Origin of the sequence: Leptospira stimsonii, from assembly GCF_003545885.1 — a bacterium.
Taxonomy (GTDB): Bacteria; Spirochaetota; Leptospiria; order Leptospirales; family Leptospiraceae; genus Leptospira; species Leptospira stimsonii.
Window position 1 is genome coordinate 1 of the sequence record NZ_QHCT01000005.1, and the last position, 57,671, is coordinate 57,671.

The window sequence follows — 57,671 nt, forward strand, 5'->3', positions numbered from 1 at the left end:
CTTGTCTTTCGAATCCTCGTACCGGTGAAATCGTAGTCAAACCGCATCGTTTCCCCGTTTTGCGTATTCATTCGTTTTAACTTCTGAAACGGATCGTATTCCAGGTTCTCTCCGTTTCTTCCGATCATATTGCCGGCTGTATCGTAAGAATAGTCTACGGTCTGATTGAGATTCGGATTTACAACTCGTGTCACGGCCGTCTTGTGCAACGGGTCGTTGTAGCTGTAGGTCTGGGTTCCTTTTCTGAGAAGTTGTCCGGAATCGTTGTATTGATAGTCCTCGGTTCCGTATTTTCCAATGGCTTGTGTCAGCCTGTTGAGTGAATCGTAAGTAAAAGTCTGCGTTCGACTGGGAACGACCTTGTCTTCTATCTTTGTAAAATTACCTCTGAGATCGTATTCGTAAGAAACGTTTTCGTAAACTTCGTTGTCTTTTTTTGTAACGATTCCAAGAGGTCTCTTCTTCGCAGGATCAAATAGAATGGAAGTATTGACTCCGTTCCCGAGAATTCTTTCAATTCTCACTCCGTTTGAGTCCACAAGAGGACCGTTGTATTGAACCAGAGGAAGATCGGAACCTTCTCCGTTACCGGGAGTGAGAGTGATCCCGGAAAGATAACCTCCTTTGGAATAGAGATTCTTAGCAAGAGTTCCGTCCGGATACTTTACGCTTGCAATCTGATTCTGAAACGTATAAGTCTTTTCGATAAAAAAAGTTAAATCGTCTTCGATCAAACGTTTGCGAAGAAGAGTTTGATTCCCTCGCTCGTCGTATCCAAATTCGGTGGTTCCTAACGCATCCGTTACCTTGGTCAGCCTTCCTTTTCCATTGGGAACATTCGGATCATCATATTCGTAAACCTGAGTTTCGGATTCGCCGTTTGTGGAAGTTCCCCTAACAAATGTTACACGACCTAATGAATCGTATTGAAACTCGACCACGGACCCGTTTCCGTATCTCTGTTCCGTTAAATTGCCGACCGCGTCGTAGACATACTGCACCGTACCCGTATTGGGATTTTTAACTTGAGTTTGTCTTCCGATAAAATCGGTATCGATCGTAGTAATTCCATTGTCAGGATCCGTTATCTTCGAAATCTTTCCGTTCGTCTTGTATTGATACTTTGTAGACTTGCCTTCGATGACTTTTTCTAAAAGTTCCCCTTTCCCATTTCCTAAGGAAATTACGGTAGAAACGAGGTTTCCGTTCTGCGAAACCTTTTGTGTCGTATCGAAACCGGCGGCCTCTAATTCGACAACCGTCCCGTCGCTTCCCGTGACTTTTTTCTTTTTACCTTCTGGGTCGTATTCGAAGTCGTTCCAAGAAAAGGGAGCCTGTCCCTGCACGTAAGGCGATATCGCTTTGATCAATTTACCTTCGGAGTCATAAACGGATTCTTCCACAAGAACTGCGGCGTCGACGAGGCTACTTTCTTTTCTCGTAGTTTGTCCTCGGGAATTAAAATACTGGATCGTCCAGGATTCTTCTCCTGCTTCTCTTCGAATTTTAGTCTTAACCGTTTGATCCGTTGGATGTCCCGTGTTGCTGTATTCGATTTCTTCCAATGGATCGTTCATACCCGCAGGAATCGATTCGAGCGGCCTTCCGAATTTGTCGAAATGAGTTTCGGAACGATTTCCGTTGATATCGACGGATGCGATTTCCAAACCTCTGGTAAAATCATATTCTTTTGTAGTCGTATGACCGAGCCCATTCGTAATTTTCACCGGGAACTTGTGAACAACGTTGTCAATTTCGATTTGTATAATATTCCCTCTTGGGTCTTGGATTCGAATCGGATTTCCGTAAGAATCGTATTCGAGAATAGACTGCACCGCCCACTGAGATCCGCCTGTATACGTTCTCTCTTGATTTAAGAATATTCCGGAATACGAATATTCTTTTTGGGACATCAGTTCCCCGTCTTTGTAGGATTCCAGTCGAACCGGTTTTCCGATTACCCAGGCGGTAGTGTCGTTGTCATACACGGTTTTTTCTTCTATGACACAGCTTCCGATATCGGTGATTTTGTTCAAAACGTTCCCATACGAATCGTAACTGAAAGAAACGTTCGTAGTTTTGAGAGGAGTTCCGTTTTGATAATCGACTTGGGAACTTCCCGATTGACGAACCCGAATCGTACCGTCTCCCAGAACCGTCCTTGAGACGTTGTTCGTCGTTTCAGAAAGAAGGATACCGTTTTTGTAAGTAGCCGAGTAATTTGCAATCCCCGCGAGTTCGAGCGCGCTATCTCCAAACTGAGAAACAGTGGAAACATTCCGAATCAAATCCGTCTGAACAATTTCAGAATAACCTAAAGATCCGATGTTTCGAAGTCCGTTCCAAAAAAGTTTCGGATATCTGTATTGATACGTCGTCGATTCGTCGACTTGGGTTCCCGCCTTTTCCAAAACCTTGGAAACCACAAAATCAGGATTTACCTGAGGAAGCACATTCGGCTTGGAAGAATTATACGAGGTCGGAGTCACTTTTTGTTTCGCTACGTCATATGTGATTTCCATTCTTCTTCCATACGCACCATCCACAGAAGAAAGAAGTCCGTTTGGAACAGCGGGTTGGAATCGAATGAGATTCGGTTTTGAAAACGTGTGAAAAGGAACGTTACGATAAAGAACGGTCCCGATAAAAGGGATGTTGCTCGGAATCGGAACCGCCATCCCTAGCGCACTCGCCTGCAAGCCGATGAGCTCACTTCTTCCGTCCCCGTTCAGATCCGCCGTTTGTAAAAAGGCTTCCGTTGAATATTCCACGTCGCTGTTTGCGGAAAAGGTCGGAACCCCGCTCGCACTCGGTTGACTAAAAGAGATTCGAACGACCCCGTTGTGATAGCGAATGAAGTCCGCTCTTCCATCTCCGTTGATATCTGCGAATTCCTTTCGATTCAGCCAATTGGAATAAGCGATCGCGGACATTCCGGCTAACGCGTTCATGTCTGCCGGCGGAGGAGTCATCGCGGCGGGATTGACGTCGACAGAATAGAAGGTATCGTTCGGCCCAAACCAGACGTGCATCTGCTGTTGCCAGAAAAAAGTTCCCGCTCTAACCTTGTCATCTTCTCCGTCGAAGTTGATATCCAGGACCGTATCGTTAGACCAGTTTACGTTGAAGGGCGGAAGATAAGAATCCGTCGACGGTTTGTAGATTTCGATTTGATAGTAATCGCCGAAATAGTAGACTCGATCCGGAGATCCGTCGTTATTGATGTCGTAGAGCGCATAACCGCTCGAAGACGGAAGGCTCATGTTTTGCAGGTCCTGGCTCGCGACCGTTTCGTTTAGAAAGTTGCTGTTTCCTCCTCCGGATTCCGAGTGAAACCTTCTACCATCCGAAAGACGAACGTTCAGGTAACCGTTGTCCGTACCTGCCGCAGAAAAGTAAGAAAAATCTAATAGACCATCGCCGTTGACATCGGAAAAAAACTGATCTCCCATCTTTCCGAAATTCCCTTCGCTTAGCTCGTTCGTTTCGATTTCGTTCAACGTGCTTCCATTGGAATCGAAAAAAGTAACCAGAAGTCTTTGGTTGGAAGTCCCGTCGATTCGAACAAAATCAGGAACACCGTTCTGATCCAAGTCCACAAACTGTTGAAAATTGGATCCGAAATCGGCGATCGTAAGCTTTTGCGCAAAGCTAAAACCGGATCCGTTGGAAAGAAAAACATCCAAACGGAGTTGATCGTCTGCTTGTATAAAATCCGCCTTCCCGTCTCCGTTGACATCAACCACATAATGTCTGTTCCGAGTATCACTTGCAAGATTTGGAATATTCACCAGGACGGAAGAAACTGAGACCGAGTTAAAGTTGGGTCCGAAAAAAATACGAACTGGTTGAGTGTTTCTTTCCAGAACCACAAAATCCATTCTACCGTCCCCATTGACGTCACCAGGAAGAATTTTACCGTTCGCATTCAGATCCATTCTGTCGCCTAATGTATCGTTGTTAACGGAAAGATTGGAAGTCGAGGCTTCCCAGACGCCCATGTCTAATTTAGAAAAATACTGACCGTTACGATCACCCAATACACGAACGAACTCAGGGACTCCGTCTCCCGAAACGTCGACCGCAGTCGTAAAAGAATTTTCAACTCCGTTTTGGCAAATGTCCCCGAGACTTTCCACGCTGGAACGACAAACTTCACCTGCCAAACCGAAGGAGGCGGCCATACAAGCCGCGCTGGAAGAACAAAGACAGACTAACGCACCAAAGTCACAATCCCTTTGTTTGGAAGAATCAAAGGCTCGATACGTGAGTTGGAAGTTGGTGCTCGGCGCGGAATAACTCGTAGTAGCCGGAGCTGAATTCGTGTATGTAAACGAAAGAGGTTTGAAATTGGATCTTTCGATCGTTTTCAAGAGCAATTCTCCGCCGACAATATCATAGGAAAATTCATACGTTGCCGTTTCCTTCTCGGTCCCGTTTTGATCTTTTGCAAACACCCGAATGGCGGAAAGCTGAGTTCTTCGTTCACCACCTTTCGAAAGTTTAAAAATTTTAAAGAAGGAGCTCCCTCGAGTTTCATACTCGAAAACAATTCTTGCATTCCCGTGAATATAATTAACTTCTTTCGGAGCAAAATCGGGGAGGGTGCTTGAATCAAAATAACTTACGTTATATCCGTTTCCATTGAGGTCCTTAACCTGATCTACCGCCCAGGCTAATTCGTTTCCGGAAGAATCGACGATCTTAGAAGAAGAGCTTGGAATCGAACCAAAAGAGGATTCTAATCCAGTTTTTTCGCGGACGGTCCAACCATTTGTATTCTTTGTAACTTTCTGAAAGGTCTCCGTTTTTGTTTTAAAAACGCCGGCTCCAAAATTTCTCAATTCTCCCGTTAGATCGCTTGTAAACTGATCACTACTTCCATTGTGAATTCCAAAAGAAGAATTTTTGCTGACTTTGGGAAAGCCGGATAGGCTCCAACCTTTGCCTAAGAATCCAGAATCGGGATTTCCCGACTGATAACTGAGCGAAATTGACGGGACCAAATCCCCTGCACCGGGAGGCGCCTCGATTGAAATCGAGAAAGATGCCTTTCCTGTACGATCTACGTTAATCTCCGGAAGAGGGAATGGAATTGAGCTTTCTTCATTGGAAGCTAAGGAAGAAAAAAATGATGTAATGGAACTAAGGCTAAACCAATTGATCAGAAAGAGAGAAGAAAATATTAAGAGAGCGATCAAAGACGTTTTTTTGTTCTTCATTTTGAAGTTACCTACACGTTATATCCCATTGTGACAAATTAAAGACAAAGTAGTGTCTAAAAAAACAAGTAAATTTTCTATTTACAATATATCTATAAATTTTCGATGAGTGTATAAAGGATATTACGGAAAAGTGTTAATTAAAGAATATATCTCGATATGCGTCATTTTGAATAAATTTGTTAAACGAATTGATGGATTATTTTTCATTTTGATTCTACTTTCATCGTCTCTTTTTCCCTCCGAATTACTCCTCAAATCAGGTGATGCGTTCTTAGTAGATGAGATCAATGAAAGCGCGGATACCGTTAGTCTTCGTTGGAAAGGAAGATTGTATCGAATCCCTAAGTCTGAGATCCAAAGAATTGATTACGCAAGAAAAGGCCCTGAATCCTCGTATCAATACTCAGAGTTTCAACTAACGGATGGAAGCTCTGTTCGCGGGATCATAGTAGAACGGAAGAAAGACAAGATTACTTTTAAAACCGAACTAGGTTTTGTAGAAATCGACAAAGCAAAGATTCAAAATTCAAATTCGAAATCTTTAGAGAGCGACAACGAAAGTCCGGATTTGCCTGATAAATATCTTTCTGGAAGATCGGGAGAGAATCAGCTCTTTGTGGGTGGTAGTCTCTTTGCACAAGCAAATCACGGAGCTTGGTTTCATACAAATCCCGCAACGGGTGGAGCAGGACTCTTTTTAGAAAAAGGGTTCTTAAATCGACCTCTTTGGTTTTTTGGATTTCTTTCGGAATATTCAAACGCGCCTTCTACGACCCAAGGTTCTGTGAGTCTTTGGAATCAATCCTTCTATATTGGAAAACAATTCGGATCTTCGGCACCCTACTTTTTGTTCGGAGGAGGAGTTACCTCAATTCAATGGAAGAGTGATTCCAGATCCGTAAATGGAACCGATCCGGAATTGTTAAGCGAAGTCGGCTGGGCTTGGGATTTAAACAATGGATCGCGATTAAGGTTGGGAGTCCGCTCACAATGCACGATAGAATCCGGTGATTCTCTTTGTAGAACCGGTTTAAGAATCTCTTGGGGTCTTTTGTTATGAACCATTTTAACACTGAAAATACGACTTGGGTTCGAACTTCCGTTTCAGGAATTTTTTCATCGAAGAAGATGAGTAAAAGAATCCTTTTGTTCTTCTCGGGCTACGCAAAAAGCACATTTAAGAACATTCAAAATTTAATATATTCTAATTTACTTCTATTTTCGATATTTTTCTCGAATTGCCAAAACTCTCCTCTTTCCAATATCCATGACGCGGAAACGGCAAAAGTAACTCTTGCTCTTGTTACTCAGTTAGGGCCAAGATCCGCAACGATCAGTTGGGAATGTTCTTCTTCTCAACCAGGTTCTGTTGTTTATGGAAGAGGTGGAATTGAATCGGCCAGTATCAGCTTAGAAAATGCAAAGATTCATTCCATGACTCTTCAAAATTTAGAATCGAACACCGATTATATCGCTTCGGTCTTCTGTTCTTCGGATATTAGCAACCTCCAAGGTGTTCCGATCGCATTTAAAACATGGGTAAGTGATTTTCCAAATAGGACTCGTGGGCTTTGGGTCGTGGGCGGAATCGGAGCCGATGCAAATCCAGTTTCGCAGATTGATTTCTATGATCCGGTTACAACCACTTGGTTTCCGGCGGCGACATCGATTCCAACTCCTCGCGCATTTGCAAACGTCGTCTCTCACAAAGAAAAAATCTATGTAATTGGCGGATTAGAAAAGCAGGCCGGTGTCTATGTGGCTTCCAAGAAAACCGAAGTCTATGATCCATACTTAGATCAGTGGAAGACGTTAGCCGATATGCCAACCGCAAATCAAGGCGGAGTAATCGCTTCCGTTGGGGAAGAAATCTTTATCATCGCCGGAACTACTACAACGGACATGACAACGGGAACGGTCCTGAATACTGTCTCCAGATTCTTTCCCGGAATTGGACCAACTGGCGTGTGGCAAAGTTTTGTGTCACTCACTGCAATCTTCGCAAGAATCGATATGGCTGGTTGCGGACTCAATGGATCGATCCTTTTCACGGGTGGAAGATTCAACGCAGATGGTTCTGCTCAAGTTACTTCGGACGGATATGTCCCTTCCGTAAATTCAACCACGAGCGCGGGTGAACCTTCGATCAACCTCGCAAGACATGGATCCGGCTCGGCTTGTGTAAAACCTTTGAACTCAGATTCGTTTCCAACAGATCCAGAATGGTTTGCGGTAATTGGTGGTTCCACTGGAACAAGCACCTTACAGCCAGTAGGCTCCATCACTCCTTCCAACAGAACGGATTTTTCTCAAATTGGCTCAGGAGCGTTTACGATCGGTCCAATTCTTCCGGCTTCCGTCTATTACCCAGGAACTCAAGCCTCCTATGAAACAAGAAAGTTATTCGTCCTTGGTGGTGCTACTGCACTGAATATTCCAACGGATACCGTTTACTCAATTGGTCTCCAAAATCCGATTGCAAGCACTTGGACTACGGAAACTCAGAAAATGCCAAGAGCACGCTACGCTCACAAAGTCATCCGAATCGACAGGTAAATCTCATGAAATCGATCTTTCAAATCATTCTCTATGCTCTTCTTTTTATAATTCTTTCGTTTGGTTTATCTTCCGAAGAAAACGTGATGGCCGGAAGTCATGAAGATGGAGAACGTCTACTCGAAGAAAGCCAATACGCAAAAGCAGAGAATCTTGCAATCTCTCTTCTCACAAACAATCCGTCGGATCCGAAAGCGGAATTCATTCTTACAAGAGCTTGGATCGGGCTTGCGAGAGAAGAGAAGAAACGCGGGAACTACGACCGAGCCAAACAGTTTTTCCAAAAAGCATATCTAAAGTGGCCTCTGAATCAAGAGCTGAAAGCAGAGATAGAGAATTTGCGGAAGATACCAAGTCAGAGAAATTTCGGACAGTCAGGTTTTGGAAAAGGATCAAGTTCGAATACAGTGATTCTTTTGGACTCGGAAATTTATCGTTCGGTTCAGGATATAAAGGAAGAATTGAATTCGATTTTATTACAATCAAAAGTGTTCAATCAAGAAAACGAGAGAATATCGTCTAAAGAAAAATTCTATCAAATTGCTTTGATATGCCTAACTCTTTTTTCCTTGGCAAATCTAATTTTCACTTTTTTACTCTGGATAAGAAGATAGAAGATGTTTTCTTGGTTCCGTATAACCTTCAACTGAATTCAATCATTCGCAAAAGTAGATACCTACAAGATCATAAAATAAAGCGGTTCCGATAAAATGATAAATCTCACCTCATACTGCACAGCATAATTTATAAAATAATTTATGATTTTTGAATATGAGTGAAACGAAATCCTTAAACTGTTTGACAGATTCAAAAACTGAAACCGATGCTTTCACAAACTGCCGAATTAGTAATCCAAAGCATCGGTAGTTAGATTCCCTCATAGGAGATTTTGTAAATGCAAAGAAAGAGAAAAGCGCTGTTTAAAATTCTAACCGTCATAATCCTATTCACTTCATTTGGACTAACTGCAGAAAATAAAAGAGGCCCTTTCTTCTTTGAGGTCACGTACGGAGAAGGTCTTAAATATCTGAATGCGACCCCAAACAAGATTGACGGCAATTCTATGGACCGGGAAGTAAAATATGACAATATCGATATTATCGGGCCTTACGCGAACGAACTCGGAACACAAGGAGACAAAGTCGCGAGCGCCTATGCTTTTAACAACGCTCCAAAACCAAAAATAAACGGACAAAACAATTCTTTCTTATTTGAGTATCTAATCAAATCCAAATTTGGATTTGGCTTCAGCTTGAACAATGCCCAGTTTCAAGCTTCTAATCTATCGTATTCAAAACTTGAATATCTTTTTGACCTTGGAATACTTCGTTCCATTTCACCTTCGGCTCAATATATACCGACCGATCAACTTGTCAAATTAGAGACTGCCTTACCCTATTTCACCTATCAAGATAATTCATTTTTACGAATACAAACTTTCAATTTCCATTTTTCATACCACTTCCTTGAAAATTCGGCCTTCGATCCTTATATTCGATTCTCGGCTGGTTATGGAAGAGATTCGATTAATAATACCAAAATTATCCAATCGAGCATTGTAATTGGCTCCCGATATTTCATTTTCGAAAATGGTTATCTATTGGGAGAAGTAGTCGGAAATAACTTCGACGCTTATAAAGAAACAACGGGTAGTTTTCACAATCTTCTTGATGTAAAAGAAAGACACATTTGGTCTTTCCAAGAATATACAGCAAAATTTGGAATCGGATTTAATCTTTAGGAAAAAGCATTCTTAATTTGAAAAAAGAAAAATTCATTCGATTAGCATTTCCATTCCATTCCTGTTTACAACTAAGTTGTTTTTATCGTTATCAACACGAAAAGCTTTAGAATATTGATTTGAGTGACAAGAAAGAATTAAGATCACTGTGAATCTCCCAATTTAATGGACTCGTTTGTGCAAAATAAAATGGGAGCTTATCGATCGCTCTCTGAACTTTAGAAGCTCGTCTGGAAAACGAGCTAGGCAATCATCCCCCTCAGTTTTATCATTTCCTAAAATTGCTCTAAATCTCGATCAATTCTATTCTTGAAAGTGACTTAATTTAAATTCAAACGGGACTAGTTATTTTAGAAAGACATCGGCAACATTAGTTTTCGCGAGACTCAGGGTTCCTTGTGACAGTTTTTGAATCGCAGATGAATCCCGATTAGAAAATACTTATTTCGAAGCATATGCTATAAGTTGAAATTTTCCACTTATAATTCATATCGAGGAAATCGGCTCGGTGCATTATAATGTATGAATGTATTTTCAGTTCGTTCGGAGTATTTTCCTCCTGTCCCTATTTCTATTTTCTTTCTGTTCTCTAAAGACTTACAATCCTTCGGACCCGACTACCAGAGAATATATCGAGCATAAATGGTTGCAAAGTTTTTTTATCACTGTGGACAATCAGCCCGCTTCAACTGAATCTCAGTCTACTCTGGTGCCAGTGATGGCCAACTCTCTTGTTTCGGGAGGAAATCATGTTTGCGTCCTTTTGACGAATGCGAAGGTGCGTTGTTGGGGAAGAAATAATTTCGGACAACTGGGGTTGGGAAATGTAAACTCAATCGGAGATAACGAATTCCCCTCCACTGTAGTCGATGTGGACGTGGGAGGAGACGTTCAACAAATCGCGGCCGGAGAAGAACATACCTGCGTTTTACTTACGAACGGAAAAGTCCGGTGTTGGGGAAAAGGTAGTAACGGACAATTAGGATACGGAAACCTGAATTCGATCGGAGACGATGAAACTCCGGCGAGCGCGGGCGACGTCCCTCTACCCATGACCGCAACTCAGGTCACTGTCGGAAGCAATTTTTCATGTGCCTTATTGATCAATAGTACGGTTCGTTGTTGGGGAGGAAATTCTTCCGGAGAGCTGGGATCTGGAATCGCCGGAACCGTCAATAACGCTTCACTGTCGAATGTGGTCAATACGGGAGGGGTGGCCGTTGCCTCTCTTTCTTCGGGATGGTACGGATCCTGCGTAGTCCTTGTGAATTCAAACGTTTACTGTTGGGGTAGCAATAATTTTGGACAATTGGGATACGCAAATACAACGGATGTGGGTGCAACGAACACTCCATTTAGCGTCGGAACCGTATCGTTCGGGCTTTCCATCTCTAAAATTTCAATCGGATTGTATCATGCATGTGTAATCGGAACTCTTCAACAATTGCAGTGTTGGGGTTACGGCGCAGACGGCAGGCTGGGTTATCCCGGTTCTTTAGTGAACGTCGGCGACGATGAGACCCCAGCCGGATTGACGGATCTGGTCCTTGGAGGAAACGTTCGTCAGGTCTCAATTACTCATCACACCTGCGCATTGTTAGTCGATGATACTTTACGTTGTTGGGGACTTGGTACAAACGGGAAACTCGGTTACGGAAACGTAATCCAGATCGGGGATGACGAGACCCCGGCTTCAGCAGGTGCGGTTCCAGTTGGATTCTCCGTAAAAGAGGTTTCTTTGGGATACGGTCATTCTTGTGCGTTAGCCGCCACAGGACGGGTCCGTTGCTGGGGAGCCAATGGCTACGGACAATTGGGCTACGGGCACACGACTGATATCGGCACTTCTGCGGGGCAAATGCCACCTTTGGACGTGTCCTATCGGTAAGAGGAAAGTTCTATTTTTTTCAAAAACATTCTATAAAAACAATTTGAGAAGAATCCTTCGAAGACTTGTTTACGGAGAATTTATCAAATTGCATTGATTTTTATTGGGGGGATTTCTCTTTTGAATCTAATCATGAATTTTATGATTTGGAGACGAAAATGAAATGGAAAGAATTTCAAAGTGAATTGCCCAAGCTTACACCAGGTGATCAGATTTTACTACGCTCTGTTTCCGGAGAATTTTTTGTTGGAGAAGTTACGAACGAAAGGATACTAAAACGACCTGGAACCGGTTACAGATATTCTCTTCGAGACAACACGCTATCCCATTGGTGTGAAATTGTGAGTCCTGAATCATTTATTATTTCTCAAACTCTAAATTAATTTAGTCCCAAAGTCTTACCTTTCTTTTGCATGGCGTCCTTACCTAAGAGAAATCCAACTCAGATGCAAAAAATAAAAAAGGATGTTAGACGAAGTCAGTAGTAAACTTCTAATTCTCCTTCTAATCGTTATAAAGACGGCTATATAAGAATTTAATCAAAGAGATAATGGAAAAAACGGAAAGGAGTAGAAGAGAGCCTGCTGAAACCAAATTGATCATCGCTACGATACCTTCTTTTAAGGTTAAAGACGAGGTCGACCAGCAATCTCCCAAGCTTATACGTTCGTTGCATGTATCATCATATGTAATTAGCATCACACTCGATATTAGATAAATTACAAAAAAAGAAAAAAGACCGGCAAAAGTAAAGGCAAAGTATTTCTTCCACAAAATTAGGAAAGCTAGTTGAGCTAAGAAAAATAAACAGGTCAATAAAAAACCAAAAAACCAAGTATTTGGAAGATCATGGCTGTGCGAAGGAGCGCATCCAAACGCAAGAAAGAGAGCAATTAAGGTCGAGTTTTTAAAAATCATTCTATCATCCTGTTTCGCTGTTTCGATTATCAAAATAACGCTTATTTGCTTCGTTAAACGATTACTTTGGGATTTCATCGAATTCTGTATCATCGGCGATTTAGGTCCTCTAAACATTTGTATCCAACGGAAGAATTTCAGGAAATAGAAATGAGTATTCTTAGAAAGCGATAAGCAATAAAACGATACTCCACTTCGATTCTTGCATAAACCGAATCGCTACATAATTCCTTTTTTGATATTTGCCTTTTTATTAAATCAAATTCGGTCATAATCTTTTCACAAAGCGAAACCGTAGTTGCATAGAGCCGATTTTTAATTTTTCTCTTGTGTATAATTTAGCAGTGAAGAAAGCAAAGCTCTCAAGCTCTGCACTTCCGAATCACTCGGTCCTATAATTCCAATTAACATCTCGACGATTTGAAAAATTCAAAACAAGACAAAAAATTCAATTTTCCTTCTTCTATACGACAGCTGATGTCAAAATTTCATAAGTCCCTTAACAATAGATATTCTCAAAATTGAACCGGAAATGGAGAAAACAATACATTTAATTAAAATTTCCCGATGTTCAGAGATTAAACATAGGAACCCAATCAGGAAATAACGGCGAGTTTTTATACTTGGGGATCTGAAAAAATTGTTTCGAAGGAATCCGCGGACAAAATCGTTTTGAAAGCTTTTCGGATAATCCGAATTTCCCTATGTATGTAAGCGAAAAGATTCATCGGACAATCGAATAAAAATCAATGGTCCCGATTCCTCTGAAAGTAAAAATGATTATACTGCAAATTGTTTAAACTCATGAGAAAGCAATGACCACCAACGCCAATGCAGTGGAAAAAGCAAAAGAAGAAAGCTAAATTAATTAGAACTCGCTAACGAATTAGAAAATGTCAGTAAAGCTTGCAAGATCATGGGAGATTCCCGTCACAGTTTTCTACGAGATCAGCAAAAGCGTTCAAACATACGGCGAAGAAGGACTCTTGAATTGAATGCCAGGAGCAATTGGACCTCACCCAAACAGCGTAAGCGAAGAAATCGAAAGAGAAGTCTTACCAGATAGCGCGGTCATAAAACTCCCGATCTTTTCTTTTTTGAATTTGATCTTCACCATTTTTCTTTGGAGACGAAGATAGAGGAAGTTTTATTGGTTTCGTATTAGCTTCAACTGGTTTCCATCATTCGCAAAAGAAGATACCTGCAAGATTTTAGAATAAAGAAGTTCCGATAAAATGATAAATCTCACTTCATACTTCGTAGCTTTATTTATAAACTGATTTAGGATTTTTGAATTTGAATAAAATGAAATCCTTAAACCGTTTGACAAAATCAAAAACTGAAACCGATATTTTCACGAACTGTCGATCCGAGAATCCAAAGCATCGGTAGCTTGATTACCTCGTAAGAGATTTTGTAACTTCTCATTGCAGGAATTCTAATATTTTGGGTTTGCGTGAATCGCTAACGATGATGGGTAATTTTCTTTTGGTGTCGCTCGGACATTGTATAAAAATGGAACAGCCGATCCATTGCGTTCTGAGAGAGTTCGTCTAACGTGGTGTCTAAATAGAACGGACTTGAAGATCTGTTTTTCTCAAGCGAAATTTTTTTCTTGCGAAGAACTTGAATCCTTCTCGATTTCAGGGCGTATGGGAAGATTGATGTAGAATCGAGTGAATTCATTTTCTTTGCTTTCGTAATAAATTTCTCCTCCGTGATCTTTGACGATTCCGGTACTTACGGAAAGTCCGAGGCCGGTTCCTTTATCCACCTTTTTCGTCGTGAAAAAGGGACTGAAGATTTTCTTGGCTTCCTCAGTCGGAATTCCGATTCCTCGGTCTTCGATGCTCATCTGAATCCAAGGATCCGAATCCTTTTCGAATTTCTTAGCCTTAATGAGGATCATTTTATTCGAATCGTATTTCGGATACTTTTGATTTAGTGCGTCCCTTGCGTTGTTCAAAATGTTGAGGACCACTTGTTGAATCTGTTGCGGAACACAGAAAACGTCCGGAAGTGAATCCTGAATCTGTGTTTCAATACGGATCGTATCTTTTTTGAAAAGTTGTTCGCAGAGTGAAACGGTCCTTTGAATCACTTCCCGGAAATTTACTTTAGAGAAGACTTGTTTCTCCTGCCTAGCAAGCCTCAAGAGGTCTTTTGTGATATTGGAAATTCTTTCTCCTTCGTCCAGTATATTACTTGCATATTTAAGAATGGAGTCGTCTTGACTTTGTCCAAGAATCAACTGCGCGTAATTAATGATGATCGTCAGCGGATTATTGATTTCATGTGCCACTCCGGTAGCGAGAAGGCTGATCGCTTCCAACTTCTGAGCTTGTATCAGTTGAGACTTTAGAGTTTCGTTCTGCTTTTCAACTTCTTCCAAAAGTATTCTTTCTTCTGATTCTTTTAGGGCTCTTTCTATAGAATAGTTGAGCTTTGTGATCTTGTTTTTGGAAATGTAATCTGTGGCACCTTGTTTGAGGGCTTCGATCGCCGCGTCTTCTCCCAACCAGCCGGATACAAAAAGGAATGGAACGTGCGGATGAAATTTTCTAACGATTTCAAGCGCCTCCATCCCATCAAAAGAAGGAAGAGAAAAATCGGATAAGACCAGATCGGGTTCACTCGACTGAACTTCTTGAATTAACTCTTCTTTCGTTTGGATTTGTTTATAAGAAAAATCTAAACCGCTCCCATTAATCTGGCGTATCATTAAACCGAGATCGTTCGGATTGTCCTCAATACAGATGATATAAACTTTTCTCTGAATCATAAAACTCGTTTGTTCATAAGAATCCAGTAAAATCCGATTTCTGCCGCAACATCGCTGAATTTAGAAAATTCAAGAGGTTTAACGACGTAGCTGTTCACGCCTAAACGATAACTTTCGACGATGTCTTTTTCTTCAGCGGAGGAAGTGAGGATCACGACCGGAATGAGTTTGGTGAGTTCTTCGCTCCTTACTTTTTTAAGCACTTCGATTCCGTCCACCTTGGGCATCTTTAAATCGAGAAGAATCAAAGATGGAAGTTGCATTTTATCCCGAGCCGCGTATCTTCCGGTTGCGAATAAATATTCAAGCGCCTCTTCGCCGTCTCTAACAAGTTTCAACTGGTTTGTAAGATTATGTTTTTTTAAACTTCTCAACGCGAGCTCCGAATCTTGCGCATTATCCTCCGCGTAAAGAATTGAAATTAAATTCTCATGTAAGTTGTGCATCGTCTTCAAGAACCCCCAGTGTGAAATAAAAACAAGCACCTTCATTCAGTTTGCTTTCTCCCCAGACTTTTCCTTTGTGTTTTTCGACGACTCTCTTTACGATCGCCAGGCCAACACCGGTTCCTTCGAATTCCTCCGGATGATGAAGTCTCTGAAACATATTAAACAATTTATGCTGATACTTCATGTCGAATCCCGCACCGTTGTCTTTTACGAAAAAGACGGTTTCTCCTTCGTGTTCATACGAACCGACCTCGACTCTCGGATTTTCTTTCTCCCTGGAATATTTGAAGGAATTCGAAATCAAATTGAAAAGAAGTTGTTTGAGCAGGCCGGAGTCCGCCTTTGCCGATGGAAGTTCTCCAACTGCGGTCTGAACTTTTGAATTTGGATAATAATTGGAAACTTCTTCTAACACTTTTTGAGCCATCTGTTTCATGTTAATCGAAGTAAATAGAATTTCCTTTCTTCCAAGACGGGAGTATTCCAGAAGGTCGTCGATCAGCTGTCCCATATTCCCGGCATTCTGTATAATGATTTCGAGAATTCTTTTTCCGTCTTCCGGTAGAATTTTTCCATGATCTTCCATAAGAATTTTAGAAAAGCCGGCGATGCCTCGAATCGGCGCTCGTAGGTCGTGCGAAACGGAGTAGGAAAATGATTCTAGATCTTTGTTCGATCTCTCGAGTTGGGACGAGTAGTTTTCGAGATTCGCATTCGTATTTTTTAATCGCTCTTCAGCGCCTTGTCTTCTTTTACTTTCTTGATATATTAAGATATACTGAAATGAAATAAAGGAAAGGTTGAGTATGATCGCGATAAAAATAAGACCGATCGCGAATTTAAGATTCGTTTCCGATTCTTCCCTTCTCGATTGATAGAGGCGAAGTTCTTTCTTTTTCATTTCTTTCAGGATCACCCGAATTTTTTCGCTCAGAACATTTCCTTTGGAAGAATGAAAGGCTTTCGTATAATTACCGATCGGTTGAAACTTTTGACGTAAAACGCTCGCTTCCATAAAATCGATCTTATCATTCACCAAAGGCAGTAATTCTGCTATCCTTGTTTGTTGCTCGGAATTATCGCGAGTGAGGAAGTTTAGACTGCTTATCCTGGATAAAAGTAAACCTTTGTTTTCGTGATAACCCGTGAGTAAAAAAGCATCCTTATAAAGTATATAACTTCGAAGAGAGGAGTGCATTTCGCTAAAAGAGGAAAGTGCTTCTTCTAAATTGGCAAGGACTTCCTGTGTATGTGATTCCCATTTTCGTAAATCCGAGGATTGATTCATCGCATAGAAGGCGGATCCTGCTATTACGAAGTTGAGAAGGATGATCACACCTATCCCAAGAATTACGTTTTTTTCAATCGTACTCTTCAAAAATTCCAAACCTTAACAAAAGAATTGAACCGCGAAGGATCGACGCGTTTTTCTAAGGAATCAAAAAGAGAAACGCCGACCCGAAGGAAAAAAATCAAGATCACTTTTCTACTTGGTTGTCTTTAAAATAGCAAGAAAAACTTATAAATAATCAGATTCTCATTATAATTATAGTATACTAATATAACGTTGGGCAAGAATTTATTTTTCTTTTTCGGTTTCCTCGGGAATATCTGGGAGATTACGGTAGGAGTGTTGGAAAGGCGCCTGTATTTTTAAAAAACGAGAATATTAGATTCTTATTAATTTAAAGAAAGAGTAAGAAAGACTGCGGTTTTTGAAAAAGTGACACGATTTCCTATCGATTTTCATGTCGTTTTAGCAATTTCTCTCTTATGTCTCAATGGTGAAAGATTAAGCGGAGAAAAATTCGCTTACTTTGGTTTGGAAGTCGATTTCGGTTTTTCAAAAGAAAGGGCCATCATGTCACCTTGGTTGAAAAATTTTACGGTCGGGTCGGCGAAATACTTCAGAAGTTTATAAAGAATTCCGGCGTTTTTTTTCGTGGTCAGCCCGCTTCCGTATGTGATGTGTTTTTTCTTTTTAAAACCGAGTGACTTGCAAAGTTCCGTTATTCCCGTGAGAGAGTAGTAGTAAAGATGTTCCGGTACATTAAGATATCTCCAGGAAGGACCTTGGAGTTTTGCGAGAATTCCCCATCTGCAAGTGGAAAGGATGATTCTTCCTCCCGGTTTTAGAAGTGTATAAATTTTTTCTAATGTTTCTTTCGGTTTGTGGAGGTGTTCAATAGACGCCCATAACGTGATCAGATCGAATTTCTCGGAGGGATTTTCTTCCCATTGTAGAAAGTCTTTTTGTTCCACCTTGAGTCCGAGTTTTTCTTTCGCGAATTTTACGGGAGCTTCCGCGATATCCATTCCGTAAGAATCCCAGTCTCTTTGTTGCATATAATCTACAAAGTATCCGGCCGCACAACCGACGTCTAAACACCGTTTTTCCGAGGAAAGAGTTTCTTCCCAGGACGGAAAATCCAAATCTCTTAAATTGAGTCCGAAAACTCGGGAGATTTCGTTTCGTACTCCGTCTGAAAAATAATTATCATAGCCTCGATCGCTTCTTTTCAAAAAGTATTCTTCCGAATAATAAGAAGCCACTTCTTCCGGAGAGGGTTGGGGACTTACTTGAACGAGCTTGCAACGTTTGCATCGGACGATCTGGAAAATTTCGTTTTTGTGATTGGATTTGGTAAAAAGAGGTTTGAATTCGGATGAGCCGCAGGTATTGCAAGGGATACGTTCCATTCTACTTAACCTATCGGGCGAAGAGGAAATTCCTATGATAGAAATTCTGCTTTACGCAAATCTTCCGCCTGAAACTCATGAAAGGACATGAAACAAGCCGCTCTACGTTCCATTCTATCTTTTATATTTTTGATTTCATTCGCGCTCTTTGCCGATCCGCAAACAAACACGACCATCAAGATCAAAGCGGTCGGGGATATGGTGCCCGGGACGAATTATCCGGAACCTCTTACTATTCAGGATCCAAGATCTTTTCTTTTCGGAAAGGTGGAGAATCATCTCAAAGGCGCTGATATTCTTTTCGGGAACTTTGAAAGTACTCTGACTAATTTTCCCAGCACTTCGAAGGACACTTCGAGAAAGATGATCTTCGCGTTTCGAACTCCTCCTTCCTATGCGAAGGTCTTAAAGGACGTAGGATTTGATATTTTAAGTATCGCTAATAATCATTCTTTGGATTTCCATCAGCAGGGCTTTGACGATACGCAGAAAAATCTTTCGGATGCCGGGATTCGTTACACTGGTAAGAAGGGAATGATCACGTATATGAATGTGAAAAACGTTTCAGTCGCTTGGATCGGTTTTTCCCACTTGAAGTCGCATAACAATGTGAACGAAATCGAAGAAGGAGTCGCTCTCGTAAAAGAAGCCAAGAAGAAAGCCCAACTCGTTTTTATATCCTTTCACGGCGGTGCGGAAGGTGGTCCGGCTCTGCACGTCAAAAATCAGATGGAACGTTTTTACGGAGAATATAGAGGGAATCTCGTTGAGTTCAGTCATTCTTTGATCGATGCAGGCGCCGATCTCGTAATCGGACACGGTCCTCACCTCGTTCGAGCGATGGAATTGTATAAGGGAAGGTTGATCGCATATTCTCTCGGTAACTTTATGGGTTATAGAGCGCTTTCTTCACGCGGGATCGTGGGTTATTCCCTCGTCTTGGAAGCGGAAGTCGATTCTCAAGGGAAGTTCGTAAAAGGAAAAATCATTCCTCTGCAATTGGACAGCGCTTCGATTCCTGAATATGATCCCGAAAAGAAAACGATCGATCTTTTGAGAAAGTTAACCAAAGAAGACTTTCCCGGCAGGGGACCTAAAATTTCCGAAGATGGAGTGATCCTTCCGGGAGTGTGAAGGACAAAACGTTCGAAGCCGTCTTTTGTGAATCGTCCAGAATTTCCGGTTTTTGTTCCTATTTTTATTCGAAAAGTTACACCTTCCGTTGAGTTTTCTCCGAAAGGTATAATTTCTTTTCTCTTGCCCCCGGGTCCGTATTCTAAATCCTGGACTCGTAGCTTGTTTGTCCTCGAAAAAGAGGAAGGGAATCCGGTTCAATTCCGGAGCTGAACCCGCAGCTGTAATCACCTCCAAAAAGGTTTTGCTAAGAGGCCACTGTGTTTTTCATGGGAAGGCGGCAAAATCGGTGAGAGCCAGAAGACCTAACAAGCCGCAATAAACTGATAGGACTTTCGGGAGCTAAGGTCGGGTTTGAAAAATAGGCTTTCGTCATTTCGATATCCGCCGGGGTCTCCCGATTTTTCTTTCCCTTCGCGCCTTTCCGTGTGAAAAATGGGAAAGAAAAAATACATTCGATATTTAGAATATTCTAAAGTATTTCTGTTTTTTATTTCGACGATCGGTCTTTATTCTCAGGAGAATCCGAGTTCTCCGAAAGCACAGAAAGCGGAAACGGTCCAGGTCCTCGGTAAGGTCCCGGACACAAACTCCCAAAATTTTAGGTCCAATCCGAGCGGTTTTCAGACAGCGATCAAATTGGACGAAACATCCGCACGTTATACGTCTTTGCCTGAGGTTTTGGAAAGAGAAGCCGGTCTTCGAGTTCGTTCGTTCGGAGGTCTCGGTTCTTATTCTACACTTTCGATTCGTGGAACCAATCCCAACCAGTCTCGGATTTATTTGGACGGAATTCCGTTGAACAACTCTCAAGGCGGGGAGGTAAATCTCGCCGATCTTCCTTTTGACAGCTTGGAGAGCGTAGAGGTCTATCGTTCCGGAAATCCGATCGGCTTTTCAGGTTCCGCGATCGGCGGATCGGTTAATCTTGTCACACGAAAGGATTCCGGAAAACCGAAGACAAGAATCAACTTAGGCGGCGGTTCGTTTAACACGGGTAAGGTTAGTGTTTCGCATACGGGTAATTATAACGGCATCGGCGCTAGTTTTATGGCGCTCGGCGAGAAATCGGACCAAAACTTCTCCTTTAAAAACGATCATGGAACCGTCGTCCTAAATACGTTAGACGACACGATCGATCGAAGAAAAAACGCGGGTTTCGAAAGGTCGGCTCTTTTCGGAACTCTAAAGTATCAGATCGGAAAAACGGAAATCAAATTTTTAAACGATTTCAATCATAGGATTCACGGTCTTCCTGGGCCTGGCTCCAATCAAACCAATCAGGTTCACAGAAAATACGATCGTTATACCGGGTCCTTTGCCTCCGATACAAAGGGGCTTTTTGTGGATTGGTTTCGCCTGGAGACGAGAAGTTTTTATACCGCAGCGAAGGACGATCTTTTTGATCCCGGATCTGAATTTTCGAAAGGCGCTCCGAACTCGAGAGCTGAGGTTCGACAGATGGGAGTGCAACTGATGCCCACTCTCTATCTTACAGATTATTATCAGATCCTTCGCGGTTTTGTTTCCCTTGAGAAAGAATCTTTCGATCGAGAGAGGTTGACTCCTTCCAATTACGTCTCGAGAATCGAACCTCTCAAAGAGAGAACCTATTCTTCCTATCGCATCGAGGATGAGATTCGTCTTTTTGAGGCAAAGGTTTTGCTGATTCCTTCCGTGACGTGGGATCACTATAAAGATCGTTTCCCTTCGGAGGAGCCTTGGTATCGTAAGGAAAACCCTCTCTCCGGAGATCAGAAAAAAAACACATTCGCAAATCCTAAATTTGGTTTTGTCTGGAAGCTCTTAGAGAGAGAAACATGGGATATTCAATTTCAAGCGAACGTTTCAAAACAATTTAGAATTCCTTCCTTTTTGGAAATGTTCGGAGAGCAGGGAAGTATCATCGCAAATCCGAATCTCAAACCGGAGCAAAGCGGCAACGGAGACGGAGGTTTTGTCTTGAAGACGGAACATTCTTTCTTAAAAACGAAAACGAGCGTTTCTTATTTTTCGAAAGATATCAAGGATATGATTCTATTCCTTCCGAATTCTCAATTTACTTTGAGACCGGAGAACGTCGATTCGGCGAAGATTCGAGGTTTGGAGTTTTCCCATAGAGAAGACTGGAAGTACGGTTTTAAGTTTCTTTTCAATTATACGTATCAGAGCGCGATCAACAATTCTTCTTCTCCTTACCTCAATGGGAAGGTGCTTCCTTTGAGGCCAAGACACGAGTTTTCGAGTACGATTTCTTGGAAAGGAAAACGACTCGAGACCGGTTTAGAATTATTGTATATAGGAGCCGTGTTCCGGGACCGAACCAACGAATACATCAATTATATTCCGGCGAGACAGATCTGGAATTGTTTTTTTACTCTGGTTCTTTTTTCCGAACCGGGAGAATCAACGAAAGATTCGTTCGGAAACGTAAAAGAATCCGCTCCCTCCAAAGAATTCTTACTTACGTTGGAAGTGAAAAATTTTACGGACAAGAGAATTTCCGACCTGATCGGCTACCCGCTTCCGGGAAGAAGCTGGTATGCGACCCTGAGTATGAGGTTTTGAAATGAAGTTAAAACTTTATGTATTTATAGTATTCTATTTATTGAATGTATCTTGTCAGGATTTGCAGAGGCCTTCTTTTTTAAGTCTTCTTTTGACCCAGAGCCTGCCTGGAAACATCGGTGTCGTGACCACCGATTTCGGAGGAAGCGGAAGATTTAAAGTGATCAATCCTTCTCTTCTCTATAGTTATCCGGGTTTGATTCCGATTCATTCCGACGCTCTCGCTCGATTCGGTTTAGGAAAGGTTTATGTTTTGAATCTCCTCAACCGAGATAGTATTCAAGTCTTAGATCCGAACTTCGGTTTTGTCACCGTTTCCGAACTCGCGCTTGGGTTTAAGGTGAATCCGGCGGATATAGAATTCGCGGGACCGTCCAAGGCTTATGTTACGCTCTACGGTTCCAATCGCCTTTTGATTTTAGATCCTTCTTTGATGGCGATCACGGGTTCGATCGATTTGGGAGGTTACTCGGAAACGTTTTCCAGCGGGGGAACCCCGGACGGACTTCCGGAGATGAGCGGGATGAAAATCGTGGGCGATTCTCTTTTCGTATGTCTTCAGAGATTGGATCGAAACGATCCTTCCGGTTACTTTCCACCGAACACAACTTCGCTTTTGCTCGAGATTTATATTGCCACGGATACGGTCATCGGAACTTATACGTTTCCAGCATCCAATCCGGTGAATAAACCGCAACTCTTGGATCTTTTCGGAGAACCTCACCTTGTGTTTGCGACTCCGGGAAGAATGGGTTTTTTAAGCCAGATCGACGGAGGAGTGAGCGCGTTTCGACTGGGGACTCGTTCTTTTCTGACGAGGCTTTTGTTTTCGGAGTCGGTCGCAGGCGGGGACATCGTAAACGTACAAGTCAAATCGGATACGGTCGGTTACGCTTCGGTTTTGGATTCGAGTTTTACGAAGTCTTTAAAAGTTTTTAATCCGAGCACCGGAGAAACGACTGCCACTCTCTTACGCATTCCTTCCAGTTACGATGCAAGTCTCTCAAGTATTCTACTCGCTTCGGATAAAATTCTATACGTAGGAAACACTCAGTTTCAGCAACCGGGAGTTACGATGTTCGATACGGAAAGAGGAGACGCACTTTTGACTCCGAGTCCGATCTCAGTAGATTTACAACCGTACGATATTATCGAATTGAAATAAAGATGACTTCGGAGATAGGAATCGATGGAGAATTGGAATCCAAAAAAACGAGAGCACATGCGTTCGATTCTATCCTTAAAAAAAGAATCCCGATTTTCAGTAAGGTGTAAGAATTCTTTTGAAATCTCTTGATTTTTTTTCAAAAAGAGGTTCTAATCCTCTCACAAAAAGCGTAACCGTACCCGGAAGTTGTGAGGGGATAGAATGAGAATCGTCCTAGGAAAAGGTATTTTGTAGGAATTCCTACATGAATATTTTCACTTGCGAAAAGTTTGATTTTATGATAGTGGAAAATCTCCGGAAGTTTTCCACCACCCACCCCTCCACCCAAGTTCAGGGAGGGGCGCGCGACTTTCACTGAAAGGTTGTCGTAGTTCCGACAGATTTTCGTACGACCCAGACAACTTGTGGGTAAAGTTATGCACAAAAAAGCGACGGTGAGAATATGCAGGAAATCTTTCAGGCGATAGCGGGCGGGCAAAAATCCAAAGTGATCGGTCTTTTGAAACGGGATCCGAGTCTGTTCCAAAGCCTCACGGAAGAAGGAATCACTCCGGTTTTATTTTCTATCTACTACGGGAAATTGGATCTTTCGAAAGAAATTTTTCAAATCAGTCCGAACCGAAATCTTTTTGAAGCGGCGGCGCTCGGAGATCTGGAAGAAACAAAAAAGAGAATCGTAGAATTTCCGGAAGAGATCAATTCGCTTTCCAAAGACGGTTGGTCCGCGTTGCATTTGGCTTCTTATTTTGGACATTTGGAGATTGTAAGAGCGTTGATCGACGCCGGAGCGGATCTAAGTCTGACTTCGAAGAGTAAGATGTCTTTCGGAAATACCGCGTTGCATTCAGCGATCGCCACGGGAAAAAGGGAAGTCGTGGAGCTTCTCCTGGATAAAGGAGCCGACGTCAACGCGATCCAAGATCCAGGTAAAATTACTCCGCTTCATATCGCGGCGAGTCGTCCCGGGAGTATTGAAATCATTCAAATCCTTTTGAAAAAAGGAGCGGACAAAACCAAACTCAGCGAAGAGGAACAAACTCCGTACGCAATCGCATTAGAAAAAGGGAATGAAGCGGAAGCGAGGGAATTGGAGATAAAATAAGGTTTTGCGGTCTATCCTAACGAGTGAATTCGTATTTGATTCATTACGTTCTCGCAATGACGGACCCATAACGGCTTCGAATTATTACGAAGTTTGCTCCTGAAAGAAGTAAAAATAGAAAAAGGATTGAATTCAAATGGAAACTTTAACTTTTACGATCTTGATTCACGCCGACGTAAAGACCGTTTGGCACAAAATGCTCGACGATAAGAGCTATCGAATTTGGACGGAAGCGTTTCACGCCGGTTCTTTCTATGAAGGAAGTTGGAAAAAGGGGAGCTTCATTCGCTTTTTGGGTCCAGACGAAAATGGCGGCCTCGGTGGTATGTACAGCCGGATCAAAGAGAATATAGCCAATCAATATATCTCGATCGAACATTTAGGGATGGTGAGCAACGGAGTCGTCGACACCGAAAGCGAAGCGGTTAAAAAGTGGACTCCCTCCTTGGAGAATTACACGTTTAAAGAACAAGGTCCCGGTAAAACGGAATTGATCATAGAGATGCAAACCATAGAAGAATACAAATCGATGTTCGAAGATATGTGGCCCAAGGCATTGAAAGCGCTGAAGGATTTGTCTGAAGCGGGATGAGGCTTGCTTCTTCGAGAGAAGGTGCAGTTTGGTTTCTTTGCTTCGCAAAGAGTCAACGCCAACGCTCCGCTGGCTTTTGACTCCATTGCTTCCTATGGGGCGCAATGTACCTGTAACGCGACCCATAGGAAGCGTTACACTGAGTTAACGCGGTTACCCAAGTTCATCCGAACAGAACTTCTTGCATTGACTGGGACTCGCCGTTACGCAAACAACCGTGGTGTATCATAAACTCAGCAGATTCTTCCCTACGGGTCAGAATCTATCACGGCGTCTCGCTTTGGCCTCGGAACATCCTGTTCCTCGGAAGCATTCTTCGCTCTCTATGGATCGCTTGAAATGCTTTACCAAAGCTCGCTTCGAGTCCCGACATTGTTATGGAAATGTTTGAAGGCGTTGTTGCTTTTTCGAGAGAAGGTGCAGTTTGGTTTCTTTGCTTTGCAAAGAGTCAACGCCAACGCTCCGCTGGCTTTTGACTCCATTGCTTCCTATGGGGCGCAATGTACCTACCGGGACTCGAACCCGGACCCCAGGCTCCGGAGGCCTGTACTCTATCCGTTGAGCTATAGGTACGCTCACAAATGAGTCTTTTGAAAAGGCCGCTCGTGTCAAATGCAAATCCGGAATCGATGTCTTAGGAAGGAAAGTCCTTGAAAAACGGAACCAGTGTGAAATTCTCTTCCTAATAGATAGAGGTAGAGATGCAAGTTTCATTTCTGATTGATTGGAAGAGGGAATTCTTTAGGAAGATTTTTTACTTTCTCTTCGTCCTCGTACTTTTCGGATTTTTTACTCCTGCGTTTTCCGTAAGTGAAGAGGAAGAGGAAAGACTTCTGGAAAAAGCGCTCGTGGAAAGTGCGGTAACACCCGCGCAGAAACTAGCCGTCGCCAATTATCTCAAAGCCACTGCGATCGCCAAAAGAAACCGAGCGAACGAACTCAGGGAACTTGCAAAACTTTCCAGAGGAGAAAAATTTCTTCACGCGCAAGCACGGAAGGAAAAGCTTCATCGAATGGCGGAATCTCTCGAACGTCAGGCTGATCGTCACGAAGCCACTCTCAAAGAATTACCGACCCAAAATCATTGATTCCAAAAGGAAGTCGAATTGACCCCTCTCTCGGAAATTGGGAACTTCCTTCTTCCGAAAAATTCGAAAACAAATAGAAAGAATTCGATTTGATAAGAATCGATTATGATTCTTCGTTTCGGATTCTTTTCAACAAAATAGAAAGACATTCGTTTGCGATTTGATCCGGGCCCTTTTCGGCGTCGATACGAATCGTTTCCCAGGGAAGAATTCTCTCATAAGCGGAATGGATTTTTTCCAGTTGGGAAAGAGTTTCAAATCGTTCCTTTTCTTCCTTTCTTCGACTCAATCTTTCTAAAGCGACCTTCGGATTTAGATTCAGATAAAAAAGAAGATCCGGAATTCTAAAATTTCTTTCTAAGTTCTTTTGTAGAATCGTTTCGGGGGAAAGATCCGGTCCGCTCTGATAGGCGGCGGTAGAATACATATATCGATCCAGAAAAACATTCTTTCCTGCTTCCAATGCGGGAAGAATGTTTTGTTTTAAGGATTCTTCTCTGTCGGAAAGAAAGGCTTCGATTTGTTCTTCTCGATTGAGATCGATTTCACCTCTTAAAAACTTTCTCAAAAATTTTCCGGTTTCTAAGTTCGTCGGTTCCGTAAAGGAAGCTGAGGGGATTCCTTCTTTGAGAAGAAGTTCCGTAATCGATCTGCAAAGAGTGGATTTTCCACTTCCGTCGATTCCTTCAAATACTACGAAGAGCGGACTTTCTTTCTTCATTTTTCCTTTTCCAATTCAATCTTGACAGAGGGGATTTGTTTAAAAACATTCTTCTTAGATACATGGATTCGTTTGAAAAGGAAGAATCCAGTAAAAATTCCCGAATGAAAAATAATTTTCCCGATCTCAGATCATTCTTCTTTTATTTTTTATTCTTTGGTTTCTTCTTCCAATCCTGTTCTTTCTCTTCTCGGAACGTCTCCTCTCCGCAGTCCGAGGAAACAAAAATTGAAAATCCGAATGCTTCCAAGGATCGAATCAAAATTCATCATATCTACGAAGAAGTGTATCCGGATTCCTCCGAGAGTTCGGTCTTGATCACTTCGGAGAAAAATGCGAATCCTCAGATCGCTCATTTCAAAGGAACTTCTAAAACGCTAAAAAAAGAGGTCGTCCTCGGAAGCGGAATCGTCATCAATCAGTTGGGTTATATTCTTACAAACGAGCACGTTATTCGCTCTTATGATAAACTCAACGTAAAACTCAAATCGGGAAAACTCTACGAAGCCCAGATCATCGGTTTGGACAAGAAGCTGGATCTCGCGATTTTAAAAGTGGAAGTCGATCACGAAATCATTCCTGTGGAAGTTCTGGATTCTTATTCTCTTCAGATTGTGGAGCGGGCGATTCAAAAATATATGAAAGCGAAACAGGCCTTCAAAGAAAGCAGGGAACTCGCGGCGAAAAAGAACGTTCCGGTTCACATAAGACATTGATCCGTTTTTTCTCTTTGTTCTAAAAATCGGGAAACTCTTCCTTCTCTTTTTAGGTCTAACGTTCAAGACGGGAAGGAATTCTCCTTTCGTCTCAATCCAAACTCAATCCGAATGTGGTTCCTGAAGAGACTTGTTTCTAAATCCAACTTGACAGTCGGAAGAGCGAGTCGATCCTTTCAGTACCTATCGGAAATTCATTTTCAGAGGGATAGAATTCAATGAAAAACTCGGAAAAACTGAAGTATTTTGCGATCGTCAGCATCTCACTTCTCCTCGGAGCATTCTTATCTCCCGTGATGTTCTGCGGATCCAATCAGAACAGTCCTCTTTTCCTGAGCGCAAAGGGAGACAGAGAACCTACGCCGGCGGCTCGCCAGGCGATCACCATTCAACAAGCTTTTGAAGAAGTGTATCAAACCGCTTCTCCAAGCGTTGTTTCCATCGCAACGGAAAGAACTCAGAACGTTCCCGTTCATCCCTTCGGTGATCCGTTCTTCGATCAGTTTTTCGGAAGAGGTCAAGGCGGCGGTGGAAGAGTGATGAAACAAAAACAGACCGGTCTCGGTTCTGGAATCATTCTCAACACACAAGGTTATATTCTTACGAACGAACACGTCGTTCGTTCCATGGATAAACTCACCGTTCGTTTGAAAACCGGTAAGACTTACAACGCGGAACTCGTCGGTTCCGATGCGACCATCGACTTGGCTCTTTTAAAAATCAAACCGGATTCCGAAATCACTCCGATCGAACTCGGAGATTCTTCGGCGGTGAAAGTGGGGGACTGGGCCATCGCGATCGGAGCTCCTCTCGGTTACGAACAATCTCTTACCGCGGGAATCGTGAGCGCGGTCGGTCGTGCGGGAATCGATAACAGCGGTGTTCATTATCTTCAAACGGACGCGGCGATCAACCAAGGAAACTCCGGAGGACCGCTTCTCGACATCAACGGTCGTGTGATCGGAATCAATCGTATGATCGCTTCGCAAAGCGGCGGTTCGGTGGGAATCGGTTTTGCCATTCCGATCAACGAAGCCAAAGCGATCATGGAAGAATTGAAGACCACCGGTAAGGTAAAACGCCCCGCGCAAGCCTGGCTCGGAGTCGGAGTCGACTACCTTCATGAAGAGGACGCAAAGCAGTTAAAAATCTCCGGCGGTGCGGTTGTCGTTCAGATCATGAATGATTCTCCAGCCGATCGTGCGGGAATTCAGTTGATGGACGTGATTACGGAAATTTCAGGAACAAAAATCAATTCTCCGGAAGACGTGGTCAACACGGTGAAGAAAAATAAGGTGGGAGATAGAATCAACGTTACGATCCTCCGTCAAGGAAACGTCTCGAGACTTTCCATTCAGCTTAAGGAAAGACCGAACTGATTGTCCAAATCCCATACCCTCAATCCGGAAGAAGAATTTGAAGAAGAGTCGGGTCTACGCCCGTCTCTTCTAAACGAATTTATAGGACAAAGAGAAGTTTTAAACAATCTCGGAGTCTACGTCCAAGCCGCGAAAAAAAGAAAAAAGGCTCTTGATCACGTTCTTATTTCCGGTCCGCCCGGACTTGGAAAAACAACTCTTGCCGGAATTATCTCCAACGAACTCGGAACCAGACTTACGATCACTTCCGCGCCGGTGATCACAAAAGGCGCCGATCTCGCGCGTCTTCTCACGAGCATGGGTGAGAATGAGATTCTTTTTATAGACGAGATTCATACGCTTCACAAAAAGCTCGAAGAAATTCTCTATCCCGCGATGGAGAATTATATGATCGACCTTGTGATCGGAGAAGGTGTGACCGCACAGATGGTCCAAATTCCTCTCAAACCTTTTACCTTGGTCGGAGCTACGACCCGAAGCGGTCTTATCAGCGAACCTCTCAAGAGTCGTTTTGGAATTCAACTCCGTTTGGATTACTACAGCGATGACGAGATGAAGGAAATCGTTCTGCGTTCTTCTAAAATTTTGAACGTTGCGATCGATGACGACGCGGCGCTTGAAATCGGAAAACGTTCTCGCAAAACTCCTCGAATCGCAAATCATCTTCTCAAACGAATCCGAGACTTCAGCGAGGTCGACGGTCATTCTACCGTCAAAAAGGATCTTTGTATCAAGGCTTTTGATAAGATGGGGATTGACGACCTGGGACTGGATGCTATGGATAGACAGATCCTTGGTTGTATGATCGATCGTTATAAGGGCGGCCCAGTGGGTTTAAAGGCGATCGCGGTCGTGGTCGGCGAAGAGGAAAAAACCATCGAAGACACGTACGAATCTTTTATGGTAAGAATCGGACTCATCAATCGAACGCCCGCCGGAAGAGTCGCGACAGAAAAGGCGTATCAACAATTGAAGCGGATGGGAGACTTTCCCGGAAATCATGAACAAGACCCGACTTTATTCTGAATATTCCGGAATCCCCGAAGATGATAAAAGGTTGATCTACGCGGCCTTTTTGGTTCTTGCGCTCGCGTCTTTTTTCACCGCTCATTTACTCACACGCAATATGCTCTGGAAAATTCTCGGAAGCGAACCCATGGTTAAAATGGAAAGCAACGAGGAAAAAGAAAAAATTTACGAAGTCCTTCTAGAACAAGACTTCGTCGACAAACATATCAAAGACGAATACAAAGCCCTTTCGAACGTGGACGCCGCCGGCGCAGGCGGGATCACAAAGAAGGAAGGATTTCACTCTGCAAGTCCTTTCCGTGAATTCGTGATGGGAAGCGTTGCAAGAAGAAACTCCGAAGCACAGAAACAGCAGTCTCTCGAAAAAAACGACGAGAAGGCATTTGAGGTCGGAATCTATAAGATCGATCCGGTGCAAACGTCTAACACCGATAATACGAAACAAAGCACTCAAACCTACGGAAGGATGACGAAAATTCCATTCAACTACCGTTTCGAACAGGATTTTCTTTTTCGTTGGGACGGAAGCCAGGCCCTCTCCATTCCCAGAAAAAAACTCGCCGGATACGAATACTTTAAACGAATGCTAAAACAAATCGAAGGAAGTTTTGCTCCTCCCGGAGGAGGGAACTTCGCGTATCGAGATATGGCGGGGACCGTGATCCGTGCCGGTATTTCCCCCGGTCAGGTAAAGGTTCAATTTTTGTTAAGCGACAGCGGTCAGGTTTTGGATACGAGACTGATTTCCACACAAGGGCAGGATATCGTTGGTCAGGCTTGTGTGGATTCCATTCGAGGTCAGAATTTCGGAAAAGTTCCCGAAGAAGTGAAAGCGCAAGGAATGATCTTCGGCATCAACTTCATCTTTCCGGAAATAAGAAGCCGTTAAAAGAGAATTTCCTTGGATCCGATTCGAAAAGCTTTTCAGGAACGCGAGAAACTCAAAGAGGCCGAAATTTTAGATCTTCAAAGAGCCAAGATCCGAAAAATCAAGCTCAGAAATTTTAAAAAGAATACCTTGCTGTTCTTTCGTTGTCTCGGAAGAACAAAACTTTTTTTGTATATTCAAAAATTCTTACGTTTTGTGATGGCGGATCTCTGGATCTTAAATCAGTCCCCGATCCTTTGGCTTATGGGAATGGGGCTTCCCAGTTTTTATTTCACCGTTCTTGCGCTTCCGTTTTTGCTGGAAAGCCCGACGATTGCCGTGATCTTTTTCTTTTTTCCGGTGATTCTCACTATGGAATGGTTTCGTTGGATCGGGTTTCGTAGAATTCTTTCCAAACGTTCCTTTTCGATTTCGGGTTTCGAACACTTTTCCGAAAATAAAAAATTGGAATACTATCAGTGGTTCGACCTCGAGATACGGATCCAAGCGGATCGTAATCTGGAAGCGATCGAAGCTATATTAGATTCCTTTTGTATTCTTTCCAAAAAAATTTATTACGCTCCTGGTCAAACCGAGACACGAAAGCCTTGGAAACGGGGGAAAAGTTTGACTTTGAGCGGAAGTGGGAATTCAAGGATCGCTCTTCTTTTGGTCCGGGATCTTTTTAAAAAACTAGATCGTCTCAATCGATTTGAAACTTCGATTCGGAACGTCAATATTCTGGTGACATCCGGTCCCGTTTACGTGGACTCTCTCAGCAATCAGAGCAACGATTGAAGAATATTAAAAAATAGGAATGCTCATAGAGAAGATATTTTCCGATTCTCTGGAAAAATCGTAGGTCGCATTGAGTTTTTCCGCGCGCATTTGGATGTTGTTCAATCCTATTCCCGTCATTTCTTCGGACTTTGTTTCGAACTTCTTCCCGTCGTCTACGATTCTTAAACGTAGATGTCTCCCATCCTTATTCCACAAAATCTGAATATTCTTTGCTTCCGAATGTCTGAGAATATTGGACATGAGCTCGAGAAAAATTTTCTGAACATGAAGACACTGATCCAATCGAAGAACGTCCGAAACCTCTTTGATTTCCGTCTTTACTCGGATTGAACCGGTGCCTTGGATTCTTTCCGCGTAACGATTCATGACGTCTTCTACGAGTTCTTTGTGAGTTCCGGTATGGTGCATAAGGAAGACGATATCTCTTACGTTCGAGATCAGTTGTGTCATTTCGGTTTTCAACTTTTTGAGTGTGGAATCTTCCTTGTTTTTGGATTCCAATTCGAACAGAATAGCGGTGAGTTCGGAGCCGATCGTATCGTGAATGTCCGAGGCGATTCTTGTTCTTTCTTCCGCTTGGAGTTTGAGTTGTTCGTTGTATTTGATCTGAAGTTGTGCGAATTCTTTCGCCTTCTCTAAATCCTCCGTGAACCTTGAGGAGATAATATAGGAATTGAGCGCAACGAAGGTGACAAGTCCGAGCGGAAAACTGTAAGGAAACAAAACGTAAACCTCGAATAAACCGTAGAACACGTCGTTCATCATCGTAAAAACGAGAACAAGTCCGGTGATCAAGATCGTTTTGGCTCTCGGTTCCTTATTTCGAAATGCGGCGATCGTCGGAACGAGAATGAAGACGGCGTAGATAGGAGGCGCGTAGAGAAAGACCGAATACAAACGAACTAGATTGTTCTCATCCAGGGTTAGAATTCCGATCGCGAATAGGATCGTACTCGCGATTGCGAATCGAATCCATTTTGTTTCGAATTCTAACGGGAACATTCTTCGAAGGATGAGATAAACTGTCGGAAAGAAAGTCACTTCGCAAAAAAATTCGATTCGAATTCTAAGATCGAGAGAGAGGCTCGGCAGGGCCATATATTGAATTCCGGAAGTAATGAATGTATAGAGAGAAACCAAAAAACAAAACGCGGCGAAGTGCAACGGGACCGGATCCTTCCTATACGCGAAAAAGAATACGATATAATAGATTCCGAAGGCGCAAATAACGCTGATCAGAATGATCTCCAGCCATTCTTCTTTTCTTTCCTCGAGATCGATGGAGTTTCCGTTTCCGATGCGAAACGAATTCCTGATTCCGCCTTTCAGATGATTTCCTTTAAAATTAGAAACGACCACGGTGATCCAGAAATCGCCCGAAGGGACGACTACGTTTGTAATCAATGGATGAGCTAAGAAGACGGTATCGATTGCGTCCGTTCCCGTAAGGCCGTTTGAATACACTTTGTGATCGTCGAAGTAGACGTCGTAAACTCCGGGGAGCCGTGGGATTCTGATCTTCAGATTCGGGCGGTTCCAATCGCATAACACGTGCAAACGGTATGTCGCATAACCTTTCCAGGTGTAACTCGGATCGTAATCCCTCCAAATCCCGGGAACCGGTTCGTAGAGAGGATTCGAGCTTAGCGATCGGTTGGATTGCGGCAACTCGTTCCAATGGAATTCCCAATCTCCGTTGAGAGTGGTATTTTCCTCGTTTAAGTTAAAATTTCTGAGATCGATCGTTCCTTTTTGCGCTTTCGGTCTTTCTTTCGAAGAAATCGCGGGGGAACACCGGATTGTTAAGATTAAGAAAATGATAAAAATCGAATATACGATTTGTTTCATGAATTTATCAAGGATAACCGGGAACGTCTCGGATGATTCCCATTCTTCTTCCGCGAATGATCGCCTCGGATCTGGAATGGACTTCCATCTTTTTATAGATCTTTTCTATATGTCTACTGACCGTATGACTGGAAATGTCCAACTCGTCGGCGATATCGGAAAAGGTCATCCCGAGTGCGACAAAATTCAAGATCTGAAGTTCCCTTTCGGTCAAACCGAGGGTATTTGCAATCGGTGGATTTTTCGTTTCCTCTTTTTTTGTGAACTCACGGATGATTTTATCCGCGATTCTCGGAGTTAAGGGTGCGCCTCCTAAAACGATCACTCTGAGTTCTGCGAGAAACAATTCCGGAGACGTATCCTTTAAAAGATATCCGGAAGCTCCTCCTCGAATCGCTTCTACGATTTTATCCTCGTCTTCAAAAACCGTAAAAATCACATATTTTGTGTTAGGTGTCTTGTCCTTTAGTTCTTTCAGACATTCCAATCCGTTTTTTCCGGGAAGTCCGATGTCGAGAATGACGATATCGGGAGCCTCGTCGGGAAGAAAGGAGATCGCGTCTTGCGCGGTCGAATAGTGTTTAACGAATTTGAGATCGCTTGATTTGGAAAGTAATTCTTGAAGATTGAGGGCCGTGTGAAGGTTGTCTTCGACGATCGAAACCGAATGGGTAGTCAGTGATTCTTTGGCCATCGGCTTGATTCTTCGGATCGGGTTCGATCGGTAAATTGTTTTTTCTAAAGGAATCTCGATTCTACCGTTTCACAATCCGCTCAAGACAGATCTGTTTTAAAAGTTTTTTTCGAAGTTGTTTCGAAACCGTGTATCGTAAGTGTTATTTAAAAAATTCGTTCCATTCTTCTTTCGCTTTTTCCCATCTACGTTTTCGATCTTCTTTGTCTTTGATTTTTAAAAAAAGTCTCGGCTCCGCATGAGGGAAGGTGATTCTTACCCTGTGTTCGTGGAGGACTTCGATAAGGATCGATTGTTTGTTTTCGTCCGTGATCCGGTAGACAACGACACTTTTCATCTCTAAAGGGACCGCGCCATGTCCTAGATCGGCGACTCCCTTTCTAAAATCGAGTTCCACACATTCGACAGGTTTGTGCCATGTATCGCAGAACTTTCCTTCCGGCGGTGGGACCGGTTTTAAACCGCAGTCGACAAGTACAATAAAAACGGAAAGAAAGAACGTCAAACGAAACGTGTTTCGAAAAAAAGAGAAAGTGGTGTTCATTTTCATTTCGTTTAACATTTTCATGAGTGCGAAATTCTATTGATCCGTTTCCAAATCAAGATTGAGTTTCGTCTTGAGAGTCGGTTTTTCCTCTATGATTTCTCTGGCGAGCTTGATGATTTCGTCCTTTCTTTCTTCTGCCTTCGGAAAAAGTTCTTCCAAGATCGTGATCGATTTTGCGTGGAGATTTTGAAGTCTAAAAATTTTAGCTTCTAAAATCCAAGATCCGGTCGTGATAAAGTCTTCGTTTTCGTTTCTTACTTTCCGTATAAAATTCAGAGAAGAAACATACTGCCCCGCGCGGAACTCGGAAAGACCCGTTAAAAAGTGAGCTTCTCTCTCCGTGAGTAGAATCGATCCGGTCGATTCGGGACTCGCCAAATTCTTCTTTAAGAATTCCGTGTCGCCGGAAAGGGACGCGCCTAAAAGTGAAATCCAGGTGTAACCCGTCTTAAACTCGGGGCTGATCTTATCATACGGAATCGAATTCAAAAGCCCGGTCAGTGATTTTCTGGAAAGGTGTTGTTTTATCGTTTCTCCGAAAGCGATCATTACTTCGTTGTCCGGATTCTCCTTCATCGCCGGATCGACGGCTTTTGCCCGAAGCGCATTCCGATACATGTCCTCCAAGATCGGAAGATAGGAACCGTCTTCTTTGAGAAAATCGTTAAAACCGGAATAGGAAAGCTTGACTAACGTTCCCGAATCGAAGGAAAAACCGACCAGCAAAAAAGAATAATAATTTCCTAATGCACTATAAAAATAACCGAGCTCGTCGGCGGGATTGGAGGTAGTGTAATCTTTCGCCGCGCTCTGAAAATTTTTGACCGAACTTTCCTCGAGATTTCCGGAAAGAATTTGTTGCTGAACGTTCTTTCTTTCCTTTTCCAGAAGAATTTTTCGATCTCCGGCGAAGAGATTCTTGATATCCTGCCGGAAAAAGAATCCAACCCCTCCTAAGGTAATCAAAAGAATCGTAAGAATGTAAGGTTTATAACTGGTTTTCTTTTTGTAACTCTTCAGGCCGGACTGATACAGCATAATGCGTCCCAGTTTTTACCCGCCTATCCTGGGTTCACGTATTTTTTGAATTTGACTCAGGCCCTAAAACTTGACACTGAAGGCACCTTTGATTCCGTTGGATCTATGCCCTACGATTACGATTTTGACGAAGAGTTTGAACTGGAAACCGGAGACGACGAGGATGCTACGGATGAGGACGTTGTTACGTTTGCCTGTGAAGATTGCGATCACCGCTGGGAAGAAGAAGCCTTTGAAGCGGAGGATTACGGTCCGGAAGGGGCGATATGCCCGATGTGCGGTTCGGCGGCAGTAATCGAACTTTGAAAAATACCCGGCCGGCCAGGCAGTTCCAAGAGAATTTTGCCTCCCGGCTTCTCGGGTTTGTAATTATCTACCTTTTTCTCACTCCCCAAAAATCCGTTACTTCCACCGATTTTAGCGACGTTTATGATTTTTATAAAAAAGGGAACTATGATACGCTCGTAAAGGTATCGCGTTCCGCGCTTCGAAAAGAAGAGGTCGACTATAGAATTCTTCTTTTGTATACGGCGGCCGAGAAGGATCCGGAAGAAATCGACAAAACGTTGAGAAGCATCTACGAAAAGAAGTCTTCGCATCCGGGAATTTTTTATAATTCCGTTTTTTTATTTTTGGAACGTTGTCTGGTATTGGAGGACGAATCTTCCGGAATTCATTGGGGAAGAATTTTTTTGGAACACGGTTCAGCTTCGGTGCGTTATGCGGAAGGCCTCTATACGTTTGCCTGCATCTTATTCGAAGCGGGTAAATTTCCGGAAGCGAAGCAGGTCCTTTCCAAGTTGAAAGAATGGAAATCGACCGAAAAGTTGAATAAAAAAATCCGGATCTTAGAATTGAGCATAGAGAAAAAAATGGAGGCACAATCATGAAACTACTCAGAGTGCAAACCGGGAAGCTGAAGGGTAAGTCCATAGAAACGCCTCCTGCGATCGCCGGGAATATGAACTTCACTCCTGCGGTTATAAAAAAATCCGTCTTTGACGTGTTAGGTTCTCTTGTATTAAAGGGAAGGTTGATTCCGGAAGATTCCGCCTTTATCGATTTTTTTGCCGGCTCTGGTCAGATGGCGCTCGAAGCCGTGAGCCGGGGATTTGCGAGAGTCGTTTTGTATGAACTCGCGTGGGAGAGGTCGGACAGTCTTCGAAAGTTATTCGATAAGATCGGTGGAACAAAGGAGATCTTTCGAAAAGACGTATTCCGTTTTTATGATAAACTCGATATTCCCGAAAAATCCAGAGTCTATTTTTTGGATCCTCCGTACTCTTTTTGGGATAAGAAGAATGAAAAACTAAAGAATCTAGTGGAAGCTCTTCTGAAGGAGGATTCCACCGTAGTTGTGTTCATTCAGTCCCCCGTTTCACCAGGGTGGTCCGAATTTGTGACTCGCAAGTTTGGAAAGAATTTTTTGACTTACCGGATAAGAGGTATGGACGATTTCGAACCGGAATCGGATGGAGGAGAAGTTGCAGAACCGGAGGAATCAGAATTGGAAAATTGACTTTCCGATGTGAAAGGTTTTCCGTTACCTCTTGAGAGAATCAGGAAAAGTCAGAATCCCAAGAAAAAGCTTTGGAGAATTTACATTGTTTCCAATCGGAACTTTTGCGGGAGTTCCTACATTCGGGACTTTTTACTTGAAAAAGTTTGATTTTATGATAGAGAAAAATCTGCCCGAGTTTTCCCGCCGCCCACCCCTCCACCCAAGATTAGGGTGGGGCTTTTATTTCACGGAGGATTGTCGTTGTTACGACAAATTCTCTCAAAGGCTTCAGTCGATCAGCGGGGCAAACGTAAGGCACTTGTCTTCAAGGAATGTTGAGAAAGTCCACCTTGAGATAGCTCCTATGAATCGTTAGACGAATGCAGAATGTATATTATAGAAATGGAATATATTTTTCCCTGGAAAATTGTGCTCATGAAGAAGCCGAAGTGTCGCTTAGAAAAAAACTTGCAGATTCGTTCGATTCCCGTTTAAGTTAGAACGGAATTTTTAAATCAAGAAACAAACGAAAAAAGATGATGGAACCAATTTGCAACATCCTGAAAGTCGCATCCGTTAGACGTTATTTCCTATTTTTCGGAATCGGAATGGGAATCTCTTTCGTTACATTGCTTCTCAATTCTTCCTTCCAAATCATGGGAGTCGATCTTTCCGAGTTCAAATCGCTCTTCTTTTCCTTTCTTCCCTTATTTCTCAAAGACTATCTCGGAACGCTCATCTCGAGTGGAATTCTTTTTTCAACGATCGCCTTGCTCCTTTTCGGGGCCGATACAATTTTCGAAAAATGGGAGTGGCTTTCGACTAAAACCGAGGTTTTCGTCTTCTGCGTTTTTATCCTTTTGCTCTGGCTTCATTCCGTAATCTATTACCCTCAACTCTACGGAGAATTTTTCTTCTATCGTTTTCCGTTCCTTCGTCATTTCCTTTTTTTTCTTACCGACCGAATTCCCCCTTCGGTTCCTCAGTGGTTCGCTTTCTCTTTGTTAGGTGGTTTTGCGGGGTTAAGAATTTATATTCTGGCCGTTCAAAAAGAATGGAAATCTCTCGGTTATTTTTTCCTCTTCTTTGTCTTTGTGTTTTGCTTTCATCTTTCGGGAAACGTTTTGGGAATCGGGCTTGTTTCCTGGCTGTATCTTCTTAGTATCCTATTCCAAAATTCTAAAATAGCGCAGTTTATTTGGGTCGGAGTTTTTCTTGTGATTCTTGCGGTTTCTTGGAGCCGTTCGGATTTAAAAACACAGACAAAGGCATTTGTTTCCAAAAATCTTCCGAACATTCTGATTCTCAGCGCGGATAGTTTGCGTTACGATAAAATGGGATATTCTCAAGGAAAGGAAGGATTGACGCCTAACATTGATTTATTGGCAAAGGACTCGATCCGTTTTCAAGACCATCACACAACGATTCCGAGGACCTTTCCCGCCTGGGCCGATCTTCTAAGCGGACAACCGAGTTTTGTTCACGGGATTCAAGACATGTTTCCCGATGCGAAGGATCGGGCCGGCCTGAATGGGACTTCCTCAATGACGCTTCCCAAAATTTTGGGCGAACTCGGTTACGAGACAAACGTCGTCTCCTCTTTTGCGGGTGATATCTTTCCGAGAGCCGATTGGGGATTTCAATCGGTGAGAGCCCCGATCTTTCACGCGGGAACTCTCACGGCTCAGAGGATCTTAGAATCTCAAATTCTTCTTCTTCCGATTCTAACCGGATCCCTTCCGTTTGCGGGGGAATATTTCTCTTCTCTCAAAGGTCTTCCGAGTCTGGGAGACGATTCTAAAATTCTTCCAGCTTTGTTATCCGAGTTAAATAAGGGTGAACGTCCTTTTTTTACCGTATTCTTCTCTTCCGTTACTCATTTTCCGTTCAGTCCCCCGTATCCGTTTTATCAAAAATTTACGAATTCTGAATATTATGGAAAGTTTAAGTATTTTAAATTTGTGGATCCGAGCGATTCTTCCTCGTTGAACCGGGAAGATCAGAATCAGATCAACGGACTCTTTCAGGCATCCATCGCGTCCTTTGACGATTCCGTTGGGAAGATCGTCTCAAAGTTGAAAAAAGAGGGGATCTACGATTCCACTCTCATCATTCTTACGAGTGATCACGGAGAATCTCTTTTCGAAGCCGATCACAGTCATGGACACGGAGAACATCTCAGAGGCGAAGGAGTCACACACATTCCTCTTCTCATCAAATATCCTTCGAACGCAGGAGCGGGAAAATCCTTCTCCGGAATCAGCAGTTCTTTGGATTTATTTCCTACGATTCTCAACTTTGTCTCGGAACATTTCGAAAGGTTTCAAGATAAGAAAATGATTCAGGATGAGATCCGAAAGCGACCGGGAAGGGATCTTTCCGAGGCATTCCATTCCGATTCCTGGAAGGACAATCGTTCCGTTTATGGAGAAACCGGGATCTGGTTCAGTGATCGAGGAAATCATTTTTTTCAAAAGCAAAGAATCTTTTATCCGAATATTCTTCAGCTTCACTCGATCGAAACGGGCGATCTTCCGTTTATTTCGATCGGAGATTCTTACGCGAAAGAAAGTGTGATCTTCTCCAAACACAGAATGTTTCAGAACGGCAGATACAAATTGATCTACATTCCTTCCGAAGACGGAGTAGTCTGGGCTTGTTATGATCGAATCGAAGATCCTTGGAATACGAAGATTCTTCCCGTTTCTCAGTGTTCTTCTCTCAAAGACTCTCTTCATTCCTTTTTACTCGGCTCCGGAAAATTTAAGAAAGCTGGAGAGTATTTGCTCCCTTTGTCAAATTGATGCTTGAAGGATAGGGCTAAACTAAAAACCTGTATTTTAGTATGCCTAGAAGAGAAGATATCCGCTCTGTACTCATCCTGGGTTCCGGTCCGATCGTTATCGGGCAGGCATGTGAATTCGATTACTCCGGGACTCAAGCCGCAAAGGCCCTGAAAGAAAAAGGGATCCGCGTCATTTTGCTCAACTCCAATCCGGCCACCATCATGACGGATCCGGATCTCGCCGACGCGACTTACATCGAACCGATGACGGTTCAGGTCGTTCAAAAAATTCTTGAGAAAGAAAAGCCGGACGCGATCCTTCCCACGGTCGGAGGTCAGACCGCGCTCAATCTCGCCTTGGCATGTAATACAGCCGGGCTCCTAGAAAAATACAATGTAGAATTGATCGGCGCCAAAGTGGACGCCATTAAGAAAGCCGAGGACAGAGACCTTTTCAAAAAGGCGATGGAAAAGATCGGTGTGAGAGTTCCCGCATCCGGTCTCGCAAACAATCTCAAGGACGCGGGCGAAATCAAAAAAAGACTCGGCCTTCCTCTCATCGTTCGCCCCGCTTTTACTCTGGGTGGAACCGGCGGAGGGATCGCTTTCACCGAAGAGACGTTCGAGGAAGTCGTTTCCAAGGGACTCAAAGCGTCTCCGATCAGTCAGGTTCTTTTGGAAGAATCCGTTCTCGGTTGGAAAGAATTCGAACTCGAGGTTATGCGCGATCTCGCGGATAACGTAGTCATCATTTGCTCGATCGAAAACATCGATCCTATGGGAGTTCACACGGGAGATTCCATCACCGTTGCTCCGCAACAAACGCTTTCCGATAAGGAATACCAAAACCTAAGAGATATGTCCATCGCGATCATTCGTGAAATCGGAGTCGAGACGGGTGGTTCCAATATTCAGTTCGCGGTCAACCCTGAAAACGGGGACGTGATCGTAATCGAAATGAATCCTCGCGTTTCCAGATCTTCCGCTCTCGCGTCCAAGGCGACCGGCTTTCCGATCGCGAAAATCGCGGCTCTTCTTTCCATCGGTTACACGTTAGACGAAATTAAGAATGATATAACAAGGGTTACTCCCGCTTCTTTCGAACCTTCGATCGATTACGTCGTGACGAAAATTCCTCGTTTTGCTTTCGAAAAATTTCCCGGTACGGACGATACGCTCGGAGTTCAGATGAAAGCGGTAGGCGAAGCGATGGCGATCGGGAGGACTTTTAAGGAAAGTTTTCAAAAAGCGCTTCGTTCCCTCGAAACTGATCGTTACGGTTTCGGTTCCGACGGGTACTTTCAAGAATTATTATATGCAAGAAGTTTAAATATAGGTCAAAGAAAAGAATGGATCGATTCATTTCTAAAACGCCCGAACGATAAACGAATTTTTTATATCAAACTCGCCTTCGACGAAGGTTATACCGTGGATCAGATCCACGAACTTTGCAAAGTGGATCGATGGTTCCTCTGGCAGATGGAAGACCTTCTTCATCTCGAAAAAGAATTTTCCCAAAAGGGAAATTCGATTCTTAAAAAGATGAAACAAGCCGGTTTTTCCAACAGACAACTTGCCTTCTTGAAGTCGAAAAAGGAGATTCTGGAACTCTTGGACGGAGGTCTTCGTGTGGATCTCAAGAAGATGGAGATTCAAAATCTTCTCAAAAAAACCGAAGAGGAAATCGAAGCCGAACTGGATTCTAAAAAACTTCGCCCCGTTTACAAACGGATCGATACTTGTGCGGGAGAATTCGAAGCGTACACTCCGTATTTTTATTCTTCTTATGACGAGGAAGACGAGTCCGACATTACTCCTGCAAAGTCGGTTATGATTCTTGGCGGAGGTCCGAATCGGATCGGGCAAGGGATCGAATTCGACTACTGCTGTTGTCAGGCTTCGTATGCGCTTCAGGATTTGGGTGTGGAATCGATTATGGTGAATTCCAATCCGGAAACCGTTTCAACGGACTACGATACTTCCGATCGATTGTATTTCGAACCTCTCACCTTAGAGGATGTTTTCAAAATCTATCAAAACGAAAAGCCGGAAGGCGTGATCATTCAATTCGGAGGACAGACACCTCTGAAACTTGCAAAGGACTTGGAAAGAAAGGGAGTGAAAATTCTCGGAACCAGTCCTGATTCTATCGATCGTGCCGAAGATAGAAAACGTTTCGTGGAAGTATTAGAAAAATTGAAACTAACTTCTCCTGAGAGCGGAATTGCGACTTCCATGGAAGAAGCGCGAGCGATCGCGCAGAAGATCACATATCCGGTTCTGGTTCGTCCGAGTTACGTTCTCGGCGGAAGAGCGATGCTCATCATCAACGAAGAAAAAGAATTGGATCGTTACATGGAGAAGGCGGAAGAGATTTCAAAAGACAAACCTCTTCTGATCGATTCCTTCTTAGAAGACGCCGTGGAAGTGGACGTCGATGCGCTTTGTGACGGCAAGGATGTCTTTGTCACCGGGATCATGGAGCATATCGAAGAGGCGGGAGTTCATAGCGGGGATTCGGCCTGCGTTCTTCCTCCTCAAACGCTTTCCAAAAAGATGATGGATGAAATCCGCTCTGCGACTGTCGCGCTTGCGTTGGAGTTGCAGGTAAAGGGGCTTATCAACATTCAATACGCCGTCAAAAACGAAATCCTTTATATCATCGAAGTGAATCCTAGGGCATCGAGAACCGTTCCATTCGTTTCGAAAGCGCTCGGGCATCCGATCGTAAAATACGCGACTCGGATCATGATGGGAGAGCCTCTGAAAAGTTTGCCACTTCCAAAAGAGATGGCATTCTCTCAAGTTTCCGTAAAAGAAGTGGTTCTTCCGTTTAATAAGTTTCCGGGTGTAGATACGATTCTCGGACCCGAGATGCGTTCCACCGGAGAAGTGATGGGAATCGCGTCCACTGCCGGAGAAGCGTTTTTGAAATCGCAATACATGGCCGGTGACGAACTTCCGTCGCAAGGGACCGTTTTTGTGAGCATCAACGATAAAACGAAGTCGGAACTACTTTCTTATATCAAGGATCTTTCCGAGCTTGGATTCAACCTAATCGCCACTTCGGGAACTCATAAGTTCTTATCGGACAACGGAATTCTATCTTCCAAGATCAACAAAGTGTACGACGGAGTTTTTCCGACCGCTTTGGATTATATCCGCGAGAATAAGATTCATCTGATCATCAATACTCCGCTCTCAAGAGTAACGAGAGACGATAGTTTTACGATTCGTCAAGCGGCGATTCGTTTTAAGGTTCCTTGTCTAACGACGTCTAACGCCGCTAAGGCGCTCATCAAAGGTATGGTGGAAATGAAGAACAAAGGATTTACGATCCATTCTCTTCAAGAGATCCACGCGATGCCGAAGATTTTTTGAACGAGTCTTGATTTGGATCGTCCTTTGATAAATGAAATGGACCTAATCTTAATATTAAAAAAATGAATTAGATAATTAATTTCTTCTATCAAGATTGATAACTACTCAGTTGTCGAGGGGTATGAATTTTTTAGAATAGATTTCTGTAGAGGCTAGTTGAATAAGGTCATAAAAACCCGTATATCCGCCAAACACGTTTTTGGAATTAAACAGGCCATATGCCAGGAAGAGATGGCTATACAGAGTAAATCTTCTGTCGTATTTGAGATTCGAAGGTTGTCTTATCCCATTTGTTTCAACGGAGAACTCTGCTTTTCTTGCACCAAAATACCAAGTCGGAACCAAACCAAGTGTAAATGTACCTAATAGAATCTTATTAAAAGCAGTTTGCGAATTAAAAAAACCAGCGAATTTTACGTAAACTATATTCTTGTATCTTCGTTTTATGAGATCGATATCATCAACTCCTTTGAACGCGACTGCAACATTTTGAAAACAACGACAATCTGCGAAAGCAGTCGCGATAGACCTTTTTATCCGTCCGCCAATTACTGGATCGCGAAATTGTAAAAGCTGATCTTCGCCTTCCGAATAGACGTCTTCCTGATTTATTTTTTCAGGATCAATATTGTTTCTATATTCCTCAACGACGACTAACGTTTCCTGTAATCTAGCCGGATATAAACCGATTTCAATTTTAGGCGGAAGTTCTTTTTCTGTAACAGTGAGACAGCTATGGAAAATAAAAGTAAATACGAAAAAAATGGATCGAATATTCAAAAAAATTGCCTTCTTGGCTCAAGTTATTTCGATGGTTCCAAGGAGACCATCAATGTCAAGTTTTTTAAACCGATTTGCAATAGTAATGTTCTTTGTATTTGTTTCAAACTGTACAAAAGACGTTGTGCGAGTCCATAATCCAATTTCTGAAAAGGATAAAAAAAATTATGGTGTCGTAGCCTTTGGACTTTTTGTCCATAATCGAAATCACAAGGATATTTTGAATTTGTTTAGCAAGGATTCAGGAAGAATATTCCAGGATTTAGGATTGGATGGAGTTAAATTTTCCGAGATACTTTCAAAAGAATCTACAAAAAAAACACCGATCAATATAAGTCCGTATCCGATTGAAGCTCCAGTTTTGATGGAAAAAGAAGATTCAATCCAATATTTAGAAGGAAAAGCCGGTTATATAAAACCATTTTATCTTTTACTTTCGGTAAATCCTGAAAAGGAATATGTTATTACCGGAATTACTTATTCTTATGATATTACTTGTGGTCAAGGTTGCAGACGTCCTGTCTATCGAAACTTTTCAGTGGATCCGACAAAATCGTTTAATTCATTTCCTATTAAAGCAAATGCCGGTGAAATTACATTTGGCGGAGTTATTATGGCAAGGGTTGTTCCAACGCATGCAAATGATCCTTATGGAATAGCAGACGATTTTCCCGGGATAACGGAAGCCTTTTCGGGCAAAAAGGTGGCGATCGATTTAGTTCCAGGCGATGACTTCATTAAGGATATGGAATCCGATTCCTTGCGAAAACTGTTTTATGGCGGGGTTGTAGACAAAAAGAATTCTGAAAAACTTTTTTATGATAATCTAATAAAAAGTTACCAGGATGGATATTGGAAGATCCTAGCCGAGAAAAAAAGAGCGATATTAGAAAATTAATAACTCGATCGATACATACGGATCGCAAGTTGGTTCGAATGTATCTAATGATTCTAAATTGCTCAATTTAAGATTCACTATTGTCTGTTGGATTATTTTACTTACAGTCTTGATTCAAAAATTATTCGAATTGGCATTGTTTGTCGGAAGATTGGGACAGCAATCATCCGACAATTCCTAGCTAATTTGAATTTATCTTCTCCCGGATCGTTTCGATTCTCTTACGATTGACGCCAAAATCCGATTTTCCTAGGCGAGAAGCGGAGCGGACATGGATCAAGGGAGAATTTGGGTCGAATAAAAATTCCACGTCGTCGATATATCTCCAGATCAAACTCGTAAATTCCACGTAAAGATAATTCGGATCTTCTTTTATGATCTTTGTTCTTGCGATTTCGCCTATCGCGGCTTTTAACTTTGTCTTACCTTCCTCCGGCGTCCCCTTATAACTTAAGGGCATGATGGTGTGTTCCGTATCCGATTCCGGAACGAAGCTACTGACACAATTCGGTGTTTGAGGACAAATGCCTAGTTTGCCGTTCTGAACTCCCAAGGTCGTCGGTCTGGTTCCATTACACTGGACCAAAAAGGAAAGAAAAATCGAAACAAGGATTAGGCTTCCCTTCTTATAGGAAAGAACGATCTCGCCTAAGAAAAATAAATTTCCGAGGGGATTAAAGGAGGAGCTCGACTTACGTGCGTTAGATTCTAACGTTCCGGAAGGGGTTTGGATTGCACAAGAATGCGGAAAGAGTCTGTTTTTCATGGAAGAAGAATAACAGGAAAAACGAAATATGACAAAGAAATTTAGAATCTTTCCGAATTTTCTTATGACTTTCTATAAAAAATTAATTTCGTGAAATAAATAGGATTCCACTCTAAGTCCAAATCCATGTCTCTCCTTGAATCCGAAAAAGTTCCGCTGGGAAGCTTACTGCCAACCTTTCAGCTTCCAGATCCGAATGGAATCGTTTACTCCTCGGATACACTCTCCGGTTCTACCGGTTTATTGCTGGTTATAACCTGCAATCATTGCCCGTATGCGCAAGCGATTTGGCCTCGTTTGATCCGCTTTGCCTCTGAGATCCTTTCTTTGGGGGTCAAGACGGTCGCGATCAATCCGAACATTCATCCCGATTATCCGGACGATTCCCCGGAGGCGATGCTTTTAAAAATCGAAGAATGGGGAATTCCCTTTCCCTATCTTGTGGACGAAAGTCAAGACGTTGCACGAAACCTAAAAGCGATGTGTACTCCTGATATTTATCTCTATGACAGTGATCGGAAGTTGTTCTATCACGGGAGAATGGACGACAACTGGAAGAATGAAAAACAGATTTCCAGGAAGGAACTCGAATTTGCCGTTCACCAACTTGTGAAAGGAAACCCGCCTCCGATCAACCAATTACCCTCGATGGGTTGCTCAATCAAATGGAAGGAATAATCGCTTGCCCGCAATAACACCAGATCACACACCCATGGCCGCCGAGTCGTTTCAAGACGCAGAATTTTTAACGGAACACTATCGTGAAATCGAAGCTAAAACTTTGGAACATTTCCGTGTCGAATTTAGAAAGAACGAAAGCGCGCTGGAGAACGTGTCCACGAACGGGCTGATCCCGTATTTGAGGAAAAGCGGCGAACTCTATCAGGATTGGCGGATATTAAAGAAGAATCTAACTGAAAAATATTCTGAACTACAGAAGAGCAGAAACTTAGAATACGAACTCATTTACAGAAAGTTAGTCGCGGATAAGAATCATAAATCAAAATCGAATTCACTGATTGGAGATATCTTCCAGTCCGTTGTGGACGGGGTTTTGAACACGGTTTACGATTGGTTTGATTCGGATAAAAAAGCGGAACCTCCTCCAGTCAAAACTCAACCGAAATCAACTCAAGACGACGATTTGAAAAAACTCTATCGAGAAATGGTTCAAAAGAAATTAAAGGAAAGAGATCGTAGTTTCTCATCTTTTCAGGATTTGTTAAAAGAATCCGCCTTGAATTGGAACCAATCCTATAGAAAAAAATTCCATCAAAGTCTCGCCTCAACGGTGAAAGAATTGGAATCGTCTAAGGCGAGTAAGGCGGAGATACTAAATTCTTCCAAGTCCGCGAAAAAATCCGTTCTGAATTTTCACGACGAAGACAAAATACAAAAATATTCCATTTTTATGATAGACTATTTTTACAATCGTCTTCTCAAAAAAGAACCGCTCGCCGAATCCAAAATGGTCCTTCCGGAAAAAACCGAACCTGCCAAAACGGAAGAATCGAAAAAGGTCGAAGTCAAAAACGCGCCATTGATTCCGAATCCCACGAGGACAGAAACGGAAACTCAAAAGACAGTGGAAAGAATCGTAACTGAATCCGTTAGGGAACCAGAAAAGACGACGGCGTCGAAAAAAAACTGCCCGATCACTGACCTTCCCGATCATCTTATCAAAGAATGTTATGCGGATTATCTGATCGTAGACGTTTCAACGCGTGAAAAACGTCTGGAACTTCATAGAATTCGTTTGAGCAAAGAAAATCAGAACACGAGGGCGGAAGCGATCGAATTTTTCGGTCAATGCGTCAACAAGGATCCGTCCGTTATTCCTTTGGCTGAGTCCGTATTAAAGCGACACAACATAACTAAAGAAGAAGAAAGTAAATTGAATGAAATGATTCGACGTCAGAAAACTTGTAAGTAATCAATCCGATCGAGTTCCTACTTTTCGTTTTGATGATTCCCCTTTATTCAGAATATTGAATAGATTATTCATCGATACGGCGGTTGAAAACTATGGGAGAGATTGGATTCGATTGAACTGAGCCTTCTTTCCTTAAGCGGTCCGCTTCTGGAACTCAAGGGAATCAATTTAGTATTTTTAAAACTTCAGATTGTAAAGATCAGCCCAAAAAAATTTTTAGCTGAATTATTTGAATATCCGATTCCAGGTAAAAAAAACTGTTTTTCAAAACGTGCGTTCTATGTTTTCGATTTGAATCAAGGAAAAATAACATTCAGTTTATTGAATTAAAGAAATACGTTTCAGAGTTTTAATCAATACAAACGCCGGAGTCTCCTTTGGATGCTTCGTAATTTTTCGGTTATGCGATCACTCACTATCTATGAATTTTTTTCCGTTTGAAAGACCTCGATTTTTGCGAGCAACTTGGAAGGAAGGGATTCGAATCGACGAGGAGTTTCCGAATTCGATCTAAACTCATTGTAAAAGACAATCTTACTTTTTTGATTTGTAAGGTCTCGTTTTGTGGAACGATTCAATCGCCGACGTAGTCTGACCTTGAGCGCAAGGTCCACCTTTTACGAAAGTGTATGAATACTGAGGCGGACTTGTGATTACACCCCAGAGAAAAGTTTTTGTTCGTATGAGAAGGTTCGTAAATCCGATTCCGGTTTTTTTCCGGAATTCAAACTGTTTCAAGTCGACTTTTTCTAAAAACTCCTCAAAGAAGAATCGAATCTCCCCGTTCGAGAATGTTTTTTTGAAAAAGTGTGAGTTCCTACTTTTCCAATTCTTCTTGATTTTGAGAAGAATTGGACCGTGTGCGGGGATTCTCAGAGTAAGTCGGAACTCGTTTCGCGAAATAGGGAGACATAATCACAAAAGGGAAGAAGATAATTTAAAAAACCATCAAGGAATTCCCTGAAAGATCGATTTTAATACTGCGGAGCTCAGTATGAATATTTCAGGCGATCTTTCCATTTCAGAATTCAAACCTCAAACGCGCATAACGGATCAACCTTTGAATGCGTCTTCCATTTCCGGTTTGGTCGGGAAGAGTTCATTTATGGATCTTATGAAATCGCTTCAAGGTTCCGCTCAAAAAGGTTTGGATGAAACTCTTACCGGTATTCAAAACGCTTTCTCCAAAATCGAAACGCCGGACATAAAAGATAAAGAAGAAGTCAAGGTTGTTACCGAGCAAGACAAAGCCGAATCCAAAAAAGCAGACTCGGTCGAAACAACATCCGCCTCCGAAGAAGAGGAAACCGTTTCGAAAGAGGAAGAGATTGTCGCTTCCGAAGAATTCTCCAATACGTCCGTTCTTCCTTGGTTCCTTGTTGCCGACGCGAAGGCAGAAGAGACGGTTGATCCGAAAATTGAAATAGAAATATTAAACGAACTGGAAGCGGAGATTGTCTCTGAAACTTCGGTTTCAGCTGGGGAATTAGAAACGCTTTCCACTTCCGACTTGGTTCAGACTCTTTTTTCGAAAGACGAAAGTAATGAATTGTTAAGCGAAATCGCAATGGAAGAAGAAACCGAAAATTCTTCCATCCTCCCTTCTGCCGAGGAAACGACGATTAAAACGATTGAGAAGGATGGCCGGGGTAGAGCGGAACAAAGGACGGAAGTCTCGATCGAGAAAGAATCCAAATTCTCCGAACTTGAATCCCGGACAGTCGAACATTCCGCAAAGGATTCCAAAGAGATTTCAAAAAATTCCTTCCAAAAAGAACCTTCTTCGAAAGTTTCCGAAGAGAGTAAAACTGAAGTCGCAAAGGAAATCGCCGTCGATTCCGAAAAATGGAAGATCAGCCGGGATAAAAAAACTGATTCTTATCTTCAATTGAAAACTTCGGGAAGGGAAGAGATTCGAGCGGCCGTTCTCAATCAGTTCTCGGAAAATTCTTCCGGAAAATCGGGACAGGACCAATCCTCTCGCGGAGGATCGGGCGATTCTTATTCTTCTCTTGTAAAAGGTGCAACGACGCCTAACGTAGTGGGGCGCGAAATATCGGGATCCGCAAAGGATTTTTCGATTTCGAAGGAATCACAAGTTCTTTCTAAAAAAGACATTCAACAAAATTTTCAAAACCTCATTCGCTCCGCTAGAGTTCAAATTCTTGATAATGGTAAAACCGAAGCGAGTATTCGTATGAATCCGAAAGACTTGGGTCAGATGTCTCTTTCCCTTTCCACTGACAAGGATGTCGTCAGAGGAAAACTTTTGGTGGAATCCGATTTCATCAAACAACAATTAACCGCCGAACTTGCTAACCTGAAACAGGAACTCAAAGCAAACGGTCTTGAACTAGAATCTCTCGTAATCGAAGTGAAAGAAAGAGAGGAAGCTTTTGCGTTCAACGCAGATTCCGAAAAACAAAAACAGGATTCTCATCCTTTTCAAGCCGCTTTCGGCGACGAATGGAATTCCGATTTCAAAAATTCCTCTTGGGAAGAGAACGAACTTTCCTTTGAAGAAAATTCTTCCGAGCCTCATGGTTTTTCCGAAAAAACCGAAGGGAAAACAGAGAAACTGCTCGATCTGAAAGTATAGGCCTCGGAGGAAATCATCATGCCAGAAACATCCGGCGTAAGCCAGCAAGCGACGCGAGATCATTATCTCGAAGGAGACAGAAGTTTCAAAATCCGGAACCACATGGAGAATCTGGAGAAAGAGGAGAAAAACGGTCTCAAAGGAATCGAGATTCGTTCGACAGTCAAGTCTCTTGGTAAGGATGATTTTCTCAAACTTCTCATCACACAACTTTCTTCTCAAGATCCAACCAATCCCGTTAAGGATCAGGATTTTATCGCACAGATGGCGCAATTCTCCTCTCTCGAACAGATGAACAATATCTCCACAGGAATTCAGAAGATGGGAAACCGGCAGAGTTTTTCTCTCGTTGGTAAACTCGTTTCCGGTCCCGACTTCGTAAACGGAGAGAGCATCGCCGGAATCGCCGGAGCTCTCTTTTTTGACGGAGAAGGGAAAACATTCGTTCGAGTCAACGGCAGATCCATCGATGTGGAACAGATCACTCTGATCAGCGATCCGATCGTTCTCAAAGAACAAGAGGCGGCCTATAACCAAGCTCAGGCTCAGACTATGGCTCCGGCTCCGAAAACGGCGCCTAACGCAACACCCGCGATTTCGGATAACAAAGAAATGTCTTCCGATCCTTCAACGGTGCAACCTCCGGAACTCAAAGATAAAACAGCCGCGGAAGAAAAACCATCCGACTGGAAGTTTCCGGGTAAAGATAAAAGCAATTCATACGAATAAACAAAGGATAATCGAGGTAACAGCTTTATGATGAGGTCACTCTATTCCGGTGTATCCGGACTTAAAAACCACCAGGTCCGAATGGATGTCATTGGAAATAACATATCTAACGTCAACACTCACGGTTTCAAAACCGAAAGGGTTACGTTTCAAGATATGATTTCTCAGGAACTCCGCGGAGCTTCCGAACCGAAAGAGAATATCGGAGGTGTGAACCCGCAACAAGTCGGTTTAGGATCTTTGATTGCGGCAATCGATAAGATCATGACTCAGGGTTCCCTCCAAACGACCGGGAAGAATACGGACGTTGCAATGTCCGGCGAGGGATTTTTCATCGTCAAGGACGGTGATAAGCAATTTTATACAAGAGCGGGCGCTTTTAACTTGGATAAGAACGGTTATTATGTAAATCCAGCTAACGGCCTTAAGGTGCAGGGTTGGAATGCAAGATTGGACGATAAAGGTAATAAATTTATCAATTCATCCGCTTCCATCGAAGACATCGTGATTCCTGTTTATTCTAAAGAGCCTGCGAGAGCTACTTCTCAGATCGACTTTAAATCCAACTTGAATTCTTCCGTACCTGCTGTTCCTCCGGATGCGACTCAAGAAGAGATCACTGCTATGATCAATGATCCGGATCCGAAGATGAGAAGAGGGCACGTAACGACTATCAAAACGTTCGACGATCAAGGAATTCAAAGAGAATTCAAAATGGAACTTTATAAGGTTCGCGATAATACTTGGAAAGCTCGTCTGAGTCTTACCGATGCGACCCAACTTTCAGTAGATGTTTCCGGAACCGGTGGACAGAACACACAACTTCCGGGAAACACGGAGATCGAACTCGGATTCACTCCGGACGGAAAACTCGTCTACGTTTCCGACGGAACCGATTCGATGAACACCGGTAAGTTGAACGCGAAAGTTTCCTTTCGGATTCCGGGTAATCCCGCAGTTCAAAATTTCGACCTCAATCTTGGCGAAGCGGGAATGGTCGACGGAATCACTCAGTTCTCTTCGGATTTTACTACCAAGGCTGTAAAACAAGACGGATATACCATGGGTTATCTCGAGTCTTTTTCGATCGATAATTCTGGAACGGTTACGGGCGTTTTCTCTAACGGAGTTCGCCAACCGCTCGCGAGAATTGCGACCGCGGTTTTTAATAACCCGGCAGGTTTGGACAAGGCGGGAGATACTATGTTCGCTTATTCTATGAACTCCGGAGAACCTAACATTGGTGAGGCGGGTGTTCAGGGAAGAGGGAAGATCAACGCGGGCCTACTTGAAATGTCTAACGTGGATCTTTCCGATCAGTTCACCGATATGATCGTAACTCAAAGAGGTTTCCAGGCGAATTCAAGAACCATCACCACTTCGGATCAGATGATCCAGGAAGTTTTAGGTCTGAAACGTTAAGGTTTCTTTAACAACTTCTTCTTAGACTTGATTGAACGGTCTAAGAGGAAGTTTTTTCGCCTTGGAGAATTCTTCAAAACATTGTTCATTTTTATCTCAGATTGCCTTTTCTCTACTGCTATTCTTCCCCAAAAACGGAAATTATCGAAGATTTCATTTCTTAAATAACAGTTAATTTTTTTTGACATGTTCGGGGAAAAATTCTCTTTCCACTATTTTTCCCGTACGGTTTCATTGGTTCCTGGAAAGGATGAGTCAGAAGTTCCCTAAATACATAATCACGGACTCCCGTTCAATCTCCAAAAGACTCAATCCGGTCGCTTCTCGTTTAGAAGTCCAGTTTTTAGAATTAAAAGAATTCTTTGAATCAGAGTCCATTCGGGATTCTATCGGTTTTATCAACGTCATCTTTTATCTCACGATTCCCACTCTTAAAGAATTTCAGAGACAAATCCATAAACAATTTCAAAGTAATCCCTTGATTCTGAGTCGTTTTATTCTGAACGATAGTTTGGATTATATCGACTCTCCGGATTTAAAAATCGAGGACGATCTGATTTTTGCCATTCTTCCGGAAACTTCTTCTGACGTAATTTTGAATAAGACGATTCTAAACGCCTTTACTCAGATTCAGATGATTACCGATCAGTTCGATCTTCAACACAAGGTCAATACGACGAAGTATGAAATTTCGAAACTTACTCGAATTGGAATCAGCCTGGCGGACGAGAAAGACTTTAATAAACTTCTGAGAGAAATTATTTTTAGCGCGAGAGAGATCGCAGTCGCCGATTCGGGCTCCCTTTACCTTGTAGAAAAGGACGAGCTCGGTTTCATAAAAAATCTTAGATTTAAGATTTCTTCTATGGATATAGATACGGAAGAATTCTTACTTCCGATTAATAAATCGAGTATCGCCGGTTATGTGGCCGCAACCGGGAAAATTTTGAATATTCCGGATGTCTATGATTTACCGGAAGATGCGGAATACACGTTCAACAGCAATTTCGACGTTCTATCCAATTACCACACCAAGTCCATGCTCGTCGTTCCGATGAAAAATCATAGGAACGAGGTCGTAGGGGTGATTCAACTCATCAATAAGAAACGGAACTTCAATCAAAAATTGACCGTCGATCAGATGAAGGGAAAAGATATTCTTCCATTTGACGATTATTCCGCCCAACTAGTCATGAGTGTCGCTGGACAAGCGGCTGTAGCGATTCAAAATAATAATCTCTTACAGGAGATTGAGACTCTCTTTGAAGGTTTTGTCACCGCTTCCGTAAACGCGATCGAATCGAGGGATCCGACTACGAGCGGTCACTCTTTTCGTGTCGCTCTTCTGACCGTTGGGCTCGCAGAGACAGTAGATCAGGTTGTAGACGGTAAATACGGTGATATAAAATTCTCAAAAGAACAAATTAAAGAAATACGTTATGCGTCTTTATTGCACGATTTCGGTAAAGTTGGAGTTCGGGAAAAGGTTTTGGTCAAATCCAAGAAACTGGAAGACTACGAGCTCGAACTGATCCGCTGGAGATTTCAATATATCAAAAAGGATATCGAATCGAGAATTCTACAAAAGAAAACGGACTATCTAAAAAAGCACGGAAGTCCAGGTTTTGCCGATTACGAGACTTCTTTGGAATTCGAACTTCAAGTGGAGTATCAAAAACTCGATCAAATGTTCCAAATCGTTATCGATTCGAACGAGCCTTCAATATTAGAAGAATCTAATTTTCAAATGTTAGAAGAGATCGCAAAAGTGAATTATTCCACGACGAGCGGGGAAAATCTAAATCTAATCTCGCCTTACGAATTCGGTTTCCTTACGATAAAAAAGGGATCTTTGGATTTTGCCGAAAGAAAGGAAATCGAATCTCATGTGGAGCACACATTTCAATTTTTGAGTAAAATTCCCTGGACGGGCGATTTGAAGTTGGTTCCTTCGATTGCGCACGCGCATCATGAGAAGTTGGATGGAACAGGTTATCCTCGAGGTTTGGCCGGTGATTCGATTCCCGTTCAATCAAGAATTATGACGATCTCCGACATTTTTGACGCCCTTACCGATAAGGATCGTCCTTATAAAAGGGCGGTTCCGCTTGAAAGAGCTTTGGATATTCTACAGATGGAAGCTCGCGAAAAACATGTGGATCCCGATCTACTTAAGATCTTTATCGAAGGAAAAGTCTACGAAAGGCTTTCGAATTCCGGACATCTGCGTTAGTCGAAGAGCCAATCCATTCCTTTTTGCTACTGCTTTTTCTTTTTAAAAAATATATTCAAAAAACATGTTGTATGATTTTGTTTGAAAAAGGATTCATTGATCAGCGTGATTTCAGGCTGACTCATTGTGTGCTCAACTGTGATCCTGATTCCTCAATATTTTACTACCTTGATACCACTCGAGATACGGATCCATCATTCGGCCAACTCGATTGACAATTCGCGGAAACCAAGTTAGTCGAAAAATGGGGAATGGAGGAAGATAAAAATGATACGTTTTCGAAATGTGATGAAAAGATTCAATTCCTCGCAAGGATTTGTATTACTTTTGCATACACGAATGATTGAACCTTTGTTACCATCGAAATAGAACCAATTTTTTAAACTAGATCCCCATTGGGCATCCTATCTTTTTTAGCCAGCTATCGAAGGTCGAGACGGATCAATGCAAGTTTGAAAATATTCTTTGCGGAAGGAAGCCTGAAATTTCCTTCCTTGTTTCAATTCGAACTTTTATGATTGGCCCCTACGATTCTCTTGTTCATTTAGGAAAACAAAGACCGCAAACGTTCACCTAATAAAATATCTATTATTTATACAGGATTCTTTTGTTTCAGGCTCTTTCGTTGTGCGATAACGATGACGGGGGGAAGCAGTAATTCCGGAATAAGATATCCAAGCCAGAGTCCAGCCGGTTCCGGCAGGCCAACGACGCTCATTGAAATAAGTCGCCCAATCGCGGCGAAGAAGACGCCTAACGCAAGTAAATATACGAGTGTAGTTTGAGTTCTTATCGTCCAGGCGGCCCATCCGCTTATGATCCCGGTCGAAAAATATATGCCTGCCATAAATCGATGAACGTTATCAAGTCTAGGAGTGGTCATCGGCTCACCAAGATACATTTGCAAAGCTCCGCCGAACATTGCGATAAACGCCACGAGAAACAAAGAAACTTGGACAATTCTTTCGCTTATAGACAATGGAGGATTCGTTTTCATGGAAGAAGAGTCTATCCTTTCAAGGCTTTGTCAAATGCTAAAAGGGTCCGTTGCGAAAAAGCTTATGGGAATGAATTTTTTATATTGATTATTTTATCATATTCAAAGAACAGAAGGGAGATATATCTAATGAATGTTGAATTCATTGAGTCGGGATATTCTTACGATACTCGCGATCGCGATTACTTTCTATGCATTCTTTCCTTACATTCAAAACGTTTATCGTGGTGAAACAAGGCCTCATGTATTTTCTTGGATTATCTGGGGGTCGACGACTCTTATTGTCTTCTTTGCCCAACTTTCCGCGAAAGCCGGAATCGGTGCTTGGCCGATCGGTGTTTCGGCGGTGATTAGTATATACATTGCGGTTCTTGCGTTCCAACGAAAAGCCGATCAATCGGTCACTCAGAAGGATTGGATCTTCTTTCTTTTTGCGATCGGCGCTTTGCCGATCTGGTATTTTTCTTCTGATCCACTTTGGGCCGTTGTCTGTTTAACGATAGTGGACGTTTTAGGATTTGGACCGACCCTTCGGAAGGCCTATGCCTTTCCTTATGATGAAAATGTACTTTTCTTTTTTTTGTTCTTTGTGCGAAATATGATTTCGATTGGAGCTTTAGAATCTCTTTCGATTACGACGGTTCTTTTTCCTGCGACGATTGGTCTTTGCTGTTTGTTTTTGATTCTACTTATCCTCGTGAGAAGGAGAGTGAAGGATGCGAAGTAAAATCGATTTTTTTGTTCGAAACCGTTAGGAGGTAGTTTTCTAGCGTTTCCTTGGAGAATTTTTACGGTAACTTCATCAATGGGTTTCATGAGAAAATTGTGAATGGTGCAGAATCAATTCTTATCTTCATTCTTTTTTCGATACTAAGTGCGTTTCTTTTCCTTTGTGGATTCGGAAGCCAGTGTATATTAGGGATTCTATCAAAGCTAACGAAAGAATGAAAACCTTGTCCTCGAGTTTAGAGAGTTCCTTCCTTGTGCGCGATTCAGTGTATCTTTGTTGTAATTTCTCCTCTTTTAAATACTTCTATGATATTTCCAACGTTCTCAGATAGATTTTTCTGATTGAATTACTCAGAATGCGCAATCTGTATAAAGATATTCTAAAGTTTCATTCTGCTATTCATGGATCGCTCTGTCCGCTTATTTTGATTCCATCGAAATAGATAGAATTCACCTAATCCCGAGGTTCAATAGATAAGGCTTTCCTTCTTCGACTCCGGAATTGATAAAACTAGACTGAATTACGTGATGTTTCCACTCTATTTGGCCCGAAAGTATCATCCTTTGTTTCTCCTAACGTGCTAGGTCCTTCCGATTAGCCAAATTGTGGACGCTCTATTGCCGGGCTATTTTGAGATCGATTTTTGGTTCGGAGTTCGAATACACGATTTGGTTTTAGTTAAATCGAGGGTAATTGGCGCATAAGTGGCTTTGGCATAAACCGGTGATTTAAACGTTTTGATATACTTGGATGCTTAGACGAAGTTCGTATAAACGCGGAAGTGCGAACTTTTTGTTAGATTTGGTGACTATACGAAGTTCGAATAAACTCCAAGTTTTGACTGATTTGGTATAGTTGTGATTAGGCGAAGTTCGTATAAACGTGGAGGTTTGAACGATTTGATATCGTTCGCGATTACAAGAAGTTCGTATAAACGCGAACGATTCAAGGGAGTGATTTTTACTTCCTCGTTCGTCGTAACTCCTGTAAAAATGCGCTTTGCACTTCGCGCTTAGAGGAAGTTCGCTTAAACACCTCGAAAGGGATTCAATCAATGTGCCATGGTCTCGAGAGCGTGAGGAATCTGGTGTGATGAGGTTTGCTCAAATGCTTACACGAAGTTCGTATAAACGCTGAGGTTTGAACTTTTTGTTAGAATTGGCGATTTTACAAAGTTCGAATAAACTCCAGGTTTCGGATGATTTGGTATTGTTGCGACTATACGAAGTTCGTATAAATGCGGAGGTTTGAACGATTTGATGTCGTTCGCGATTACAAGAGGTTCGTATAATCACAACATGTTTATCGAAACCAAATGTCCACTTCGATTGGATTGATGCGCTTTTCAAATAAATGTTTAGATTT

At 42.5% G+C, this 57,671-nt stretch carries 45 protein-coding genes, 1 tRNA gene, 1 pseudogene and 1 riboswitch; of the genes and pseudogenes, 32 read left to right on the forward strand and 15 right to left on the reverse strand.

The features are described from left to right. On the reverse strand, nt 1-5,222 hold a 5,222-nt coding region (locus DLM75_RS16605), incomplete at its 3' end, for an FG-GAP-like repeat-containing protein (RefSeq protein ID WP_118969644.1). A 190-nt stretch (nt 5,223-5,412) separates the two neighbouring features. On the opposite strand from DLM75_RS16605, the gene DLM75_RS16610 reads away from it, so the two are divergent. The 7 genes and pseudogenes from DLM75_RS16610 to DLM75_RS25040 all read left to right on the forward strand — a co-directional run. After that, the gene (locus DLM75_RS16610; RefSeq protein ID WP_429945492.1) at nt 5,413-6,285 is read left to right on the forward strand and encodes an LA_3334 family protein; all 873 of its coding nucleotides are present in this window, start codon (nt 5,413-5,415) and stop codon (nt 6,283-6,285) included. Beyond that, nucleotides 6,282-7,781, forward strand: a complete 1,500-nt coding sequence (locus DLM75_RS16615) for a Kelch repeat-containing protein (RefSeq protein ID WP_167731777.1) — start codon at nt 6,282-6,284, stop codon at nt 7,779-7,781. The genes DLM75_RS16610 and DLM75_RS16615 overlap by 4 nt, the downstream gene beginning before the upstream one ends. A gap of 5 nt (nt 7,782-7,786) precedes the next feature. Further along, nucleotides 7,787-8,395, forward strand: coding sequence for a tetratricopeptide repeat protein (locus DLM75_RS16620; RefSeq protein WP_118969645.1), 609 nt, complete (start codon nt 7,787-7,789; stop codon nt 8,393-8,395). A 281-nt stretch (nt 8,396-8,676) separates the two neighbouring features. Further along, nucleotides 8,677-9,522, forward strand: a complete 846-nt coding sequence (locus DLM75_RS16625; protein ID WP_118969646.1) for a hypothetical protein — start codon at nt 8,677-8,679, stop codon at nt 9,520-9,522. Between the two features lie 526 nt (nt 9,523-10,048). Then, on the forward strand, nt 10,049-11,410 hold the full coding sequence (locus DLM75_RS16630; protein ID WP_118969647.1) for an RCC1 domain-containing protein: 1,362 nt from the start codon (nt 10,049-10,051) through the stop codon (nt 11,408-11,410). A 158-nt stretch (nt 11,411-11,568) separates the two neighbouring features. After that, entirely contained in the window at nt 11,569-11,793 is a 225-nt protein-coding gene (locus tag DLM75_RS16640) for a hypothetical protein (protein WP_118969648.1), read from the forward strand. A gap of 1,350 nt (nt 11,794-13,143) precedes the next feature. Further along, a pseudogene (locus tag DLM75_RS25040) lies at nt 13,144-13,386 on the forward strand (IS481 family transposase); the annotation flags it as partial. Nucleotides 13,387-13,925: 539 nt separating this feature from the next. Here DLM75_RS25040 and DLM75_RS16655 read toward each other — a convergent pair. From DLM75_RS16655 to DLM75_RS16670, 4 genes are all read right to left on the reverse strand, one after another. After that, nucleotides 13,926-15,110: a hybrid sensor histidine kinase/response regulator gene (locus tag DLM75_RS16655; protein WP_118969650.1), complete on the reverse strand. Its 1,185-nt coding sequence runs from the start codon at nt 15,108-15,110 to the stop codon at nt 13,926-13,928. Continuing rightward, the gene (locus DLM75_RS16660; protein WP_118969651.1) at nt 15,107-15,556 is read right to left on the reverse strand and encodes a response regulator; all 450 of its coding nucleotides are present in this window, start codon (nt 15,554-15,556) and stop codon (nt 15,107-15,109) included. The genes DLM75_RS16655 and DLM75_RS16660 overlap by 4 nt, the downstream gene beginning before the upstream one ends. Beyond that, nucleotides 15,540-16,937 (reverse strand): sensor histidine kinase, encoded by a 1,398-nt coding sequence (locus DLM75_RS16665; RefSeq protein WP_118969652.1) that lies wholly within the window; start codon nt 16,935-16,937, stop codon nt 15,540-15,542. The genes DLM75_RS16660 and DLM75_RS16665 overlap by 17 nt, the downstream gene beginning before the upstream one ends. A 434-nt stretch (nt 16,938-17,371) precedes the next feature. Continuing rightward, entirely contained in the window at nt 17,372-18,259 is an 888-nt protein-coding gene (locus DLM75_RS16670) for a class I SAM-dependent methyltransferase (protein ID WP_118969653.1), read from the reverse strand. An 87-nt stretch (nt 18,260-18,346) separates the two neighbouring features. On the opposite strand from DLM75_RS16670, the gene DLM75_RS16675 reads away from it, so the two are divergent. The 5 genes from DLM75_RS16675 to DLM75_RS16700 all read left to right on the forward strand — a co-directional run bounded on the left by DLM75_RS16675 (nt 18,347) and on the right by DLM75_RS16700 (nt 24,823). After that, complete coding sequence (locus tag DLM75_RS16675) at nt 18,347-19,393, forward strand: CapA family protein (protein WP_118969654.1); 1,047 nt, start codon at nt 18,347-18,349, stop codon at nt 19,391-19,393. Nucleotides 19,394-19,539: 146 nt separating this feature from the next. Next, a riboswitch (cobalamin riboswitch) is annotated at nt 19,540-19,720 on the forward strand. A gap of 108 nt (nt 19,721-19,828) precedes the next feature. Continuing rightward, nucleotides 19,829-21,961, forward strand: coding sequence for a TonB-dependent receptor plug domain-containing protein (locus DLM75_RS16680; protein WP_118969655.1), 2,133 nt, complete (start codon nt 19,829-19,831; stop codon nt 21,959-21,961). A 1-nt stretch (nt 21,962) separates the two neighbouring features. After that, nucleotides 21,963-23,126 carry a YncE family protein gene (locus DLM75_RS16685; RefSeq protein WP_118969656.1) on the forward strand — a complete coding sequence of 388 codons (1,164 nt, stop codon included), beginning with the start codon at nt 21,963-21,965 and terminating at the stop codon, nt 23,124-23,126. 445 nt (nt 23,127-23,571) lie between these two features. Continuing rightward, nucleotides 23,572-24,231 (forward strand): ankyrin repeat domain-containing protein, encoded by a 660-nt coding sequence (locus DLM75_RS16695; protein ID WP_118969658.1) that lies wholly within the window; start codon nt 23,572-23,574, stop codon nt 24,229-24,231. A gap of 136 nt (nt 24,232-24,367) precedes the next feature. Further along, the gene (locus DLM75_RS16700) at nt 24,368-24,823 is read left to right on the forward strand and encodes a hypothetical protein (RefSeq protein WP_118969659.1); all 456 of its coding nucleotides are present in this window, start codon (nt 24,368-24,370) and stop codon (nt 24,821-24,823) included. A gap of 501 nt (nt 24,824-25,324) precedes the next feature. Here DLM75_RS16700 and DLM75_RS16705 read toward each other — a convergent pair. After that, nucleotides 25,325-25,396: transfer RNA gene (locus tag DLM75_RS16705), tRNA-Arg, on the reverse strand. A 128-nt stretch (nt 25,397-25,524) separates the two neighbouring features. On the opposite strand from DLM75_RS16705, the gene DLM75_RS16710 reads away from it, so the two are divergent. After that, nucleotides 25,525-25,911, forward strand: coding sequence for an LIC10421/LIC12816 family protein (locus tag DLM75_RS16710; RefSeq protein ID WP_118969660.1), 387 nt, complete (start codon nt 25,525-25,527; stop codon nt 25,909-25,911). 103 nt (nt 25,912-26,014) lie between these two features. Here DLM75_RS16710 and tmk read toward each other — a convergent pair whose 3' ends face one another. Further along, the gene (tmk, locus tag DLM75_RS16715; protein WP_118969661.1) at nt 26,015-26,632 is read right to left on the reverse strand and encodes a dTMP kinase; all 618 of its coding nucleotides are present in this window, start codon (nt 26,630-26,632) and stop codon (nt 26,015-26,017) included. 104 nt (nt 26,633-26,736) lie between these two features. Between tmk and DLM75_RS16720 the strand changes: the two genes are divergently transcribed. The 5 genes from DLM75_RS16720 (at nt 26,737) to DLM75_RS16740 (ending at nt 31,422) form a co-directional block, all read left to right on the forward strand. Next, entirely contained in the window at nt 26,737-27,348 is a 612-nt protein-coding gene (locus DLM75_RS16720) for a trypsin-like peptidase domain-containing protein (RefSeq protein WP_429945489.1), read from the forward strand. 218 nt (nt 27,349-27,566) lie between these two features. Continuing rightward, nucleotides 27,567-28,727 carry a S1C family serine protease gene (locus DLM75_RS16725; protein ID WP_118969663.1) on the forward strand — a complete coding sequence of 387 codons (1,161 nt, stop codon included), beginning with the start codon at nt 27,567-27,569 and terminating at the stop codon, nt 28,725-28,727. Continuing rightward, nucleotides 28,728-29,753, forward strand: a complete 1,026-nt coding sequence (gene ruvB, locus DLM75_RS16730; protein WP_118969664.1) for a Holliday junction branch migration DNA helicase RuvB — start codon at nt 28,728-28,730, stop codon at nt 29,751-29,753. It abuts the gene before it with no gap. Then, nucleotides 29,728-30,645, forward strand: coding sequence for an energy transducer TonB (locus DLM75_RS16735; RefSeq protein ID WP_118969665.1), 918 nt, complete (start codon nt 29,728-29,730; stop codon nt 30,643-30,645). Before ruvB ends, DLM75_RS16735 begins: the two co-directional genes overlap by 26 nt. A 12-nt stretch (nt 30,646-30,657) precedes the next feature. Continuing rightward, complete coding sequence (locus DLM75_RS16740) at nt 30,658-31,422, forward strand: hypothetical protein (RefSeq protein WP_118969666.1); 765 nt, start codon at nt 30,658-30,660, stop codon at nt 31,420-31,422. Nucleotides 31,423-31,428: 6 nt separating this feature from the next. Here DLM75_RS16740 and DLM75_RS16745 read toward each other — a convergent pair whose 3' ends face one another. The 4 genes from DLM75_RS16745 to DLM75_RS16760 form a co-directional block, all read right to left on the reverse strand. Further along, nucleotides 31,429-33,273 (reverse strand): sensor histidine kinase, encoded by a 1,845-nt coding sequence (locus DLM75_RS16745; RefSeq protein ID WP_118969667.1) that lies wholly within the window; start codon nt 33,271-33,273, stop codon nt 31,429-31,431. A gap of 7 nt (nt 33,274-33,280) precedes the next feature. Continuing rightward, nucleotides 33,281-33,967 (reverse strand): response regulator, encoded by a 687-nt coding sequence (locus DLM75_RS16750; protein WP_118969668.1) that lies wholly within the window; start codon nt 33,965-33,967, stop codon nt 33,281-33,283. A gap of 142 nt (nt 33,968-34,109) precedes the next feature. After that, nucleotides 34,110-34,529 (reverse strand): LIC12806 family lipoprotein, encoded by a 420-nt coding sequence (locus tag DLM75_RS16755; RefSeq protein ID WP_118969669.1) that lies wholly within the window; start codon nt 34,527-34,529, stop codon nt 34,110-34,112. 18 nt (nt 34,530-34,547) lie between these two features. Continuing rightward, nucleotides 34,548-35,552 (reverse strand): hypothetical protein, encoded by a 1,005-nt coding sequence (locus tag DLM75_RS16760; RefSeq protein ID WP_118969670.1) that lies wholly within the window; start codon nt 35,550-35,552, stop codon nt 34,548-34,550. A gap of 105 nt (nt 35,553-35,657) precedes the next feature. On the opposite strand from DLM75_RS16760, the gene DLM75_RS16765 reads away from it, so the two are divergent. The 5 genes from DLM75_RS16765 (at nt 35,658) to carB (ending at nt 43,219) form a co-directional block, all read left to right on the forward strand. After that, the gene (locus DLM75_RS16765; RefSeq protein WP_100785869.1) at nt 35,658-35,858 is read left to right on the forward strand and encodes a hypothetical protein; all 201 of its coding nucleotides are present in this window, start codon (nt 35,658-35,660) and stop codon (nt 35,856-35,858) included. Then, the gene (locus tag DLM75_RS16770; RefSeq protein ID WP_118969671.1) at nt 35,855-36,442 is read left to right on the forward strand and encodes a hypothetical protein; all 588 of its coding nucleotides are present in this window, start codon (nt 35,855-35,857) and stop codon (nt 36,440-36,442) included. Before DLM75_RS16765 ends, DLM75_RS16770 begins: the two co-directional genes overlap by 4 nt. Continuing rightward, nucleotides 36,439-37,071 carry an RsmD family RNA methyltransferase gene (locus tag DLM75_RS16775; RefSeq protein ID WP_118969672.1) on the forward strand — a complete coding sequence of 211 codons (633 nt, stop codon included), beginning with the start codon at nt 36,439-36,441 and terminating at the stop codon, nt 37,069-37,071. The genes DLM75_RS16770 and DLM75_RS16775 overlap by 4 nt, the downstream gene beginning before the upstream one ends. Nucleotides 37,072-37,589: 518 nt before the next feature. After that, nucleotides 37,590-39,857, forward strand: coding sequence for a sulfatase family protein (locus tag DLM75_RS16780; RefSeq protein WP_118969673.1), 2,268 nt, complete (start codon nt 37,590-37,592; stop codon nt 39,855-39,857). 41 nt (nt 39,858-39,898) lie between these two features. After that, nucleotides 39,899-43,219 carry a carbamoyl-phosphate synthase large subunit gene (carB, locus tag DLM75_RS16785; RefSeq protein WP_118969674.1) on the forward strand — a complete coding sequence of 1,107 codons (3,321 nt, stop codon included), beginning with the start codon at nt 39,899-39,901 and terminating at the stop codon, nt 43,217-43,219. 105 nt (nt 43,220-43,324) lie between these two features. On the opposite strand, the gene DLM75_RS16790 is transcribed toward carB, so the two are convergent. Beyond that, complete coding sequence (locus DLM75_RS16790) at nt 43,325-43,999, reverse strand: hypothetical protein (protein WP_118969675.1); 675 nt, start codon at nt 43,997-43,999, stop codon at nt 43,325-43,327. A gap of 52 nt (nt 44,000-44,051) precedes the next feature. Here DLM75_RS16790 and lp30 point away from each other — a divergent pair, with 52 nt between their 5' ends. Then, nucleotides 44,052-44,897 carry a plasminogen-binding receptor Lp30 gene (lp30, locus tag DLM75_RS16795; RefSeq protein ID WP_118969676.1) on the forward strand — a complete coding sequence of 282 codons (846 nt, stop codon included), beginning with the start codon at nt 44,052-44,054 and terminating at the stop codon, nt 44,895-44,897. 181 nt (nt 44,898-45,078) lie between these two features. Here the strand turns inward: lp30 and DLM75_RS16800 are convergent, their stop codons facing one another. Beyond that, nucleotides 45,079-45,663, reverse strand: a complete 585-nt coding sequence (locus DLM75_RS16800) for a DUF1499 domain-containing protein (protein ID WP_118969677.1) — start codon at nt 45,661-45,663, stop codon at nt 45,079-45,081. 126 nt (nt 45,664-45,789) lie between these two features. On the opposite strand from DLM75_RS16800, the gene DLM75_RS16805 reads away from it, so the two are divergent. The 3 genes from DLM75_RS16805 (at nt 45,790) to DLM75_RS16815 (ending at nt 47,926) form a co-directional block, all read left to right on the forward strand. Then, nucleotides 45,790-46,341 carry a thioredoxin family protein gene (locus tag DLM75_RS16805; RefSeq protein ID WP_118969678.1) on the forward strand — a complete coding sequence of 184 codons (552 nt, stop codon included), beginning with the start codon at nt 45,790-45,792 and terminating at the stop codon, nt 46,339-46,341. Between the two features lie 4 nt (nt 46,342-46,345). Further along, nucleotides 46,346-47,596 carry a hypothetical protein gene (locus DLM75_RS16810; protein WP_118969679.1) on the forward strand — a complete coding sequence of 417 codons (1,251 nt, stop codon included), beginning with the start codon at nt 46,346-46,348 and terminating at the stop codon, nt 47,594-47,596. A 102-nt stretch (nt 47,597-47,698) separates the two neighbouring features. Continuing rightward, on the forward strand, nt 47,699-47,926 hold the full coding sequence (locus tag DLM75_RS16815; protein WP_118969680.1) for a hypothetical protein: 228 nt from the start codon (nt 47,699-47,701) through the stop codon (nt 47,924-47,926). A gap of 204 nt (nt 47,927-48,130) precedes the next feature. Here the strand turns inward: DLM75_RS16815 and DLM75_RS24130 are convergent, their stop codons facing one another. Further along, nucleotides 48,131-48,334: a hypothetical protein gene (locus tag DLM75_RS24130; RefSeq protein WP_147456651.1), complete on the reverse strand. Its 204-nt coding sequence runs from the start codon at nt 48,332-48,334 to the stop codon at nt 48,131-48,133. A gap of 256 nt (nt 48,335-48,590) precedes the next feature. Between DLM75_RS24130 and DLM75_RS16825 the strand changes: the two genes are divergently transcribed. From DLM75_RS16825 to DLM75_RS16845, 4 genes are all read left to right on the forward strand, one after another. After that, nucleotides 48,591-50,195, forward strand: coding sequence for a flagellar hook-length control protein FliK (locus DLM75_RS16825; RefSeq protein WP_118969682.1), 1,605 nt, complete (start codon nt 48,591-48,593; stop codon nt 50,193-50,195). An 18-nt stretch (nt 50,196-50,213) separates the two neighbouring features. Continuing rightward, nucleotides 50,214-50,924, forward strand: coding sequence for a flagellar hook capping FlgD N-terminal domain-containing protein (locus DLM75_RS16830; protein ID WP_118969683.1), 711 nt, complete (start codon nt 50,214-50,216; stop codon nt 50,922-50,924). A gap of 27 nt (nt 50,925-50,951) precedes the next feature. Then, the gene (flgE, locus tag DLM75_RS16835) at nt 50,952-52,346 is read left to right on the forward strand and encodes a flagellar hook protein FlgE (RefSeq protein ID WP_118969684.1); all 1,395 of its coding nucleotides are present in this window, start codon (nt 50,952-50,954) and stop codon (nt 52,344-52,346) included. A 250-nt stretch (nt 52,347-52,596) separates the two neighbouring features. Continuing rightward, entirely contained in the window at nt 52,597-54,579 is a 1,983-nt protein-coding gene (locus DLM75_RS16845; protein WP_118969910.1) for an HD family phosphohydrolase, read from the forward strand. A 592-nt stretch (nt 54,580-55,171) separates the two neighbouring features. Here the strand turns inward: DLM75_RS16845 and DLM75_RS16850 are convergent. After that, nucleotides 55,172-55,558, reverse strand: a complete 387-nt coding sequence (locus DLM75_RS16850; protein WP_241547961.1) for a DUF4345 domain-containing protein — start codon at nt 55,556-55,558, stop codon at nt 55,172-55,174. Nucleotides 55,559-55,709: 151 nt separating this feature from the next. Between DLM75_RS16850 and DLM75_RS16855 the strand changes: the two genes are divergently transcribed. Beyond that, a complete protein-coding gene (locus DLM75_RS16855) occupies nt 55,710-56,303 on the forward strand; it encodes a hypothetical protein (protein WP_118969687.1) in 594 nt (197 codons plus the stop codon). Nucleotides 56,304-57,671 lie beyond the last annotated feature (1,368 nt).

Bases quoted from the DNA above. Each gene is read 5' to 3' on its own strand.
- DLM75_RS16615 (WP_167731777.1), top strand. From the start codon at position 6,282: ATGAACCATTTTAACACTGAAAATACGACTTGGGTTCGAACTTCCGTT.
- DLM75_RS16620 (WP_118969645.1), top strand. From the start codon at position 7,787: ATGAAATCGATCTTTCAAATCATTCTCTATGCTCTTCTTTTTATAATT.
- DLM75_RS16625 (WP_118969646.1), top strand. From the start codon at position 8,677: ATGCAAAGAAAGAGAAAAGCGCTGTTTAAAATTCTAACCGTCATAATC.
- DLM75_RS16630 (WP_118969647.1), top strand. From the start codon at position 10,049: ATGTATTTTCAGTTCGTTCGGAGTATTTTCCTCCTGTCCCTATTTCTA.
- DLM75_RS16640 (WP_118969648.1), top strand. From the start codon at position 11,569: ATGAAATGGAAAGAATTTCAAAGTGAATTGCCCAAGCTTACACCAGGT.
- DLM75_RS16655 (WP_118969650.1), bottom strand. From the start codon at position 15,110: ATGATTCAGAGAAAAGTTTATATCATCTGTATTGAGGACAATCCGAAC.
- DLM75_RS16660 (WP_118969651.1), bottom strand. From the start codon at position 15,556: ATGCACAACTTACATGAGAATTTAATTTCAATTCTTTACGCGGAGGAT.
- DLM75_RS16670 (WP_118969653.1), bottom strand. From the start codon at position 18,259: ATGGAACGTATCCCTTGCAATACCTGCGGCTCATCCGAATTCAAACCT.
- DLM75_RS16675 (WP_118969654.1), top strand. From the start codon at position 18,347: ATGAAACAAGCCGCTCTACGTTCCATTCTATCTTTTATATTTTTGATT.
- DLM75_RS16680 (WP_118969655.1), top strand. From the start codon at position 19,829: ATGGGAAAGAAAAAATACATTCGATATTTAGAATATTCTAAAGTATTT.
- DLM75_RS16685 (WP_118969656.1), top strand. From the start codon at position 21,963: ATGAAGTTAAAACTTTATGTATTTATAGTATTCTATTTATTGAATGTA.
- DLM75_RS16695 (WP_118969658.1), top strand. From the start codon at position 23,572: ATGCAGGAAATCTTTCAGGCGATAGCGGGCGGGCAAAAATCCAAAGTG.
- DLM75_RS16700 (WP_118969659.1), top strand. From the start codon at position 24,368: ATGGAAACTTTAACTTTTACGATCTTGATTCACGCCGACGTAAAGACC.
- DLM75_RS16710 (WP_118969660.1), top strand. From the start codon at position 25,525: ATGCAAGTTTCATTTCTGATTGATTGGAAGAGGGAATTCTTTAGGAAG.
- tmk (WP_118969661.1), bottom strand. From the start codon at position 26,632: ATGAAGAAAGAAAGTCCGCTCTTCGTAGTATTTGAAGGAATCGACGGA.
- DLM75_RS16720 (WP_429945489.1), top strand. From the start codon at position 26,737: ATGAAAAATAATTTTCCCGATCTCAGATCATTCTTCTTTTATTTTTTA.
- DLM75_RS16725 (WP_118969663.1), top strand. From the start codon at position 27,567: ATGAAAAACTCGGAAAAACTGAAGTATTTTGCGATCGTCAGCATCTCA.
- DLM75_RS16735 (WP_118969665.1), top strand. From the start codon at position 29,728: ATGAACAAGACCCGACTTTATTCTGAATATTCCGGAATCCCCGAAGAT.
- DLM75_RS16745 (WP_118969667.1), bottom strand. From the start codon at position 33,273: ATGAAACAAATCGTATATTCGATTTTTATCATTTTCTTAATCTTAACA.
- DLM75_RS16750 (WP_118969668.1), bottom strand. From the start codon at position 33,967: ATGGCCAAAGAATCACTGACTACCCATTCGGTTTCGATCGTCGAAGAC.
- DLM75_RS16755 (WP_118969669.1), bottom strand. From the start codon at position 34,529: ATGTTAAACGAAATGAAAATGAACACCACTTTCTCTTTTTTTCGAAAC.
- DLM75_RS16760 (WP_118969670.1), bottom strand. From the start codon at position 35,552: ATGCTGTATCAGTCCGGCCTGAAGAGTTACAAAAAGAAAACCAGTTAT.
- DLM75_RS16765 (WP_100785869.1), top strand. From the start codon at position 35,658: ATGCCCTACGATTACGATTTTGACGAAGAGTTTGAACTGGAAACCGGA.
- DLM75_RS16775 (WP_118969672.1), top strand. From the start codon at position 36,439: ATGAAACTACTCAGAGTGCAAACCGGGAAGCTGAAGGGTAAGTCCATA.
- DLM75_RS16780 (WP_118969673.1), top strand. From the start codon at position 37,590: ATGATGGAACCAATTTGCAACATCCTGAAAGTCGCATCCGTTAGACGT.
- carB (WP_118969674.1), top strand. From the start codon at position 39,899: ATGCCTAGAAGAGAAGATATCCGCTCTGTACTCATCCTGGGTTCCGGT.
- lp30 (WP_118969676.1), top strand. From the start codon at position 44,052: ATGTCAAGTTTTTTAAACCGATTTGCAATAGTAATGTTCTTTGTATTT.
- DLM75_RS16800 (WP_118969677.1), bottom strand. From the start codon at position 45,663: ATGAAAAACAGACTCTTTCCGCATTCTTGTGCAATCCAAACCCCTTCC.
- DLM75_RS16805 (WP_118969678.1), top strand. From the start codon at position 45,790: ATGTCTCTCCTTGAATCCGAAAAAGTTCCGCTGGGAAGCTTACTGCCA.
- DLM75_RS16825 (WP_118969682.1), top strand. From the start codon at position 48,591: ATGAATATTTCAGGCGATCTTTCCATTTCAGAATTCAAACCTCAAACG.
- DLM75_RS16830 (WP_118969683.1), top strand. From the start codon at position 50,214: ATGCCAGAAACATCCGGCGTAAGCCAGCAAGCGACGCGAGATCATTAT.
- flgE (WP_118969684.1), top strand. From the start codon at position 50,952: ATGATGAGGTCACTCTATTCCGGTGTATCCGGACTTAAAAACCACCAG.
- DLM75_RS16845 (WP_118969910.1), top strand. From the start codon at position 52,597: ATGAGTCAGAAGTTCCCTAAATACATAATCACGGACTCCCGTTCAATC.
- DLM75_RS16855 (WP_118969687.1), top strand. From the start codon at position 55,710: ATGTTGAATTCATTGAGTCGGGATATTCTTACGATACTCGCGATCGCG.